Origin of the sequence: Halovenus halobia, from assembly GCF_051414135.1 — an archaeon.
Lineage (GTDB): Archaea > Halobacteriota > Halobacteria > Halobacteriales > Haloarculaceae > Halovenus > Halovenus halobia.
The window spans coordinates 168,598-223,254 of sequence record NZ_JBLKOA010000003.1 but is presented as its reverse complement, the minus strand read 5'-3'; the positions used below and the strand labels follow the sequence as shown (position 1 = coordinate 223,254).

The following is a 54,657-nucleotide window of genomic DNA, read 5'->3' as shown; positions in this document are numbered from 1 at the left end:
TGCATCACGTCGACGTGGACCCACCCGCGAGCGTGGCCGAGATGTGCCGGGTCCGACGTCGTCAGCCCACAGTAATACAGCAAGACAGCGTCGGGGTCGGCTGGCTCGAACGGCTCGCGCTCGCCGGACAGAGAGTTCGTCACTCGCAGCGTCATTGGCGGTACTACCGCGGGATATCGTTTCAACGCTGTGGTCTCCGACCGCGTCCTCTCCGAGACGGGTCGGCGGTTCCGAAACGAGAAGACAGCGTATCACTCGAAAATGGAGATATACTCTTACTATTTATAGAGAAAAATTTAACCATAGATAGGTTGAAAAGGAATGTATATGGGAGTCAATGCGTGGTTGGAGGAGCAATCATTCCGTGGACAAGCACTGATCGGCGCGGTCCTCGTTGCGATTCTCACGTTCGCGCTGAACTATTCGTCGGGGCCAGTTGTGGCGGCGGGCACGGCGATCATTTCTGGGACTGTCATGGGCGGTGCGTATTATCTCGGACTCCGGGTATTCACGAGTGATCAGCCGAACTCCTCCTGAAGCGTCTGCCGCAGGTCGTAGAGATTCGCAACGACTCCGCAGACGACGATCAGAACGAGCGCAACGAAGAAGGCGACCAATCCAGCGGTACTCTTGAAGAGTCGCTCGGGCACGGTGAAAGCGAGTGCCAGCACACCCATGCAGACGACGGCGACACCGACAACGAGCGCCGCACCGTATCCTCGGAGAGAGGGTCGAGTTGGCATATGTTCTCACAGCCATCCGAAAGTGAAAAATTTTTGGTATAATCGCAGAAAATATATCAATCATTCTGTCTTTTAGCAACCAACCACCGACATTCTCACGAGGGTAAAAATCCATAGCTCGTTCACAAAGGTTTATTATGGACGTTTCCGTTGTATGAGTCGCCATGTCTAGTGGAGAGGTAACACACGACTATATCGTGGTCGGGGCGGGATCGGCCGGTTGTGCGATGGCGCATCGCCTGACTGAGGAGGGGGCGAGCGTTCTGCTACTCGAAGCGGGGGAACCGGACGAGAAAGAGGAGATTCACGTGCCGGCGATGTTCCCGCATCTGATGAAAAGCGAGGTCGACTGGGATTACACCACGACGCCACAGGATGAGATGAACGGCCGGGAGTTGTACTGGCCACGCGGCAAGACCATGGGGGGGTCGAGTTCTATCAACGCGATGATTTACATCCGCGGTGTCCCACACGACTACGACACATGGGCCAAACGCGGCAACGAGGGCTGGAGCTACGACGATATGCTGCCGTACTTCAAGCAGGCCGAACACTTCGAGCCCGGCGACTCGGAGTACCACGGCCAGGGGGGGCCGCTGAACGTCGCCGGCGCCGCCGACCCACACCCCGTCTCCGAGGCGATGGTCGACGCCGCCGCCGAGTACGGCATCCCGCGCAACGACGACTTCAACGGCGAACAACAGGAGGGAACGGGACTGTACCACGTCACCCAGGAGGACGGGAAGCGCTGTAGCGCCGCCAAGGCGTATATCACTCCGATTCTCGACCGCGACAATCTGACCGTCGAGACGGGCGCGCAGGTGACACAGATTCGCTTCGACGGCGACCAGGCAACTGGCGTCACCTACGAACAGGACGGAACCGAACACCGCGCCGACGCCGACGCGGAGGTCATCGTCTCCGGAGGCGCGGTCAACTCTCCGCAACTGCTCATGCTGTCGGGTGTCGGGCCGGCCGACCACCTGCAAGAGCACGGTATCGACGTGGTGGCTGACCTGCCCGGTGTCGGGCAAAATCTGCAGGACCACCTCTTCGGGTTCGTCGTCTACGAGCGCACCAAAGGCGGCGAGCCTGCGCCGTCGACCAACATCGGCGAAGCCGGTGGGTTCACCTACGTCGACGAGAGCGAACCCGCGCCGGACCTGCAGTTTCACTTCGCGCCGATGTACTTCATGGAGCACGGCTTCGCCAATCCCGAGGAGGGGCAGGGCTTCTCCATCGGCGCAACCCAACTCCGCCCGGAGAGCCGAGGGTACATCGAACTCGCCTCCGACGACCCCTTCGATCATCCGGTCATCGAGCCGAACTACTTCTCCGAGCAGAAGGACCTCGATGTCATCGTCGAGGGTGTCAAACAGGCTCGCGAAATCGCCCAGCAGGACGCGCTGGACGACTGGCGCGGCGAGGAAGTCTGGCCGGGCGAGGATGTCCAGACTGACGCGGAAATCGAGGAACACGTCCGCGAGACGGGCCACACCGTCTACCACCCCGTTGGGACGTGCAAGATGGGCGACGACGATATGGCAGTCGTCGACGACGAACTCCGGGTCCACGGCGTCTCGAACCTGCGGGTGGTCGACGCCTCGGTGATGCCGACGATTTCCAGCGGCAACACCAACGCCCCGACCATCGCCGTCGCAGAGAAGGCCGCCGAACTCATCACCGAAGAACGAGCAGTCACCGCCGACGACTGAGCGCTCCTCGCCGCCGAATCTCCTTATCTTTCTTGCTCGAACAGCGCGTAGTGCAAGATTGCGGTCGCCGTTCGACCGTCTTCGAGTTCGCCGGCTCTGACCGCGCTGACGAGGTCCTCAAATCCCGCTGTCGATACCTCGATTGTCTCGTTATCGTCGAGTGACTGCTCGCCGGTTCGTTCGCAGTCCTCGGCGACGAAGTAGTGAAAGTACGCGTCAGAAAAGCCGTTTGCTGGCTCGAAGCCACCGAGATACGACATCTCGCCGGCTTCGTAGCCCGTCTCCTCGCGCAGTTCGCGACGCGCTCCCTGCTCGCGGTCCTCGTCGGGTTCGAGACTTCCTGCGGGGAGGCCGCGGTTCGTTCGCTTGACGGCGTGGCGCCACTCGTCGATGACGACCACATTGCCATCCGTAGTAAATGGGAGAATCACCGCGCTCTCGCCTTCGGTCAGGTAGTCGAAATCTGTCTCCGTGCCGTCTGGGAGTTCGACCGTTTCGTTGACGATATCGAAGCCCGGACAGCTGTACGCCGTGTGCTCGTCGAGCGTCTTCCAGCGGTCGACCATACCACGACTCGGGCTGGCAAGCAGAAAGCACCCACGGCCCCGGCCCGAACCGCGCCGATTATTTCTCTCCGGCGACTGATTCCAGTGTGACCGACTGGCCGCCGATTGACCCGACTGACGCGACTGCCGTTGCCGACCAGCGAGACGAACTCGTTGCCGCGGTGACAGACCACGCGGGGCAGATTGCCTACCAGCTCGCCCGGCTGGAGGGTGGCGACTACGGCCAGGCCACCATCGAGACTGACCGGGCCGAGTGGACGGTCAAGTACGAGGCAGGTGACCTCTCGTATCTCCGCTTCGACCCGGAACGCGGCAACGAGGTGTACGTCGTCTCGACACAGCAGCCAGCAGAGCCCGAACCGCTCGCCGACGCAATGGCCGATTACAGCGCCTTCGTTGCCGGATTCAACGACTACGTCGACTCACTCGACGGCATCCTCGACGATGTCTCGACTGACTTTCCGGATGTCGCGTCCACCGACAGCGCCGTCGCAGAGCGTGACCGCGTGCTGGATAGCATCCACGACGTCTGCGACCGCATGGCCCGGGAACTCCAGCGCTACGAGGGCGGCGACTACGGCACCTTCACGACCCGCGTTGCCGGCAGGCGCTGGGAACTCAACTGGGACCGTGACGGGGTCTCCTACCTTCGCGTCGGCGGGGAGAACGGGCTCTATCTCCTCTCGCAGTACCAGCCACCGTCCGCCGACGATATTCGCGAGCGTGCACCCGACTTCCCGAAATTTGTCCGTGCCTACAACGAGGAGATTGCCGAGCTAGAGGAGAGTCTCGAACGGATCGAACTGTGACGCTCCCAGTGCCCACGTAAGGATGAGTTTTTCACCACGGACCGCAGAGACAGGGGTAATGAGCACTCGCGGGGAAACCCTCCGGATCGCCACGCGTGGGTCGTCGTTGGCCCGACGCCAGGCGGCGATGATCGACGAACAACTCACACAGCGCCGGTTCACGGTCGAACTCGTCGAAGTCGAGACCACCGGCGACCAGATTCAGGACGAACTCATCCACCGACTGGGCACCACTGGTGCGTTCGTCCGCAGTCTCGATGAGAAGGTCATGGCTGGCGACGTCGACGCTGCCGTCCACTCGATGAAAGATATGCCGACCGAACAGCCCGACAACCTGGTCGTCGCGGGCACGCCCGAGCGCGGCCCTGCTGGCGACGTTCTCGTCACACCCGACGGTCGTGGCCTCGATGACCTACCCGACGGCGCGACCGTTGGCACGTCGAGTCTCCGGCGGAAGGCCCAACTCCTCGCCGAGCGGCCCGACCTGACCATCGAGCCACTGCGGGGCAACGTCGACACGCGCGTCCAGAAACTGCTCGCGCCCAGCCTGCAGCGCGAACACGAGGCTCGCCTTGACGCTGCAGACGCCGCAGACGAGGAGGCTGAAGAGCACGAAGCGGAGTACGACCAGACGCCCGACGAGTGGTTCGACAACCTGACGGAACTGCAACGGCAGGCGCTGGGGCGAGAGGTTAACCCTGAGTACGACGCTATCTGTCTGGCGGAAGCCGGTCTCGACCGCAGTAATCTGCTGTCGCTCGTGGAGTACGAGCGACTCGACCCGACGACAATCGTGCCCGCGCCAGCACAGGGGACGATTGCCGTTACCGCACTCGACGACGACCTCGCAGCGCGACTCAACGACGTACTCGACCACCCACATACCCGCGTCGAGACGACCGTCGAACGGTCGATTCTGGCCGAACTCGGTGGTGGCTGTGTTGCGCCGGTCGGTATCCATGCTCGCTTGCAGGGCGAATACGTCAACACGGCAGTCCGCGTGCTGTCACAGGACGGGACCGAGGAGGTCCGGGCCAGCCGCGAAATCCCCGTCGGAACGCACGCCGAGGCCGCCCGCGAGTTTGCCCGTGACCTGGCCGACCAGGGTGCCAAAGAACTGATCGAACAGGCACGCCGAGACGAACCCGACGACCCGAAACGAGAATGACTGAGCCAGCCGACACCGCTGATGGAATGGTCTACCTCGTCGGGGCCGGCCCCGGCGACCCGGAACTGCTGACCGTCAAGGCAAAACGACTGCTCGAAAACGGTGATGTTGTTCTCCATGATAAACTCTCGGGACCAAACATCTTGGACCAGATCGACGCCGACCGGCTGGAAGATGTCGGCACCCGCGGTCACGGCGACACCACGCCACAATCGTACGTCAACGAGCGAATGGTCGAACTCGCTCGGGAGGGCAAGACGGTGGTTCGACTCAAGGGCGGCGACCCGACTGTCTTCGGCCGCGGCGGCGAGGAGATGCGCTATCTCGCCGACCATGGCGTCCCCTTCGAGGTAGTGCCAGCGATCACCTCCGCCATCGCCGGCCCGGAGGTTGCCGGTATTCCCGTTACCGACCGCAATCACGCCTCGACAGTCTCGATTGTCACAGGCCACGAAGACCCCGAGAAAGCGGAGTCCGCGGTGGACTGGGAAGCGCTGGCCAACACTGGGGGCACCATCGTTGTCCTGATGGGTGTGACGCGACTGCCTGATTACACCAACTCGCTGGTCGACGCAGGACTGGCACCTGAGACTCCTGTCGCGATGGTCGAGCGGGCAACCTGGCCGGACCAGCAGGTTGTTACCGGGACCCTCGACAGTATCGTTGGGGCTGCGGACGACGCTGGTATCGAACCGCCCGCGATTACGGTCATCGGCGAGGTGGCCGGCACTCGCGACACCGCCCTCGAATTTCTCGCAACAACTTATGAGTGACCCAACTGTTGCCGTGTTCCGACCGGACGACGAGCGTCTCGACAGTGCTGTCGAACTACTCTCAGAGCTTGGTGTCGACCCACTGCCAGACCCGATGCTTGCTGTCGAACCGACCGGCGCACAGCCCCGAACCGACGCCGAGTACACAGTCCTGACGAGCAAGACTGGCGTCGAACTGCTCGCCGAGGACTGGCGAACTGACGGACAACTCTGTGCAATCGGCGAATCGACTGCCGACGCTTTGCGGGAGGCTGGCTATTCCGTCGACATCGTCCCCGAGGAGTACACCTCGAGTGGACTCGTCACGGCGCTTGCAGACGTGGCCGAAGGCCGGCGGGTCGAGGTGGCTCGCAGCGACCACGGCAGCGCAGTGCTGCTCGATGGCCTCGAAGCCGCCGGTGCGTACGTCCACGAGACAGTGCTGTACGAACTCCGCCGACCACCGGACTCCGGCGAAGCGGCCGCGGCGGCGGCCGAGGGGACGCTCGACGCCGCACTGTTTACGTCGTCACTAACAATCGAGAATTTCCTTGCGGCAGCAAGCGAGTCTGGCCACGAGACGGCGGCCCGCGACGGATTGAACGACGCGCTCGTTGCCGTCATTGGCCCACCGACCGCCGAAACGGCCGCCGACGCTGGTATCGATGTGGACCTCGTCGCGTCGGAAGCGGATTTTGAGACGTTAGCACGAGAGGCGGTTGACCGTTTACAACCCTGACCGTAATTGTGGCGCTATTTGTAAGCAGTCGGAAACTTTTTGTAGTATAACCAATATATTTCTGTAGACATGGAACAGAATATCGATAGACGAACGGCCCTCAAGCTCGGCGGCGCCGCTACAGTAGCTGCGGTAGCTGGCTGTAGCAACCCGATCAACGGCGGTGGAGACGGCGACGGCTCGGGCGCTGGGTCGTACTCGCAGTATCTCGCGGTTCAGAACAATCAGGTCTTCTTTGCCTACGCCGACTTTCAGGCGCTGGAAGAACTCGACTCGGGCAATCAGGACGACGGCAGTGGCGGCCAGATGCCGAACCTCGAAGACCCGATGCTCGCGCCGGCGACAGGCGTCTTCCTGATCGCCTTCTCTGCTGGCTTCCAGCTGGGCGCGCTCGGTCTCGGTGGGCTCCTCCAGACTGACAGCGAGTCCAACCTCAACTCGTCGGGCGAAGAGGTTCTCATCGCAAACTCGGCGTTGGTCGTTACTGGTGAGATGGACACCGACGAAATCAGCAGCACGCTCACCGAATCGGGCGACCAGTCGTTCAAAACGCAGTACGAACAGACCGGCGAAACCGGCGGCTACACGCTCTACGAGCCAGCCGAATTGTCGGCCTCGGGCAGCAGTGGCTCGGTGGTCGCTGTCAACGACGGTGAACTGATCTCTGCACAAAATCAGAGTAATGTCGAGGCAGTTATCGACGCCATCGACGGCTCCGGGCGTGCTGCCGACGAGTTTGACGAGTTCAGCTGGCTGCTCAACAACGGCGGCAACGGCGTGCTTGCCCTCGGCGGCTACGGTCCCGATGGCTACTCGAGTCCTGGTTCCGACTCCGGCTCCGGCGGCTCGGATACCGAATTCGAGTTTGTCAACAACAGCGGCGGATTCGTCGGCTCGATGACCTTCGACGGTGACAACCTCAACTCGGTCATCGCCGCCAGTTCGGACCAAATTACCGAGGACCAGCAGGGCAACATCGAATCCGAGTTCCAGAGCGACCGGACGGACGTCTCTGTCGACTTCAAAGGTAACGGCCGCCTCGTCGCGGAGGCAACCTACAGTCGTGACGTGCTGCAGGGCAGTTCGGACAGTTCCTGAACTACCCGAGAAATCGTCGTATCGTTGCGGTGACCGTTTTCGGCTGTTCGAGCTGTGGCCAGTGACCAGTCTCGCCGAATCGCTCGATCTGACAGTCTGGCACCCACTCCGTCAGTCCCGACAACAGTTCCTCTCCGAGTAGTGGGTCCTCGACGCCCCAGCAGACCAGCGTGGGGACCGAGACGGTTCCGTCACGTCGTGTTCTGCCGGGTAGCAGCGACCGCAGCTCTCCTTCGACCGTCTCACGGCCCATGGCCCGGTAGTAGTTGACTGGCCCGGTTAGACTGCCAGCACGCTCGAGTGCCTCCCTGTACCGCGCTTTTGTCTCCGCCGAGAAGACTGACGGGTCGACCGCTCCGGCCGCAATCTCATCGACGAGTCGGGTCCGCCCCGCCCACAGCAGCCGTTCCGGTACCCACGGGAGCTGTGCGGCGAAGACGTACCACGACCGCAGCAACTGCCGCGGCGACTGGCGGAGCTGTTGGCGGTAGCGGTCCGGGTGTGGCGCGTTCAGCACGGCGAGTTGACGCACAATCTCTGGTTCACGAATCGCAAGCTCCCAGCCGACCAGTCCGCCCCAGTCGTGGCCGACCACTGCGGCCCTCGCCGCGCCCTGTGCCTCGATCAGTTCTCGCACGTCAGCGACGAGTTCCGCTGGTCGATAGCTGTCGACACCGTCGGGCTGGTCCGTGCGGTTGTAACCCCGAAGATCCGGCGCGACCACGCGATAGCCAGCTTCAGCAAGCGGTTCGAGCTGGCTGTGCCAGGCGTACCAGTGCTCGGGAAAGCCGTGCAACAGAACGACCAGCGGTGCCGACCCCGTGGGGTGGTCGACCGACTCCGGGGTGGGGTCGACGGAGACGTAGTGCATGGTGACCCCGTTGACGCGGGCGGTCTCGTGTCGCCAGTTCTCGGGGTCGTCGGGATGGCGAAACTCAGCGTGACCCATCAAAATGCCTGTAGCGCGTCCAGCCGGTCGGCTGCTCTCCCGTCATCGATGACTCCCCGAGCGCGGGTCAGCCCCGCATCGAGTGTTTCGACTTCGCTGCCGGCGTAGAGTCGTACTGCTGCGTTCAACGCGATGGCGTCAGCGAACGCATCTTCACGGTCACCGGCGAGCACTTCCCGGGTGATCCGCGCCGAATCTACGGCCACGTCGTCGACGGCCAGTTCTTCGCGCTCGAAGTCCATCCCGTACGCTGCTGTCTCGATCTCGAAGTCATCGAACTCGCCGTCGTACTCGGCGACGACAGTCGAGCCCGGCCGGATGTCGTCGTAGCCTTCCAGCCCCTGAAACATGATGACGCGGGGAACATCCTGTGCGGTCATCTCCTGGAATGTGTCGACGATTCGCTTCGCAAAAGAAAGGTGGTAGAAACTACCGAGATGGACGTCTGCGTCCGCTGGATTCGCCAGCGTCTCGACCGTGTTGAGGTAGGTTCGGACGCCCATCTCCGCCCGGCGGTCGTAGAGGTCGTCCACCTCGGGATTGAACCGGGGTTGGTAGTAGAATCCAAAGCCAACCTCGTCGGTCATCGCCGCACTCTCGGCGGGCCTGAGGTCGGTCTGGACGCCGAGTTCGTCGAGAGCGTGTTTGTAGGCGTCTCCTTCCTGTGTCGGCACCCGGTCGCCGCTGTGAGTGACGACTGGTGTTCCGGCCGCAGCAGCGACGAGTCCGGCAGCGACACCGAGTAGCGCCGTGCTGTGTTTCCCGTCGTAGTTTGCGCCACAGTCGACTGGGTCACACTCCGGCGTTGCCGTCTCGACGGATTGCTCGCGTATCACGTCACTGAACGCAGCCAGTTCTGTCGGCGTGTTGCGTTTCCAGCGATTCGCCAGCCAGAACGCACCCAGCGTCGTCTCGTCGGGTTCTTGTTCGAGAATCCGCTCCATCGACTCTCGTGCCTGCTCGCGGTTCATGTCCTCGGCGGATTTGTGTCCGGAGCCGACAACCTCGGTCATTAGCCGGCCCAGCGGCCAGTCGCCTGTCGAACGCTCGCTCATACCCACCCTAGGGAAAGCCCAGTCTAAATGGTTGCGAGGCCAGTTGCATGGCTGTGCTACCCGGAAACCTTTTCTCTTCGCTGGCCACTAGACATACCAGAATGAGTGCGACCGAGCCTGCGACGATACTGGTCGTCGACGACGAGCCAGATGTGGCAGACGCGTACGCGGCCCAACTCGAGAGTGAGTACATCGTGTCGACAGCGTATGGAGGACAGGAAGCACTCGACAATATCGACGACGCTGTGGACGTCGTCCTTCTGGACCGGCGTATGCCCGGCATTTCTGGCGACGAGGTGCTGGCGAAGATTCGCGAACGCGACCTGCAGATCCGCGTCGCGATGGTCACAGCAGTCGACCCTGACTTCGACATCATCGAGATGCCCTTTGACGATTACGTCATCAAACCTGTCTCCCGTGATGACCTCTTCGAGACAATCGACCGGCTGCTGGCCTGTTCAGACTACGAGCAGAAGCTCCGGCGATACTACGCGCTGGCGGCGAAACACGCGACACTGGCTGCGAACAAACCCGAGTCGGAACTGCAAAACAGCGAGCAGTTCCAGCAACTTGAAGCCGAGATGAACGAGACCCGCGACGCCCTGGACGACACCATCTCCGAGTTCGACGATGACGACTTCGCCGCCGCGTTCCGGGACCTTGACCAAGAGACCGGCACTCCGACCGAATAACGCCGTGTCTACTCTCTGCCTGAGCTACGAGGACGGCACGATTCGTGTCGATGGACTCTCCGACCCACCCACAGAAGCGCCCGCTGTGCTCAGCTACGACTCCCGGTCGAAAACGCATCGCCTCCCTGCCGGGCAGTATGCCGACCTTCGTGATGCACTCGACCAGACCGACCACACCGTCGAAGACGATGTCTTCGATCTTCCGACGCTGTCGGTCGCCTCGTCGTACAAACTCCGAGCATACCAGTCTGAGGCACTGGACGCGTGGGAGACGGCCGGCCGTCGTGGTGTGCTCGAACTCCCAACCGGCAGCGGCAAAACCGTCATCGGTATTGCTGCAATCGAGGCACTCGACACGCCGACACTGGTTGTCGTCCCAACGGTTGACCTGCTCGACCAGTGGGTCGATGAACTCGAGTGTGAGTTCGACTGCCCGATTGGCCGCCTCGGCGGCGGCAGCCAGCGCCTGGAATCAATTACCGTCTCGACGTACGATTCGGCGTATCTCCGCGCCGAGGAACTGGGCGACCAGTTCGGACTGGTCATCTTCGACGAGGTGCATCACCTCGGCGGCGAGGGCTACCGCGACATCGCTCGGCTGCTCGCCGCGCCGGCTCGCCTCGGATTGACCGCTACCTTCGAGCGCCCCGACGGCGCACACGAACAGGTTGCCGAGCTCGTCGGTGACGTTGTCTTCCAGCTCGACCCCGAGGAACTGGCCGGCGAGTATCTCTCGGCGTACGACATCAAACAGATCGATATCTCGCTGACAGCCGACGAACGAGACCAGTACGACCGCAACCAGAAAATCTTCACCGACTACCTCGCTGAGTCGAACATCCAGCTCACGAGCGGCAGCGACTACCAGCAACTGGTCAAACGCTCCGGCACCGACCCGAAGGCTCGGGACGCACTGCTCGCCAAACAGCGTGCTCGTGAGGTGATGATGAACGCCGATGGGAAAGTCGACCGTCTCGCAGACATTCTCGACCGCCACCGCGAGGACCGAGTTATCGTCTTTACCGCACACACCGACCTCGTTTACCGCCTCTCAGAGCGGTTTCTCCTGCCCGCAATCACGCACGAAACCGGTGCAAGCGAGCGTCGGGACATTCTCGAAAAGTTCCGTGCCGGCGAGTACACCCGAGTTGTCACCGCAAACGTTCTCGACGAGGGGGTCGATGTTCCTGCCGCCAACGTTGCTGTTGTGCTCTCGGGGTCGGGCAGCGAGCGCGAGTTTACACAGCGTCTTGGTCGGATCCTCCGACCGACCGATGACGCCCGCCCTGCGACGCTGTACGAACTCGTCACCGAGGAGACCGCAGAGGAACGAGTTGCGAGCAGACGACGCTGACGGCCACTGACCCGGTGTCGGAATTAAAATCACACGAAGGAATTATTTTTGCTCCAGTCCGGAAGCAATTTACTTATCCACTACAAGCGACAGATATGCAGCATCGTCCCCAGTCGGATCTCACCGAATCAGAGGCTGCCCAGCGGGTCGAGACCGCCCTTGCCAACAACGACCTCGTTCTGTTTATGAAGGGTGACAGGGAGATGCCCCAGTGTGCCTACTCTCGGGAGGCGCTGCAGGTACTGACACAGTACCGCGACGACATCGCCACTGTCAACGTCCTCGACGCCCTCGAAGCGTACCGCGACGCCCTCGCCGAAAAGAGCGGGTGGGAGACGATTCCACAGGCGTACCTCGAGGGCGAATTTATCGGCGGCAGCGATGTTCTTCAGACACTCGACGAACGTGGTGTCCTCGCGTCCCGTCTGGAGTAGTTCGTTGCTATCGCAGTCACGACAGTCTGTTCAGCTGTTGGTGTTCTCCTCTTTTCGCGTGAGCACCTCGATGTCGTAGCCCGCCTCGGCAAGCCCGTGGAGTAGTTCGTCGATGTGCTCGTGGCCTCGTGTCTCCAGGTCGATATCAATCTCGGCGTCGTCCATCGACACGTCACGGGATGTCCGGTCGTGTTGCATCGCGTAAATGTTTGCCTCGTGCTCCGAGAGCACCCGAACCAGCGAATCGAGCGCGCCGGGCCGGTCCGGAAGCACAGTTCGAATCCGCACGTACCGGCCCGTCTCGATCAATCCTCGCATGATGACTGTGGTCAGTGTGTTCATATCGACGTTGCCCCCACAGAGCACAGGCACGATTGTCTCGTCGTCTTCGTACTCGAACTCTCCGGCGAGCAACGCCGCCAGCGGCACCGCACCCGCGCCCTCGACGAGTGTCTTCGACCGCTCCAGCAGCGTTGTCATGGCGACCGCGATGTCTGCGTCCGAGACGGTCACTACCTCGTCAACGCGCTCTTTGATCACCTCGAACGTCTTTTCGCCGACGGTCCGTGTTGCGATTCCGTCGGCAATTGTATCGACACTATCTCTGACGATTCGTTCACCTTTCTCGAGTGATGGAGCAACGCTTGAGGCACCCTCCGCCTGTACACCAATCACTCGCACGCTCGGCTTTTTGCCTTTGAGGGCTGTCGCAACTCCCGAGATGAGGCCGCCGCCGCCGATGGGAACGACAACGGTTTCGACGCTTGGCAGATTTTCGAGAATCTCGATACCGAGTGTCCCCTGTCCTGCCATTACCTCCCAGTCGTCGAACGCCGGCAGGTAGTACATGTCCTGTTCACGCTCGATTTCGCGGGCGTATTCGGCGGCGGCGTCGTAGTCGATGCCATGTAACACCACCTCGGCCCCGTAACTTCGGGTCGCTTTAATTTTCGAGATAGGGGCGTCCTCGGGCATTACGACAATCGAATCAACACCCATCCGTGTCGCTGCGAGCGCGACACCCTGGGCGTGGTTGCCCGCGCTCGCGGTGACCACTCCCTTCTCACGTTGTTCGTCGGTGAGCGTGGCGATTCGGTTGGTGGCTCCCCTGATTTTGAACGCGCCGGTTCGCTGGAGCATCTCCTGTTTGACGTGCACGTCAGCACCTGTCATCGCAGAAAAGGTGTGTGAGTACACCAGCGGCGTGTGCCGCGATGTTTCTGCAACGCGGTCGCGAGCCGCCAGTACGTCGTCCAACTCGAGCATACGACACCTCTTCACTCCCGTCGGTGAAATACTGTGTGACCCACGGGGGGATAGCGTGTGACTGTGCAGTCGCGACTGCATTCCGGAGGTACCGTCAGGGATACTTAAAACTGCGTGTGACAACGCACAGTTGAGAACCGGAAGACGTCGGTGGCATATGCCGCCTGTCTGACGTGGGTCGAACAGCTGTCATCACTTATAAATAGAGCAGTCGAATGGCTGTCAATATCTCTCCACTGCTGGCCGCTTAGAGATTGTCCACGCGGTACCGGACGGTCGGTTCACCCTCGAAGCGCGGGCCGGGACCAGTCTGCTCGAATCCCATTTCGCTGGCGACTGTCTGAATTTCTGATTCCGTCTCCAGGACGAGCAGTTCGACGGCCATCCCTTCGGTCCGGGCAAACCGTAGCGGTTCTTCGAGCAACTGTTCGTAAATTGATTCTTTGCCCTCGAGCTGGGTGACGTGGATGGTCTGGTCGCGAGCGTCGTAGCTCACGAAGCCGACGATATCCTCATCTCGCTCGGCGATTCGGACCGTGCGGTCGTGGACGAGATTACGCATCACATCACGGGGTGTATCCGTCAACGAGGCGAGTCTGCTGGCGTCCGCTTCGAGAGCGTCCCGCAGTTCCATACGTGTCACGTTAGCACCCTACCCAATTAAACCATACGTCGATTGTCTTATGAGCCAGCGGTGATCAGCTGTCCGAGCCATTCTATGGAACTACCATAGACTTCGGTGAACTCAGAAATAGCGACGGACCAGGATGGAATTGTCCTCTCACGGCCCCCGGCGTAGCAAGAACGCTTTTCAATTTGTATGTTCAATGTATGTACAATCAGTTCCTATGGGTACCACGAGGGTCAACTTTCGACTTCCCGAAGCCCTAATCGAGAAGGCAGACGTGGCGGCGGAAGTCACACACAAAAACCGGACCGAAATCATCGTCGAAGCACTCCAGAGTTATCTGGACGACATCGAAGATGACGAGAAGTTCCGGGAAGCAGTCGTCGAACTCTACCTCGACGACCAGATCGGTTTCGACGTGCTCTCGGAGTTCGTCGGCAGACAGGACGCTGAATCAGTCCGCGCCTCGAAAAGAATTCTGGACCAAGGCGAGGACCTTGCCGACGACATGGCAGACCTGTAACGCATGATCATCGCAGACACGAGTGCTCTCGTCTCTCTCGCCTCGGTTGACCTGCTCGGCACGTTCTTCACGGAGTTTCGCGTACACACCACCGAAACCGTCGTTGACGAACTGGAAGCCACCGGAGCGTACGACGACCGTCACGGAATCGCCGCCAATAGCGTACTCGACCGCCGGGACCGGCTAGCAGTCCATCAGGTCGAGGAAGCGTTCACTTCCTCTCGCGTCGATGAGGGAGAGGGGAGCTGTGCAGCGCTTACCAAGGACCTTGACGTAGCATTCCTGATCACTGATGACCTCCGCGCACTACCCGAACTCCAGGCGGTCGCAGACGTGCAGGTCGCAATCTCACCAATCGTTCTGAAGGCACTCGTTGAGCGAGATGTACTCGAACGGAACGAAGCGCTGGCAAAACTCGACGAACTGGCGGAGCAACGGGACTGGCTTGGCGCACCGATCTATCGGCGTGCGAAACCGCTCTTCGAGTGAGTACTATTTTTCCTCGATAGCGAGAGATTCGTGCAGCATTTCCCGGTTTCGTCTGCGATTCTACGGCAACCACAGTGAATTACGAAACGAACTCACAATATCATCGATTTTTCTACACTTCTAGCGATGAACACAGTTATCCACCCCGACGACAAAGGGGCGGGAAATGAGTCAGCGATACACACAGGTGGTTGTATGCGGATAGTCGCGAAGTTTGGTGGAACAAGCGTCGCCAACGGTGACCGCATCAACAGAGCAGCAGACTCCATCGCCGCGGCAGTCGAGGCCGGCCACGAGGTGGCGGTCGTCGTCAGCGCAATGGGTGGCACAACTGACGTTTTGCTCGAAGAGATGAAATTCGACGCCACCGAGGCTGACCGCGCCGAAATCGTCAGCATGGGCGAACGGACCTCTGTTCGGATGCTGAAAGGCGCACTCGAATCCCGCGGCATCGACGCCGAGTTTCTCGAACCCGGCCGACCGAACTGGCCAATCATCACCGACGAGTACGGCGAAGTCGATGTCGACGTGACCAAAAGCCGAGCGATGGACTGTGCGAAAGCGATGAGCGAGGGCGTCGTCCCCGTCATCACTGGCTTCCTTGCAGAGGACCACAACGGTACGATTACGACACTGGGCCGCGGTGGCAGCGACACCACGGCGGTCATGCTCGGCAACTACATGGAAGCCGACGAGGTTGTCATCGTCACCGACGTTGAAGGTGTCATGACTGGCGACCCCAACGTCGTCGAGGGCGCGCGTAACGTCGGCGAGATTACCGTCGACGAACTCCGAAATCTCTCTTTCCGCGGTGCCGAAGTGGTTGCACCGTCAGCCCTCACCTACAAAACGGACGACATGGAGGTTCGGGTTGTCCACCACCAACACGGCGACCTCCTTTCGGGCGGGACCGACATCGAAGGTGAGTTCGAGAACCTTATCGACCTGCAGGAGCGGCAACTGGCCTGTCTCACCATCGCCGGCCGGTCGATTCGCAACCAGCCAGGCGTGCTCGCCCGACTCTCCAACGCCCTCTCGGACGCTGGCGTCAACGTCGAGACGAACTCTAGCGGGCTTGACTCCGTGACTTTCTACGTCGACGGTGAAGACGCCGAGGAAGCCGAAGCAGTGCTGCACGACCAGGTCGTCGAAGACGAGATTCTCTCCAGTGTGACTATCGAGAACAACATCGCGGTTATCAGAATCGCCGGCGGCGAACTCGAAGGCCAGAGCGGTGCTGTCAACCGCGTGTTGACGCCGCTTGCCGAACACAACATCTACCTGCACGATGTCGTCACCAGCGCCACCTCCGTCTCCGTCTTCGTCGACTGGGAGGACCGCGAGCAAGCACTCGACCTGCTTCGAGACGTGTTCTAACTCGCGGTCTGCGCTCGGTTCACCGACCTTTATCGAGACGGTCAGCAATCTGGCCCGGGAGTCCTGCGTCCCGGACAGCCTCCTGCACGCGTTCGATGTCGTACTCGACGCGGTGCTCGGTAACCGCCATCTCCTCAAGGTCTACGACTGCATACGCCGCTCGCGGGTCGCCGTCGCGTGGCTGACCGACACTGCCGGGATTCATCACGATACCCTCGTCGTAAACCTCGTGTGCCTGCACGTGGGTGTGACCCATTACCAGTACGTCTTCCTCGCCGAGCAGTTCCGGGCCGAACTGGGCGGGGTAGGTGTAGCGGTCGGGGTCGTTCGGGTGGCCGTGGACGAGACGGACTCGCCCCTCACACTCGCGGCGAGAGTCGAGCAACGCCTTCAGAAAGGCGAGTTGGTCATCGGAGAGTTGTTTGCGGGCGTATTCGACGCCGGCACCGGCCATACTGTTGAAGCCAGCACCGCCGCCGGCCGCTGTGACTCGGTCGTGATTGCCCCGGACTGTCGGCACCGAGCGCTCTCGAATCCACTCGACACAGGCCGCCGGCCACGGGTTGTAGCCGACGATGTCGCCTGCACACAGCAGTCGCTCAACTGGCGGCATATCTGCCAGCACGGCATCCAGTGCGACCTTGTTGCCGTGAATATCCGAGAGCACGCCAACCTTCATACGCGATGTATCGGCTGGTGGCGGCTAATGGCTGTCGCCTCCTCGCTAGATTTTTCTCCCCCGCACCGAATTGGTCAGGTGATGGAACTGACGACGATTCCCGGTGTCGGCGAGAAAACCGCAGAGTCGTTGCGCGCGCTCGAAGACCCAGAGCACGCGCTTCGCGAGGGTGATATCACGACACTCGCCCGCGCACCGGGAATCAGCGAGGGCCGGGCCGCCCGTATCGCTCGTGGTGCGATTCGTGACCGCCACGACGACCCCGGCGGCTTCGCCGCGACACCGCGAGCCCGCGAACTCCACCGTGACGCGCTGAACCTGCTGCAGGACCGCACTGTCACCGAATACGCCGCGAAGCGACTGGAGACGCTGTACCCGAGCGGTGTCGACTCCCGTATCGAAGAGGTTCGCGACCTCGCGCGAGCGGCGATGGCTCGAGACCCAACCGAGGAAGTCTTGGCTGCACTGGAGGGGGTCGAACCGCTGGATTCGCCCGGGGACGTGCGAGTCCGAGACCGCTGTCTCGCGACACAGGACGCCGAGACGTATTCCGCGGCCCGAGACGCCGTCCCGGAGATGAGCGTCGAACTCGTCGAGGATACCCGCCAACTCTCGGAACTCGCTCGGGGTTACTCGACGGTGATTGCGCTGGACGAAGCCTTCGCTGGCACTGACCTGGAGGGAGATGTCCGTGTCGAACCTGACGCGCTTTCGGATCCGGAGTCGGTCGTCCCCGAGCGAACGCTCTCCTTTTTTGCGCACAATCGAGCGCCGCTGCGGGCCGCCACAGAGGTTCACCGGGAGGCCGACCTCGACGCACCCTGTGACCTCGATACGCTCGACACGGCGCTGGCCCGCCTCGACGAGGGTGGGGCTGTCCAGGGCGACGAGAATCTCGACAGACTCAACGCCGCACTCGACAGCCTCGATAGCGCAGTCGAGGAGGCCGAGCGGCTGGCAAACGACCGCCTCCGGGAGGCTATCGAGGAACGCGACGTGACTATCGAGGGTGGTGACCTGCTCTCGCTGGTCGAGCGCGGTGCCGGCGTCGACTCGCTGCTACAGCGCGAACTCGCAGACGAGTACGCCGACGCGATTAGACAGGCCCGCGAGCAGTTCGTCGATGGTCTCGACCTGACTGATACGGTGAGCCTCGCCAACCGCGTCTTCGAGGAGGAACCGACCTTCCCGGTCGAACACGACGAGCAGGCACTCTCGCGACTTCGTGAGGAACTCACGGCAATGCGTGACCGGCGAGCGAGTCGCCAGAAATGCGAGGTTGCCGACGAACTCGCCGGCCTGCAGGCGGCCTGCCGAGAACTCGTCGACCGAGCGCTCGAACTCGACCTCGAACTCGCGATTGCTCGCTTTGCCGAAGACTTCGAGTGCACGATGCCCGAGTTCGGCGGCGATGGCTTCGGTATCGAAGGTGGTCGCTCGCCGCTGCTCGATGTGCCTTTCGAGGCGGTCGAACCGATTGACTACCGCGTCTCCGGCGTGGCGCTGCTCTCGGGAGTCAACAGCGGTGGCAAAACCTCGACGCTGGATCTCGTGGGGCTGGTCGTCACGCTCGCACACATGGGCCTGCCAGTCCCGGCCGCGTACGCTCGCGTCGAACGAATCGATGAACTTCACTACCACGCCAAAACACAGGGAACGCTCGACGCCGGCGCGTTCGAGTCCACGCTGCGAGAGTTCGGTGACCTCGTGACGAGCGTCAGCGAACAGCGCTCGGTGCTGGTGCTGGTCGACGAACTCGAAAGCATCACCGAACCCGGCGCGAGCGCGAACATCATGGCCGGCATTCTCGAAGCGCTGGACGCACGCGGGGCGACGGCGGTGTTCGTCTCTCATCTTGCGCGTGAAATCATCGACGCTGCCGACACCGAACTGACCGTCGACGGGATTCAGGCCGACGGTATCGAGGACGGCGAGTTGCAGGTCGACCGCACCCCCGTGAAGGGCCAACTCGCCCGGTCGACGCCGGAACTCATCGTCGAGAAACTCGCCGGCGAGGCCGAGGAAGGCTTCTACGACGGCCTGTTGCGGAAGTTCTGAGTCCTGGTCTCACAGCGGTAACAGCGCGGAAGCCCACGAGTTTACTCGTAGGTAGCTGACTCGGCCTCGATACTAATCGTCGTCTCACCGACTGCGGTGACTCGCCCGTCGACCGAGGCGTGCTGTGGAATACTCACGCCAGTCCCAGTCGGCTCGGCGATTCGGTCACCGGTTTCGACAGTCTCGCCGACGGTGACTGTCGGCTCGCTCGGCGTGACTACGCCAATCTCCGGGTTCGTGACTAGCGGGACGTGTACAGTTTCCGGCTCGATTCGCTCGCTCGGCTCTGTCTCGAACGCCCGCTCCGTCCAGTCAGCCGTCTCCAACACGTCGATGCGGTCGCTCCCGAGAGTATGCCGGTCGGCGGTCGCACTGTCGAGAACCATCAGACAGTTCGTGTGTTTGCGAACTCCGACGGTATCGGGGGCACCGTCGACCGGGAAACACCAGCCCGGGCCGCCGCTGACGAGGAGGGTATCGGAGTCCAACTCGCCCTCGGAGAACCCTGCCGCGTCGAGTACAGTCTGTGCTGGTGTGCCGACTGGCACGTCGAGAAACCGGTGCCGTGGGACGTTCCCGCCGACGTGGACGTACGTCCGTGTCACCGGTGCCCGCTCCGTCCAGGCCCGGAAGACGTTGTACAGCGTTTCGGTGTTCTGGACGAGCCAGCCGTGGTCCATCGGGAGTCCGTCGCCGATGACAGTGTCGGCGACGACGTTCAGGAGCACGCTCTCCATGCCGTACTGGTAGGTGTCATCAGTGTAGGCGAAGACGACGCCCGACTCTGTTGTCTGGTCCACCGGCAGTTGTCCGGGTGTGTAGACGGTCCCGCCGGTCAGACGCTCCAGCGCTCGCAGGTGGTCTCTGTCTTTGTCCTTGGCGCTGACGACGACGACATCGAGTAACTCCTTGAGCAGGAACTCGAACAGCGAGGCGAAGGCTGTCGCGTGCTCTCGGCCGAGCCACTTGTCGATGAAGTAGTTTGGTTCGCTCTCCTGGTGGTTCACTAACAGCGCGTCCACCTCGTCGATTCGGTCCCACTTCGAGTAGGTCGGAAAGCCGGCACCACCTGCGCCGGCCACGCCGGCGTCACGGATTGTGGCGACGAGACCGGTTTCTGTTGGCCGTTTCTCTCGAACGAGTGATTCGGTCATGACACGGCCAACTACCGTCCGGACAGACCTCGGGGTTCCTCCGCAAGGGTGAGGTGGGTTTATATCGCCGGCAAGAGAACCGGGAGCCAGCGTGCGGTATCTCGAACTCAGTATCGACCGGCCGGCCGAGGACCGCCATCCGATGCACCAGTTCGTCGTCGACCACGACGAGTACACCGTTGCCAGACAGCTCTATCACCACCAGTACGCGCCGAGGGACCACGCGTTGCTCTTTCACGTCGACGGGCCAGTCGGTCCCTACAGAGAGACGATACAGGCGGTGCCGTCGGTCATCGACTTCGAGATTGCTCCCTGTCCCGACGACTCGTTTTACATCTACGTCCGCGACGAGGTGACCGAATCCGGGCGGGGACTCATCGACGCGTTCTCTCGACCGGGATTGTTGCGTGCCCGCCCGCTGGAATACCGCACAGACGGGACAGTTTGGGTGGCGGTTATCGGCCCGGCCGAGGCTATACAGTCGGCGGCCGACGCGGTTGGGGAGACGACCCAGACCGAGGTCCGCACGGTCGGCGAGTTCCCGTCGAGTAGCATCGATAGCCGCGTCGGGCTCACCGAACGCCAGCTTGAAGCCGTCACTGCCGCCGTCGACTGTGGCTACTACGAGGTGCCACGGGCGGCCGGACTCGACGCGGTGGCCGACAGACTCGAGTGTTCGACCGGAACCGTGGGCGAGTTACTCCGCCGGGCCGAGCAGACGGTCATGGCAGACCTCGTCACGGGTGGCCCGTTCTGAACGGACGAGGAGCGTTCGTTGCTGGCGGTGCCGTCTGTGGAGACAGTCGACGCCGAACTGAGTCGGACCCTCGGTACTGTTAAGTGCCGTCGCAAGCTCGGTGAAAGTATAATGACGGACGATTCCGACGAGGAGATGTTGTCCTGGGACGAGTCCGTCTTTCGCAACGAACACGTCTTCGAGATTGATTACGTCCCCGAGAGTTTCCTCCACCGGGAGAGCCAGATGGAGAGTCTGAAATACGCACTCAAACCTGCCGTGCGCGGCTCTCGGCCGCTGAACGTGATGGCACAGGGGCCGCCCGGCACCGGCAAGACAACCTCCGTCCAGATCATCTTCGACGAACTGCGTGCCCAGACTGACGTGAAGGCAATCCAGGTCAACTGTCAGGTCAACTCGACGCGATACGCCGTCTTCTCACAACTCTTCGAGGGTGTCTTCGAGTACGAACCGCCGTCGTCGGGCATCTCGTTCAAGAAGCTGTTCTCGCAGGTGACGGACAAACTCGTCGAGGACGACGAGGTGCTGGTCGTCGCGCTGGATGACGTGAACTACCTCTTCTACGAGTCCGAAGCCTCGGACACGCTGTACTCGATGCTGCGTGCTCACGAAGAACAGGGCGGCGCGAAAATCGGCGTCATTCTCGTCTCCTCGGACCTCGACCTGGACATTCTCGAAGAACTCGACGGCCGCGTCCAGAGCGTCTTCCGCCCGGAAGACGTCTACTTCCCGAACTACGGCGAGAGCGAAATAGCCGAAATTCTCGGCGAGCGAGCGAATCGCGGCTTCCACGACGACGTGATCACTACGTCGGTGCTCGACCGTATCGCCGAACTGACTGCCGAACAGGGTGGTGACCTCCGGGTGGGCATCGACTTGCTTCGACGCGCTGGCCTCAAAGCCGAGATGCGCGCCAGCCGTCACGTCGAACTCCAAGACGTCGAGGAGGCCTACGAAACCTCGAAGTACGTCCACCTCTCGCGGCGACTGCAGGAACTCTCCGACTCAGAGACCGCACTCGTCCGGGTGATTGCCAACCACGCCGGCAAACAGGCTGGCGAGATTTACGATATCTTCAACGACGAGACTGATCTGGGCTACACTCGCTACTCGGAGATCATCAACAAACTCGACCAGCTTGGGATTATCGACGCGAGCTACACCGACGTCGATGGCCGGGGCCGTTCCCGAGAACTGAATCTCAACTACGACGCCGAGGCTGTCACCGACCGTCTCTAACCCTCCAGCGGGCCGCCGAACAGCTGTATCGACACTTCCTCTCCGAATAGCTCCTCTGTCTCTCTGTCCTGGACGCTGTACCCACGGGCCTCGTAGAAGCGACTCCCAACGTCGTTGTCGGCGAGCACCGCAATCTGGATATCAGTACAGCCCTGCTCGCGTGCCCAGCGCTCGAATCGCTCGAGCAGCGCCGTCCCGAACCCCGCGCCCCAACGGTCAGGCACGACGTAGAGTGCACCGAGTACCGCGGTTGACCCATCAGTGCTCCCGGAGCAGTAGCCGACGACTGACTCGTTCACCTCGGCAACAAAATAGCCAACCGTGTCGTTCTCGATTTGCCCTCGAAGACCGGTCTCCTCGTACCACTCTGCCAGTGCGTTTTCGATGGTCTCCTCGGCAAGAATCTCGTCGTACGTTTCCCGCCAGCCAGCGGTTGCAACTGACTGAATCTCGGCCACGTCTGTGGTCTCGGCCTCGCGGATCTGCCCGCTGCTCATAGCTGCTGCATCAGGCGCGAATCGTATGTACGCTCTGGTGAGTATACACAAAAATACACTGTATACACGGCTGTCGAACTACCGAACTCAGATTCGCTCGGGAACTTTCTCAACTGTCACGTATTCGGTGTCGCCATCGCGGCTTTCGAGTTCGACCTCGCCGCCTTCACGGAATTCGTTGCCGACGATAATTTTGTACGGAATGCCCAGCAGGTCGCTCTCGGCGAAGCGCTCACCAATGGACTGGTCGGGGTCGTCGAACAACAGCGTCTGGTCGGGCCCACAGTCTTCGTAGAGATAGTCAGCCACCGCTGCAAGTTCGTCGTCGTACTGCAGTGGAATGATGGCAGCAGCGTACGGTGCGACGATTCCAGAGCCATCGGCCGACCAGCGACAGCCATCGTCGTCGGCGTGCTGTTCGAGGAGTGAGTACAGCAACCGGTCGACCCCGACGCCGTAACTCGCCATCAACACGTCCTGTCGACTCCCGTCTGCCAGGTCGACGGTCAGCCCCATCGACTCGGAGTAGCGTGTCCCGAGTTTGAAGATGTGACCGATTTCGACACCCTCGGTCGCGACGAGATTCCCACCACACTCGGGGCACTCCGCGCCAGCCTCCAGGCCTGACTGTGGTGATTCGTCGGTTACGCCAAACCGACAGTCGTCGGCCGAACAGCGCCGCAGGTCCGCGCTGCCGGTCTCGGCGACAGCCAGAAATTCCTCGGAAGCGGACCCGCCCATCAGGTTGTTCTCGGCGTCGGCGATGACAAATTCGATATCCAGATCCTCGAAAATCCGGATGTACGCCTCGCGAACTCGCTCGTACTGCTCATCGAGCGATTCCACCGTTGCGTGGACGCTGTAGGCGTCCTTCATCGTAAATTCCTTCGTGCGCAAGAGTCCGCTCCGTGCGTGGTCGTCGCGGTGCTTGCGGCTAATCTGGTAGTAGAGGCCGGGCAGGTCCTCGTACGAGCGGATGGTTCCCGTCAGCAGGCGCACGATACCCTCCTCGTGAGAGGGCGCGAGACACATGCGCTTGCCGTCGCGGTTCTCGAAGGTGAACATCTCGCCGCCGAACTCGCCCCAGCGACCGCTCTCCTCCCACATTCCGCTGTAGTTGAGCTGTGGCAGTGAGATTTCACGGGCACCGATGGCACGCATCTCTCTGTCGACATGGTCGATAATTCGGCCACGGATACGCTGGCCGGTCGGTGCGAAGCCGTACAGGCCGCTCCCGAACTGTCGAATTAGCCCCGCCCGCTGGGCGAGTCTGACCGTCTCGTTGTCCTGGCTTCCCGGCTCTCTGCTCGTAAATAGTGTTAGCTCACTTCGGCGCATGGTGGTCTCGTTGTCGTGGGTTTTGCCGCACTGGTCGTACTTCGAAGCTGTCTACCGCCGAATAAATATCCGCGGTCTCGGCTCTGTTCAGATGGTCTCGGCGACACGCTCGACCCACTCGACGGCGTAGGCCGGACCGTGGTCAACGTAGACCTCGGCGTCAAGTGCGTCGAACGGGGCGGGAATCTCCCCAGCGTGTTTGATACCGTTACAGGCTAACTCGGCCGCTTCCGGGACGGACAGTTCGCCGCTCGCTATGGCGGCCGGCAGTTCTTCGAGTCGACCAGAGAGGCGGTCACCCGCGTCGACCCACGCCTCGAACAGCGGCCCGTCCCACTCGGCGAAGACTGCTCGCGTCTGGAGACCGAGGTAGGCGTCGTAGCAGGCCACCGCCAACTGGTAGCTGCCGACAGGCCCGAGCTTGTCATCCAGCGCCGCCGCGAACTCGACATAGTCCTCGCCAAAGAAGCCGAGCATCTGTTCTGGCACGTCCAATCCAACCTCGACGAGTGCTTCGGCGAGCAGAAAGTCGACGAAAGAGTCCGGCGAACCGTCGAGCCGTGGCTTGTAGAACACGACCGGTGGCTCTGTCTGTCGCGTCCACGCGACGCCGCCGTCACCAGCCATTCCGATGGTCAGCTCGGAACTCGCGTACGTCTGGAGTATCTCCGGTGCGTCTGCTGGCAGCCACTCCGCGGGATATGTCACCGGGCTGAGGCTGTCGACAACCAGCCCGAGTTCTTCGGCCTGTTCGGGCGGGATGGTTTTGAAATCGTTCGCACAGTCGAGAACGAGCGCGTCGGGGGCGTGTCTCTCACGAACTGTTTCGACCGCGTCGCTTACCGTCCGACTGGTGAACATCAGAGTCCGACGATGATGGTAGCGACAATTGCCACACCAATCACCAGCGAGGCAGCGACCGTTCCGAGGACAATTTTCGTTGCATTGCTCATACGTCTCGATTTCTGGAGCATGGATAAAAAGGCACAGATTTCCCGCCGAGACCGGGCCATTCAAACGACTCCCGGCCGAACCGACCGGATATGCCAGATTTGGAACTCGCCGCGGCAGTCCGGGAGGCCCTCGCTGTCGACGACGATGAGTTTCGCTCGCAGGCGAGAGCAGAAGCCGACCAGCTCAAATCGGAGGTCAAGGAAGGAACCTTCGACAACACGCAGGCGCTGGTTGGGCTGGAACTCGAACTGTACGCCGTCGACGCCCGTACCGATGCGCTCCGACGGATGCCCCGCGGGTTGCTCGGTCTCATCGGCTTCGAGAAGGAACTTGGACTGCACAACGCCGAGATGCAGACGACGCCGCTGCCGCTGACGACCTACGGACTGGACGCTCAGGAGAAGGAAATTCAGGCCCACATTGCGCCCGCAATCGAGAAGACTGCCGCAGAGGACATTCAACTCGTTTCTGACGGGATGTGGACGGTCCCGCCGACCGGTGAGACAGCGACAGAGTATCTCACCGACGCTATCGAACAGGACGGCGTGCGGATTGCGACGAACATGAGCGACGCGGTCCGATACCACGCGATGGCGAACTCGGAGTATCCCGCGGGCTGTCGCCTTGACGCCCCTCACGTGACGCTCGATACCGAGACGGTGATGCCAGAGAGCCTCATCACCTCGATTCAGCCACACTACCAGGTGCCACACGCGCCGGATCTCGCGGAGTACTTCAACTACGCGTTACGGGTCGCCGCCCCGTTGCTGGCTGTTGGGGTCAACTCGCCGTTTTTCCCGCCGGACCTCTACGACGACGCCCCTGACGCCGAGATTGTCTCCGACGCTCACATGGAAAACCGGATCCACGTCTTCGAGTCTGTGCTCAACCCCCCCAGCGAAGCCGAGGAGAACCCGAAGGTCTGCTTCCCGCCGGAGTTCGAGACCGTCGATGAGGCCATCGACGACATCGTCGAGGACACCTGTATCGTCCCGGTGAACGTGCCGGAGCTGGACCGCTTCGACGACAGCTTCCGGCATTTCCGGCACAAACACGGCAGCTACTGGCGGTGGGTCCGGCCCGTTTTCGACGGCAGTTCCCGCTCGTCCGCGAACGCTCGCATCGAGTTCCGTCCGCTTCCAGCACAACCAACCGTCCGGGACTGTATCGCCTTCGAGGCCGTCTTTGCCGGCCTGATGGAGAGTCTCCCACGCCGCGAGCACCCCATCGCACAGCTCTCGTGGGCAGACGCCAAGCAAAACTTCTACGCGGCTGTCGAGGACGGACTGCAGGCTGACCTCAGCTGGATCACCGCCGACGGCGAGGAGACGACTGCAATCGACGAAATCTGTGGCGAGTGTTTCGAGTTTGCACGCGACGGCCTCGAACTCCGGGGGCTGTCGACCGACGAAGCACGTCGGTACATCCGCCCACTCCGGGAGCGGCTGGACCGCCGGACGACGCCTGCTCGCTGGAAACATGAACACGTCCGCGCGAGCGTCGAGGGCGGCGTCCCCCTCCCCGAAGCCATCTGGGGGATGCAGGCCGAATACATCGACAGACAGGCCGATACACTGGTTGAGGGCTGCTTCACCGATTGGCTGTAGCCCACCACCTTTTTTCCGTTCGGGTGCGCGGAGCGCACCACTCACGGCAAAAACGTGGGCGAAAAAGGTCCGGACGCGCCGCTGGCGCGTCCGGTGTCCTCAGGAGTGAGCACCGCGAACGACTGAGGGCTCGGAAGACGCCGCGCGTCTTCCGGTGAACCGCGCCTTCGGCGCGGACTCGTGACGACGACAGCAGCCCGCGTTCTCGATTCGTCCGGGCCTGGTAACCCCTGATAGACCAGTGCGCTCTCAACTTAGCCGCGCCAGCACGAGACAGCACGCCAGCGCCGTGTTTCACAGACTGAAATTCTGCCGGCGTTTCTATTCGTCTCCCGACCGTTCTCCGACGTATGCAGTCACTCGAGCGTCCGAATCCGGTGCCCTCGAAGGCTTCGACAGCCACGCCGTCGTCCGGCCGCGACGCTGGCCGCACTCACCTCACTGTGCGAACGCTTCCCGTGAATCTGCGGTCACAGAACCATTACCACGCTCCGACCGCATCACTCGACAATGACTGACGACGTGACCACACAGCGCACCCGTAGACGGACGCTCCAGACCCTCGGAACGGGTGCGGTGCTCGCGCTGGCTGGCTGTCTCGACAGCGAGGACACCGACGACCCCGGCGAAAACGAGACTAACGCCAACAAGACACAGCAACCGGACTCCACCGACCAGCCAGACGACGGGGCCGACGAGACGGACACACTCGGGCCTGCAGACCTCGAATCCCGCGCCAGAGAGTTCGTCGAACTGCTCGACGCCGGCGAGTACGAGACGGCCTACGACCTCGTCGCCGAGCGCTTCGCCGAACAGATTCCACCCGCTCAGATGGAGCAAGTCTGGAGCCGCCAGATTGGGATTTACGGCGACCTCGAAACAGTTCGCTCCGCCGAGTACCGCGGCGAGCGCGACGACGGCTTGGCGACGGTGCTCATCCGAGCGGAGTTGACCGACCGCGCCGTCACCTTCGAGTACGCCTTCAGCGAGGGCGAGATTGCGGAGTTTCTCGCGACTCCCGCTTCGGAGTGGACCCGACCTCACTACGTCGACCCCGCTGCCTTCTCCGAGCGCGAACTCACCCTCGACGCGCCGGGTGACTGCGAACTCGGCGCGACGCTATCGGTGCCGAACTCGAGCGAAAACCGTTCCGGCGTCGTACTGGTCCACGGCAGCGGCGACCAGGACCGCGACGAGACTGCCGGCCCGAACAAGACGTTTCGCGAACTCGCACAAGGGCTGGCCTCCCGCGGCGTGGCGGTGCTCCGGTACGACCAGCGGCCGCTCGCCTGCGATGTCGACCGAACCGAGGCGACGCTCGACGCCCTCGTGACGGACGACGCCGTGACGGCCGTCGAACGACTCCGCGCAGTTGACCGCGTCGGTGAGGTCGTCGTCGCCGGTCACAGCCTCGGCGGTCGCGTCGCGCCCCGAATAGCCCAGCGGGCCGACGCCGCGGGGATGGTGATGCTCGCACCGCTGGCGGAGCCAATCCACGAGGCCATCGTCAGACAGACACGCCACGTCCTGACACTCGACGGAGAGCTGAGCGCTACCGACGAGCAGGCGCTCGCCGAAACCGAGGCGCTGGCAGAACAGCTCCGGACGCTCGATATTGGTGAGGACGAGACGCTCAACCTCGGCGGCGGCGCTCGCGGTCGACCGTTCTGGCGCACGCTTCAGGAATACGACCACACCGCGACGGCAGCCAGCCTCGACGTTCCAACGCTTCTGGTGCAGGGCGGCCGAGATTATCTGGTCACGACCGAGGACGACCTGCCGCTGTGGCGCGAAGCCATCGGTGGCGATCCGCAGACAGAGATTGTCGTTTTCGAGGACCTGAACCACCGCTTCCAGCCCGGTTCGGGACCGTCTCGGCCACGGGAGTGGACGACTCCCGAAAATCCAGTTGCCAAGCGAGTGGTCGACCAAATCGCGGCGTTTCTGTCGAACGAACTCTGACCGTCGCTACACGCCCAGCCAGTCGTTGTTGCTGACCTCGTACCCTTCTGCCCGACAGACTTTCGCGGCCTTGCGGCGAACACCACGCGACCCGGGGAGGTCCTCTTTCGTCTCGATTTGTTCGAGCACCCAGTCGGTCATCACTGTTACCAGTTCGTCGTCGTCGTCGCCGTCGATGGCGACGAGTGCTCGGAACGTCTTCTGGTAGGCGTCCCACTGCGACCGGCCGAATTCGATTGTCGAGGCGGCGTCACTCGCTTCGGTCACCGCTTTCATTGCGCCAGCGACGGTCGGCCGCTGGACCTGTGCTGTCACCGCGCCTGGCGTCTCGTACCGGTCGTTGTCAGTCTCCGGGAGCAGGTCGGCCGCGACGTACTCCTCGTACACCGGCACCTCGCCGATTTCGGCGACAAGTTCGGCACCTGTCGCCGGAAACGACACCTCGGCGAGTTCGTCTTTGAGCTCGTGGAGGTCCCGCTCCGGAATTGGCGGTTCGGTCTCGTCCATCCGCTCGAGTTCCGCTATCATCTCGCGTTTCTGCTGGCGCCGTACTTCGTCGTGAGCTTGCTTGTCCCGTCCGCTTCTGTTATCTCCCATTCCCTTTCTTACCCGGTCTGGCCGGATAACGTTATCCCTGATTTACAAGTTTCCACCTTTTTCCCGCTCGGGTGCGCTTCGCGCACCGCTCGCGGCAAAAACGTGGGCGAAAAAGTCCGGACGCGCCAGCGGCGCGTCCGGTGTCCTCGGGAGTGAGCACCGCGAACGACTGAGGGCTCGGAAGACGCCACGCGTCTTCCGGCGAACCGCGCCTCCGGCGCGGACGCTTGCACTACTCCGCTAACCACGCCAACAGTCCTTTCTGAGCGTGGAGGCGGTTCTCCGCCTGGTCCCAGACGACTGCGTTGTCGCTTTCGAGCACCTCGTCGGTAATCTCCTCGCCACGGTGAGCGGGCAGACAGTGCATCACCGGCCGGTCGCCGACGCGGTCGGCAGTCAACTGAAAGCCCTCGAAGTCGGCCAGTTTCTGCTCGCGCTTGTCCTCCTGGCCCATACTGACCCACACGTCGGTGTAGACGATATCGGCCTCAGCAATGGCTGCGTCGGGGTCCGTGGTTTCCGCTGGCGCGTTCCCAAGGTCAGCAGCGCGCTCATGAACGTGGTCGTCGATACCGTAGCCGTCTGGTGTAGCGACAGTCAGGTCGATATCTGTCATTGCCGACCCGACGACGAACGACTGACAGACGTTGTTGCCGTCGCCAACCCACGCGACATCGACATCGAAGCCGTCGAAGCGCTCGCGAATCGTCAACAGGTCAGCCAGCGTCTGGCACGGATGGGCGTCGTCGGTTAGCCCGTTGATGACCGGCACGGTGGCGTACTCGGCGAGTTCGACCACGTCGCTGTGGTCGAACACCCGCGCCATGATGAAATCGGCATAGCGAGCGACCGCTCTCGCCGTGTCTTTGATTGGCTCGCCGTGACCCAGATGAATGTCGTCAGGGCCGAGGAAAATGGCGTGGCCGCCGAGTTGTGTCATTCCCGTCTCGAAGGAGACCCGCGTTCGGGTCGAGGGTTTCTCGAAAATCATCGCCAGCGTCTGGTCTGCAAGCGGCCTCCGGCCGTTGCCCGCTTGCTGTGCCGACTTGAGGTCGGCTGCCAGGTCAAGTACGTCCGCTACTTCTGGGGCGGTCAGGTCGTCAACGTCGACGATATCGGTTGTCATGAGTCTTGGAGACGTTCGGTGACTGTTTCGAGTACAGACACTGCTTTGTCGTACTCGGCCATCGAGAGATGTTCGTTCGGCGAGTGGTCAAGGTCTGAATTGCCCGGGCCGTAGGAGACGGTCTCGACATCCCACGCGTGAGCGAAGACGTTCTGGTCGCTGGTGCCGGTTTTGCGCAGCATTCGCGGGTCGCCATCTTCCTGACGAATCGCTGCCCGGAACGCCCGCGCAATGGGCGTCCGTGGACTCGCCATCACCGGTTCAACCTTGTCGTGCCAGTTGACCGTCCCGCCGTCGAGATGGCCGTCAGCAATCTCTCGAACCTCGTCGACAGCGTAGGACGGGGGAATCCGCAACTGCACGTTCATCGTCGCCTCGACAGAGAGCCCGTCGTCGGAGACGCCACCCTGGAATTCGATTGGTTTGCAGGTCACGCGCTCGAATACCTGCACCCACTCGTCGTGCTCGAACTCCTCGTCGACGCGGTTCCACCACTCCATTGCGTCCTGAATCGCGTTGTTCTCTGGCCGCGAGGAGTGGCCCGATTCGGAAGTGCCCACGTAGGTACCACCGAGCAGCCCCCGGTAGCCAAGGGTGATGCCGTCCCAGCCAGAGGGCTCGCCGTTGATCACGTAGTCCGGCACGGACTCGCGGTCTTCGACGACGTATCGACTGCCCCGTGAGTCGACTTCCTCGCCGACGACGCCGATGAAACTTGCGCCGGTTCGCACAGCGGCGACGGCCATCGAGGCCAGCGGTCCTTTCGCGTCGACACTCCCGCGACCCCAGAGAATCTCGTCGCCAGCTTCCTCCTCGATGCGAACTGGAATGTCGCCCGGCACTGTGTCGATGTGTGAGGTTAACAGCGCAGTATCGTCGGCCGGCGCGCGGACGTTTCCGACATCGTCGATCCAGACCTCTCGGTCGTGGCGCTCGAAAAACCGGGCGAGTTGCTGGGCACAGGGGCGTTCGTTGCCCGTTACCGAGGGAATCCGAACGAGCTTTGTCAACAGTTCACGCGCTTCGTTTTGCTGGATGACGCTCATCCTGGCACCTCCGAGTGCATCAGCCAATCACCTCGCTCAGTGCGTCGACTGCCTCGTCAGCCTCGTCCTCACTCAACGTCAGCGGCGGGAGCAGTCGCACCACAGTCCGGCCGGCCGGCAGTGCGAGCAACTGCTGGTCGATTGCGAGGTCGCGCAGGATGCGGTTTGCACCGCGTTTGACCTCGATACCGATCATCAGCCCCTCGCCGCGGACATCGCGTACGTCGTCGCCGAGTTCGGCCTCGAGTTCGGCGCGCATGTACTCGCCAATCTCGTCGGCGTGGGCGGGAATCTCCTCGTCGACGATGGTCGAGACGGTGGCGTGAGCGGCCGCCGAGATGACGGGGCCACCGCTGAACGTCGAGGCGTGTGAGCCGTAGTTGTCGGCAATCCAGTCCCGGCACAGCGTTGCCCCGACGGGCAGGCCGTTGCCGAGTCCTTTGGCGCTCGTGATCATATCCGGCACCACGTCGGCCCATTCCGAGGCCCATAGTGTGCCTGTTCGGCCCATGCCAGTCTGGACTTCATCGAAGATGAGCGCCGCGCCACTCGTCGCGGTTTCGACCCGCGTCCGCTGGAGGAACTCCTTCCGAGCAGGGTTGATGCCACCCTCGCCCTGGACGGGTTCGACGATGACTGCGGCGGTGTCGTCGTCGATGGCGTCGGCCATTGCCTCGGCGTCGTCGTAGGGGACAAAGTCCACGTCGCCGACCAGTGGCTCGTACGGTTTCTTGTACTTATCTTTCCACGTCGTCGCGAGCGCACCCATCGTCCGGCCGTGGAAGCCACGCTTCGTCGAGACGATTTTCGAGTTGCCCGTCGCCGAGCGGGCGAACTTCAGTGCTGCCTCGTTGGCTTCCGTTCCGGAGTTGCAGAGCCAGACCTTGTCGACAGTCTTCGGGGCCGTCTCGGCGAGCAGTTCGTACAGCTTCGTCCGGATTTCGACCGGGTAGGAGGCCTGGACGTAGGTGAGTCGGTCGAGCTGGTCTCGGACTGCTTCATCAACTGCCTCGTGGCCGTGGCCAAGTGGGACACAGGCGTAACTTGCGCCCATGTCCAGATACTCGGTGCCGTTGCTGTCGGTGACGTACGAGCCGTCACCTTCGACGAGTTCGATCGGTTTCTCCGAAAAGATGAATCCACTCATGTTACTCCTCCGTTAGTGCGTCCGCGGTTACGTGTGTTCCGGCTCCGTTGAGCGCGCTCGTAATCGGCTGGTCGGCATTCGCGTCGGCAACAATTGCTGTGCTCGCACCGCCGGCCAGCGCTTCCTCGATTGCCATCACTTTCCGACCCATGAAGCCCTCGGCGGCGGCTTCTAGTTGCTCGAATTCCGTCGGCGTCTCGACGGCCTCGATCAACGTCGACTCGTCGTCTGGGTCTTCGAGGATGCCCGGCACGTCCGTTAGCAGGACGAGTCGTGCACCCAGCGCACCAGCCAGCGTCGCGGCGGTTCGGTCGGCATCAGTGTTCACTGCCGTGATGACCGAGTTTCCGTCGTCGTCTTCGTCACTCCCGGCCATCGGCGGACTCACAACTGGTGTATGTCCAGCGTCGAGCAACGTCTCCAGTAGGTCTGTGTTCACTTCTTTGATGCTTCCAGAGTGGTCGCCGCGACGAATCTTTCGCTTGCCGTCCTCGACGACCCGGACTGCTGACTTGCGTGGCCCGTGCAACAGTTTCCCATCGACACCTGAGAGGCCAACAGCGTCCACGCCCTCGCTCTGGAGCGAGGCGACCATCTCGGTGTTCAACAGTCCCGGAAGAACCATCTCGAAGACCTCCATCGTCTCCTCGTCGGTGAACCGACCAACGACGCCCGATGGCGTCTCGACGTACTCCGGTTCGACGCCAAGTCGTTCCAGCGTGTCGTCGACGGCCGTCGACCCGCCGTGGGTGACGACCACGTCTTCGTCTTCGGCGATGGTTGCGATATCTGCGAGCGCGCCGGCAGGGTCGACTGCGCGAGCGCCGCCAATCTTGACGACTACCGTCACACGAACCACCTCGTATGGTGAGCGTGCCCTCGGAAGCCGCAGCCGTCGGACCGTCTTCCGGAAGTCATGGCGCACCAACCGGGTGGAATCCGGTAAGTTCGAGTCCGGCCGTCTCTTCGAGTCCAAGCGCGATATTTGCGGCGTGGACTGCCTGCCCGGCCGAGCCTTTCATCATGTTGTCGATGGCCGAGAAGACGACCAGTCGTTTGTTCGCGGCATCGACGTCGAAGCCAACCTCTGCGCGGTTCGATCCGGCGACAGATTTTGGCTCTGGGTAGCGGTAGACACCGCTCCCGCCGGCGACGATGTCGACGAACGGTTCGTCGGCGTACTGGCCGCGGTAGGCTTTCCAGAGGTCGCTGTTCGAGACTGGCTCGCCGGGGAACAGGTGACAGGTTGCTGACGCACCGCGGATCATGTCGACTGCGTGCACGGTAAAGGAGACATCGAGACCGAGGAACTGCTCGATTTCGGCCTCGTGGCGGTGGCCTGTCGGCGCGTACGGCCGCACGACACCCGAGCGCTCGGGATGTGAGGAGGCCTCGCCGCCGCCGGCACCGCCTTCGCTCGACCCAACCTTCACGTCAATCACAACCTGCTCGTCGCCGGTGAGAATACCCTCTTCGACCAGTGGAAGCAGCCCGACAATCGTTGCCGTCGCGTTACAGCCACCGGCGGCGATGAGGTCAGCACCGGGCAGTGCCTCGCGGTTCAGTTCGGGCAGCGCGTAGACCGACTGTTCGAGCAGTTCGGGACGCTCGTGGCCGTCGTACCACTCGTCGTACTGCGACTCTGCGGAGAGGCGAAAATCTGCGGAGAGGTCGACGACCGTGTCAGCCACGTCTTGAAAGCGGTCGATTGACCCCATCGAGACGCCGTGTGGCGTCGCTGCAAAGAGTACGTCGACTGATTCCAGTTCCTCCGGGTCAGAGAACCGAAGATCCAGATTCCGGAGGTTCGGGTGGGCGTTGCCGACGGTCTTGTTCGTCTTCGAGCGACTGGTTGCCTGTGCGACCTCGAATTCGGGGTGGCCGGCGAGCAATCGGAGCAGTTCACCGCCAGTGAAGCCGCTGCCGCCGACGACACTCGCGGTGTAGGTCATTGTTCACCCTCCGCAACCTCGGTCTCCAGCCAGTCGACCACCGCCGCGGGCACGTCCGTGTCGATGGCTTCGTTCAGTGCCTTGAACTCGACGTTGTGGTTGACCTCGTGAACCGTGTAACCATCACCGGTTTCCATTAGATCCACACCCAAGAGCCCGCCGCCGACTGCTTCGCTTGCGTCTGCGACGAGTTCGCGGGCCTCATCGTCCAACTCGAACTCTTCAGTTTCCGCGCCCTTGGCAGCGTTGGTCAGCCAGTGGTCAGATTTGCGGACCATTGCGCCGACTGGTTCGCCGTCCAGCGCAACGACGCGGATGTCTTGACCGGGCTTGTCGACGAACTCCTGGATGTAGAAGACTTTGTGTTCGTAGTGACCCAGCGTCTCCTTGTGCTCGAAGATGGCCTCCGCTGCGGACTCGGAGTCGATTTTCGCCATCAGGCGACCCCACGAGCCGACGACCGGCTTGAGCACGCAGGGGTAGCCGAACTTCTCGACGATATCCATCGCCGACTCTTTCGTGAAGGCAACGTCAGTCGCAGGCGTGGGAACACCTGCCCCTTCGAGCGCGAGGCTGTTTTTGACTTTGTTCGCACAGATTGCCGCCGTCTCGGCGCTGTTGACAATCGGGATGTCGTAAGCCTCGGCGAACCGTGTGGTGTAGAGACTCCGACTCGTCGCGAGACACCGGTCGACGAGTACGTCGACATCCGCGAACGATTCGGGCGGTTCCGAGAGACTGAACGTCTGCTTGCGAACGTCGATCTTTGCGATATCGTGCCCACGGTCCCGAAGCTCAGAGAGTAACAGCTTCTCGTCGCGGCGGATCCGTGAGTAACAGATTCCGACTTTCATGTGTATCTCCGTGCCGTACGGCGGCCGGTGTGACCGCCAACGCGTGTCACGTCACTCACCCCAGTCTTCTTCCAGTTCCGGTGCCTCTTCGAGCTGGACCGGATCAACTGCGATTACTTCGAGTTCTGCACCCGTGACCGGGCTGTCGATAATTTCGCCGATTTCGACGTCTGCCGGGACATCGATCTCCTCTCCTGTGATCGGGTCTTCTGCCGTGACTGTCTCGTCTGTCATCGTACTCGCGTATAACGAACGAGATTACTTAAACCCGTCGAATATATCATATTGTATTTACGTACAGAGTAAGCACTAAGGCCTTCAAAAGGGTGATTAACCGAAATACTGCGAATCGATATCAGATATTAGGTATATTGGCCCGGCGGGGCCGTGGTGGCTCAGACATACTGTGACACCTCCGAATCGAGTCTGGTTGCCGCCGCCGCGAGCGACGCTCGGCGCTCGTCCAGTGTTGTCTGGTCTTCGCTCACACTGTCGCGGGCACGGTCGAGATGTTCGCCCACCGCTGACGGCGCAGGACCACCCCGGGAGTCACGCATCCGGACGCTCTCCACAGGGTCCAGCGCCGCCTCGATAGCTGCCCTGTCGGCGACCGCGTCCAGCGGTTCGCCGAGTTCGGCTTCGACGGCCGCCGCAATCTCGTCGATGCCAGGGTCTTCGTGTTCGCCGGCCCGTGCGACGATTTCGTGGGCGGTGCGGAACGGAATCCCTGACTGTGCCAGTCGGTCGGCAACGCCCGTCGCCGTCGCAAACCCTTCGCTTGCCGCCGCTTCCAGTTTCTCGGCCGGCCAGTCGGCGGTGACGACAGCCCCGACGGCGACTTCTGTCGAGGCGGTCACCGAATCGATTGCCTCGTAGGCGTGGCTCCCAGCGCGCTGCAGGTCGCGGTTGTACGCACGCGGCAGTCCTTTCAGTGTCGTCAACAGGCCGTTCAGTCCGGCCGTCGTATCGCCGGTCCGACCCCGCACTAACTCCAGCGTGTCGGGATTTTTCTTCTGGGGCATGATGCTCGATGTCGAGGAATACTCGTCGGCCACCTTGACGTGACCGCGGTTCGCGAAGGTGACCATATCTTCCGCCAGCCCCGACAGCGTCGTTGCCAGCGCTGTCGTCGCCGCGGTTGTTTCAACGAGGAAGTCACGGGCTGACGCGCCGTCCATCGCGTTCTCGACAAGCCCATCGAAGCCGAGCAACTCTGCGGTGCGCTCGCGGTCGACGTCGAACGGTGTCCCTGCGAAGGCCGCTCCACCCAGCGGTGACTGATTAATTCGCTCGTAGGCATCGAACAGTCGGGCGGTATCTCGCGCGAGTGCGCTCTCGTAGGAACACAGCCAGTGGCCGACTGTGGTGGGCTGGGCTGGCTGGAGATGCGTGTAGCCGGGCATCACCGTCTCAGCGTGCTCTGCAGCCACGTCGAGCAACTGTTTGCGGGCCCCGACGACGGTTTCGAGGAGGTCGAGGACGCCCCCGCGCAGTCGGTAGCGGATACAGGTCGCAACTTCGTCGTTCCGGGAGCGGGCGGTGTGCATCCGACCGCCGTCCGGACCGACGCGGTTGATGACTGCCGTCTCGATAGCCTCGTGGACATCCTCTCCGTCGGGCAGGGCATCGTGGCCGTCCGTTTCGACATCGTCGAGGGCAGCCAGAATCTCACCGGCGGTGTCCTCGCCAATAATCTCCTGCTCTGTGAGCATCACGACGTGTGCCCGGTCGACGGCCAGGTCAGCCGCGAAGATGCGCTCGTCTGCCGACAGCGAGGAGAGAAACGCTCTGGCTGGGCCGCCGCTGAAGCGTTCGCGGCGGACGACACTCTCGCCGTCCGCGCTGTCCTCGCTGTTGGCCTCGGGGTCTGTCATTGGTCAGTTGTCGTTCTGTCGGGCGCGCTCCATCGCGCGGTTTGCGAGACGGGACTGGAAGCCGTGGTATTTGGCGACTCCGGTGGCGTCTTCCTGCGTGATACCGCCGGTCACGTCCTCCTCGTTGAACGAGGCGGCACTTTCGCTGTAGACTGCGTACTCGCTCTCGCGGGCGACCGGTCGGCAGTGCCCACCTTCGAGTTTCACAGTCACCGTTCCGGTGACGCGCTCCTGTGTGGTGTCGATGAATCCTTCGAGTGCACCAACGAGCGGTGCGTCGACAAGCCCCTGGTAGCCTTTCTGGGACCACTGCTGGTCGATCTGTTGTTTGAACTGGCGCTCTTCCTGCGTGAGGACGAGCTGTTCGAGAGCTTCGTGGGCAGTGAGCAGCACCGTTGCCGCGGGGTGCTCGTAGTTCTCCCGCACCTTGAGTCCGAGCATGCGGTCTTCCATCATGTCGGTGCGACCAACGCCGTGGGCACCGGCCTGCTCGTTGAGCGTCTCGATGAGTTCGACTGGTTCGACGGCCTCGCCGTCTAGCGCGACCGGCTTGCCGTCCTCGAATTCGAGTTCGACCAGTTCCGCGTCCTTCCCGCTGGGATTCTGCGTCCAGTCGTAGATGTCGTCGTCGGGAATCGTCGCCGGGTCTTCGAGCTCCGAGCCTTCGACGGAGCGACTCCAGAGGTTCGTGTCGATGCTGTAGCGACCTTCAGAGCCACCCTCGACGGGCAGGCCGCGCTCCTCGGCGTACTCGTTTTCCCACTCGCGGGTCAGGCCGAGTTCGCGCACCGGCGCAATCACGTCGAGGTCAGAGTCACGCCAGACAGCCTCGAACCGAAGCTGGTCGTTGCCTTTGCCGGTACAACCGTGGGCCAGCGCGGTACAGTCGTTTTCGAGGGCGACTTCGAGAATCGCTTCGGCGATAACCGGGCGGGCCAGCGCAGTTCCGAGCGGGTAGCCCTGGTAGGTTGCGTTGGCCTTGACCGAGCGCATACAGAGGTCGGCGAACTCTTCTTTGGCGTCGACGACGTAGTGTTCGAGATTGAGCGCTTCGGCAGTCTCTTCGGCCTCCTCAAACTCTTTTTGCGGTTGGCCGACATCGACGGTGACGCCGACGACTTCGTCGTAGCCGTATTCTTCTTCGAGTAGCGGTACACAGACTGTGGTGTCGAGCCCTCCCGAGAAGGCGAGCGCGACGCGTTCGGTTCCTTGGTTTGACATTGTGTGTCTGTCGGGTGAGAGATAGCCGCCCCAGAACCCGACGGTGGGCGGTCAGTTGGAAACAGTTCAGGTCGACAGTGGTGAGTGATGATGCGGGCCTAACGGCCCGGCCGCCGTCGCCGAAGAATGAGTGGCTGTACGGACCCACGACTGGCCTCGGACGCTTGCGTTGGCATGTGGGTCCGCGTCATGTAGCTGTGTCTCTTGGAGGAACGTACTAATATCTTCCGAGACTGCCCGTCTTCGAGAGCTGTTGACATACCACGGCACCAGCGACAAGACTGCCTGTTGTCACAGGTCGCGGTAACGACCACGGGTAGCGAAATCGTCACGCCGGATGAAACCCATTAATAGACGATGTCTGACACAGAGCACGTTCACGAACAAGTGGATGAATCGGTCGAGAACCGCAACATGTGGGCCCGCCGTCGGCGAGAGGGGATTCCAACGGGCGAGAATCTGCTCGTCGTCGCGTGTATGGACGAGCGTATCCCGGTCGAAGACGCGCTGGACCTCGAACTCGGCGACGCACAGATTTTCCGCAACGCCGGCGGGAAGGTGACAGACGACGTGATTCGGTCGGCTGCGCTGACGACGAACTTCTTCGACACCGAAGAAATAATCGTCATCAACCACACCGACTGTGGGATGATGAGTGCGCCCGACGAGGCGGTTCGTGAAGGAATGGAAGCACAGGCTGGCGACCTGGACGACGTAGACCTCGACCCGTCGCTGCCCGAACTGAACATCGGCGACGCCGACGTGATGGAGTGGGTCAAGATGACCGACGACATCGACGAGGCCTGCGCTGCACAGGTCGAGTCCCTCCGCGAGTCAGAACTGATTCCGGACTCGGTGACAGTCACGGGCTACATCTACGAAGTCGAATCCGGCGAACTCCGCCGGCCGGGCGAACGCGTCGCCGAAGAAATCAGCGAACGACAGCACTAGCGCAGGTTGCGGACGACATCGAGCAGTTTTCCGGGCAACTGCACGCCTTTGACCGTTACGCCGATAATCACCATCAGCGCGTACAGGCCAAGCGTCGACAGCCAGATGACGAGCATTGCAAGCACCGCAAAGCCACTGCTGAGGAAATAGAAGGCTCCAAGCGTCATCAGAGTACCATATAGCAAAACGAGATACGGTCCCCAGCCAGTCGCTTTCCCGCGCCGTGACCGTTTGCGAATGTACTGTTTCAGGTCGGCTTCGAGTTCGTCGCGGTGGACCGTCTTGTTGTCCAGTCGGTCCTCCATTTCGTCGATTTCCCGCCGAAGTTCGTCGAGGTCCGACTGGGTTACGCGTGCGCTCACATCTGGGTCGTGACGGCCGGTCGGTCCGTCTTCGCCGTCGCCGTTGTCACCGTTGCCCGAACCGTCGTCGCCATTGTCGCCGTTATTCGCCGGCTCTGGCGGTGCTGTCGCCGGTTCGTCGGTCCCTGTCTCGTCAGTCTCAGTGTCCGCGTGAGCGTCGTCGTCGGACGGCCCGTCAGCCTCAGTCATACTCCGTTGGGTATGCTCTCGTAGCCCCTCCTGTTGTAGTTGCCGGTCTGTCTTGCGCTCTGAGCGGACAACGTTGACTGCCGCCCCGAGCAGAATGATCAACCCGCCAAAATAGAACCAGACCAACAGCAACAGCACGCCGCCGAGGACGCCGTACAGCTCTAGGGAACTTGCGTTGGCCGCGTACAACCCAAATCCAGCCCCCAGAACGGTCCAGCCAAGCCCGGCAACTACCGCTCCTGGTATCGCCTCTCGGGCCGGAATATCACGATTCGGGAAGATGTAGTACATCGGGAAGAAAACGCTCGTCAGGACGATGACCAGCCCAATTGTGCCGGTCAATCCAGCAAATGGAACGTTGACGACGGACAAAATCGCGCTCAGTGCAACCGTCCCGGCGACGGCGAGCACAATCCCGAACAGGACCAGCAAGGCGTCTCGCACCTGAGAGAGAATCGGTTTCGGCATATTTGCGCCGTAGATCCGTGAGAACGCGATATCCAGTCCTCGGAAGACCCGCAACGCACTCCAGAGAAGCACCGCGAGTCCAACGGCGGTCACCCCGCCCGCGCCGGAGCCACTGACGAGTGTTTCCTCGATGAGCGCGGCCGTCGACGGCGTGAGAAAACTGTTGAACGTTGCGAGAACCTCTGTTGCGACAGCCTCACCGGCCAGCGCCGCCGCGAGGGTAATTGCGACAATCAGCAGCGGGATAATCGAGAGAAAGGCGTAGTACGCAATCGCCGCAGCGAGAAACGGAAGTTGTCGCGTCTGTACGACAGCAACTAGCGAGCGGATATCCGCAGTTGCACGTTTATGATTCACAGTCTCTCCTGTGGGCGAGAGCAGTATATAGCCTGTCACTAGCTCCGACAGCGAGTAAACAGCCTCGGGCGCGGTGTTGACGCAACTCGGAGATTTGCGAAAGCCGAAAATCTGCGGTTTTCGGAAGGGCGGGGAACTCGCCCTCGCAACTACTTTAGAGGCCGGCCCACAACGCTCTCGTATGGACCAGTGGCGCCTCCGCTCCAGTCGCGGCACCTACGTCTTGCTCGTCGCGAGTTTCCTCCTCATCGGCCCCACAGTCGCCGGCGTCGGCGCAACGCTCCCGCTCGTGGTCGTCTTTGCAGCCCTCGCCGTTGCCTTCTGGGCTGGCCGTGACTCTCTCCGCAAACTGCCCGTGGTTGCTGGCTACGACACCGGCTGGTACGCCCGTGATAGCTGGCTGGCTGCCGCTCTCAGCGGTGTGGTCACCCTCGCTGTCCTCGGCGCGCCGCCGCCGGAACTGCAGGCTGCCGGTGGCTTTGCCGGACTCGTGGGGATGGTCAACTACTTTCTCCGACCGCTGTACCTGCTGATTGTCGAGACAATTCTCAGCGTGGTTCGTCTCTGACCCGTTCTCCGAGCGAATTCACGCAAAAACTCAGGGCAGCGCCGCGACGACTGTTGATTCTTGCCACGGGCGGAAAGTATATGTCATGCTGTCCCATGCCAGTACAATGTATGAGCGAGCGACCCGACGCGACGGTGGGGGTATCGGCGAGCGAGAGCACGGCCGCGGGCGACGCGCTCGAAGCAACCGGGGCCTACGAAACGGCTGAGGGAATTGTCCTCTACGACACAGAACAACCGCTGGCGTGGCTGCAATCTGACGGTGCGGTCGAACTCTCGGAGATGCAGTAAATCCGAACGGATTTTGCTGTTGAGTTACTACCGAGAGCCGTGAGCGACCCGTTCGACGGCGACCCGGACGACGTTTTCGAGCCTGCGGAGTCCGAGACGGAGTACGGTGCGGACCAGTTCGATAATTCCGACCCGGCCGCGTCTTACGAGGAGGGGACGCTCGACACGTCGCCGTCGGTTCCCGAAGCCCCGACACCAGACAGTCCAACTGACGTTGATTACAGCGACGTCGACCCGGAGTTGCGCACGCTCTTCTGGAAACTCGTCGTCGTCGTTAAACTCACGCTGTTGACGCTTACGCTCGGCGTGCTTTTCGTCACGCTCGGCGATAGTCCGTCGCTTGGCTGGCAACTGCTCGCTGCCGGTGCTGTCCTCATCTCCTACGGCGCCTACCAGTACCGCCAGAGCAAGGCCCGCATCGACGACGAGGACTTTGACCCCGTTCAGCCCGACAGCGACGCTGACGGCGACCAGCCGAGCGAGGCCACTGACCCCGGACGGTCGAACCCCGACCAACCTGCTGGTGGTGAGCCGTGAACCGTCAGCCAGTTGCGGACGACACCGGCCAGCGCTATCTCCTGTTGAAACGCTCCGGTGAATCCAGCCTCGTCCGCAACGCCGATACCGGCGAGCGCACGCACCTCCCCAACGACCGCCTCGAACCTGTCGAGGGTGCCTCGACTGTCGGGACGATTCTCACCGGCGTGCCCGAGGACCTCCAGACACTCGTCACGGCCGTCCATGACGACCGCTCGCTTGCGCTGCTTGTCGAACTCGACACCGAGGGGCCGATGGCTGTCCGTGAACTCCTCTCGGCGTACGACTTCTGCGAGAGCGACCTGCACGGCCTGCTCGCCGAACTGCAGGCTGCCGGACTCATCGCCGAAACGACCGTCACCGGCGAGCGGGGGTACGAGACCACCGACGAGGCGACGAGCGCACTCGAACATCTTCGCGAGTAATCAGGTTTTCAGCCCACTGCCCGTCAGCGCGACGACGACATCTTCGTCGGGAGCGATTGCGCCCCGAGCGCGGAGTTCGTCCATCGCGGCTGGCGCGACTGCACACGTCGGCTCGGTGTAGAAGCCGTTTCGGTGCAATCGGTCGTACTCCGCCTGCGTCGTGTCGGCGTCGACTGCCAGTGCATCCCCGCCACTCTGCTCGATTGCCTCATGAATCGCCGTCGACTGTGCCGGCGCAGTAATCTGGATGCCGTCGGCGAGGTTGTTCTCGCCCGCTGCTGCGGCCTCACCGTGGCGCTGTGCCACCACCGGCGCTGCACCGGCGGCCTGGACTCCGTACAGCCGTGGCATCTCGTCGATGTGGCCCGTCGCAGCCAGTCGCTTGAATCCTCGATACGCGCCGAGAAAGAGCGTCCCGTGGCCCAGTGGTGTGACGACGGCGTCGGGCGCGGACCAGTCACGCTGGACGGCGAGTTCGTACGCAACAGTCGACGTTCCCTCGAAGAAGGCCGGATTCCACGCGTGGCTGGCGTACCACGCGTCGCCATCTTCGACGGCGTCGAGACAGGCTTCGGTCACGGCTGCTCGGTCGCCGTCGACTGTCCGAACAGTCGCACCTGTCCGCTCGATTGCCCGGAGTTTCCCGGGCTTGGCGTCGGCCGGGACGAAGATTTCAGCTTCCAAGCCAGCGCGGGCTGCGTAGGTGGCAATTGCCGCGCCCGCATTTCCGGAGGAATCTTCGACGACTCGGTCAACGCCGATTTCGAGCGCGTGTGAAATCGTCGCTGCTGCGCCGCGGTCTTTGAAACTCCCGGTCGGAAACAGCCAGTCTAGCTTGTAGTCGACGTCTCGTTCGGGCGCGTCGACCAGCGGCGTCCATCCCTCGCCGAGCGTAACGTGCTGGTCGACCGCGAGCCAGTCCTCGAATGCCCAAATTCCGCGGTCTCGGTCGATTTCTGAGAGTTCTCCCGTCGGCGTGTCGGCAAATTCCAGCGGCGCGCCACAGTCACAGCGCCAGCGGGCAACACCCGGCTCGTGGCGCTGCCCGCAGTCTGAGCAGACGTACTCGGTCATCTTACCACGCAGATTCGAGCACGCCGACCAACGCTTCTTCGCTCGCGTCGAGGTCAGGCGGACAGTTGCCCATCAGCGAATCGTGCATCGTCGTCTCCGCGATGGCCTCCAAATCCTCGCGCTGGATGTCCTCGACACCGCGGAGTTGTGTGGGCAACTCCAGTGCGTTCCGGACGCCCTCGACTTCCGAAACGATTGCGTCCCCGAGTTCGTCGTGGCTGTGCTCGTCAGTGTCGATGTCGAACGCGTCGGCGAGCAACTCACGGCGGCCGTCGGCGTGTTCGAAGAGGTATTCGAGCGCTTTCGGCGCGACGATTGCGTGGGCCGCGCCCTGCTGGATGTCGCTGTGGGCGGTCAGCCCGTGGCCGAAGGCGTGAATCAGCGACAGCGTCGTTCCGCTGGGCTGGGAGATACCGTACTGCACGAGAATGATGCCTTCGAGAATATCCGAACTGTCCCACGACTCTCGCTCGTCAGAGAGGGTCGGCAGGGCGTCCCACAGCAGCGAGAGGCCGCGCACGGCGGCGGCGTCGGTTACCGGCGTCCCGTTGGCGGCGTACAGCGACTCGATTCCCTTGTCGAAGCCGTTCATCGCCGAGGCTTGCAAAATCTCTCGCGGTGTCGTTTCCAGCAGCGCGTGGTCGTAACAGAGCAGTTCGGGCATCAGTTGCGGGTCCATAATCCCGCCGCCGACTGGCTCTTCGACCAGTCCGTTCGCAGGACTGGCGGTGATGCCGCCGAGAATCGAGAGGTCTGCGCCCGCAAGCGTAGTCGGGATGGCGACGATTGGGAGCAACTCGCCATCTGGGACCGGCACCAGCCCGCCGGCCTCGAACTGCTCGGCGATGGTTTGCTCGTCGGTGTCGCCCGACGCGACGGCGCTGATTCCTTTCGCAACGTCGAGGCTGCTCCCGCCGCCAACAGCGACGATTGCGTCGGCGTCGAGTTCGTCGGCGCGGCGTGCCCCCGCGAACACTGTCTCCAGTCGTTTGTCAGGTGTCGTCTCGTCGAAGACGCCGGCCAACCGGTCGCCCAGTCCATCAGCAATCGGGTCCATGACCGCCGCTGTCGAACCGACAGTCTGGCCGCAGACGACCATCGCGCGCTCACAGTCGAGTCGAGCGAGGTCACCGCTCAGCGACCCGACGCAGTTGCGGCCTTGCCTGATCGTTCCGGGGTCGTACTCGAAGCGATAGCTCCGTTCGTCCATACTGTCGTCTGGAGTGGACGGAAGATAATACTGGCTCCCTTCTTCGTCCTCCGACATGGCTTGACGTCTGGCTACAACCGCCGTGTCCGACACGGGGTTTCATTGGTCGCTCGCCCAAATATCGGGGCAGATGACTACCGTACTCGTGCAAGCGCTGCCGTACACGATGCTTGCCGTCGTGACAGCGATGATCGGCGGCGTCGTGGCGGTCTACAGAGCGCCGGGGCCACAGATGGAGAGCAACATCCAGCATTTCGCGGCTGGTGTCGTCACCGCGGCGGTCGCAGCCGAGTTATTACCAGACCTCCACGAGGAGACGCCGGCAGTTGTCGTGATTGGGTTTGCTATCGGCGTCGCGACAATGCTCGGCGTCCACGAACTCAGCAAACGCATCGAAAAACGCGGCGTTGGCGGCCAGTACGCGGGCGCGGCGGGACTGCTCATCACCGTCGGGATCGACATGGTGATCGACGGCATCCTGATTGGTGTGGCCTTCCTCGCCGAACCGGACACCGGCGTGATCATCGCGATTGCCCTGGCCATCGAAGTGCTGTTTCTAGGCGTGGCTGGCGTCGTTGCGCTGCCCACGGAGATGGGGGCGCTTCGCAAACTCGTCGTGCCAGCAGCGTTCGGACTGCTGTTAACGACTGGTGTCACTGTTGGCGTTCTCGGGTTCGGCGGGGCCAGCAGTGCGCTCATCGCTGTCGTGTTGGCGTTTGGCGCGGCGGCACTGCTGTACCTCGTGACTGAGGAGCTATTGGTCAAGGCACAACAGGTGCCCGAGACCCCAGTCTCGACGACGCTGTTTTTCGTCGGCTTTCTCTCGATATTCCTGCTCGATCTTCTCTGACTGGCGACCTGTCCAGTCACGAACTGCCCGGAACGCAACGCTCGTGCGACAGGTATTATTACGCCGACAGGTAACCACTGACCAATGCCTGAGTGTGATTACTGTGCGGATTCATTCCCTGACGAGGACGCCTACCTCCGCCATCTGGCCGACGAGCACGAGGGTGAGATGTCTCGCATCGACCAGCGCCGCGTCGATGACACGCTCTCGGGTGGGTCGGCCGACGGCATGAGCTCCAACGCCAAGGTCGGACTCGCTGGATTGAGTGTCATTATGCTGCTCGCAGTCGCGCTCACTGGCTATCTCGTCGTCACTGGCGGCGATGTCAGCGACCCGCCCAGCCAAGACGGTATCGAACAGCCAAGCCAGATCGGTTCCGCCCACGAACACGGACAGATAACGATCACCATCGAGGGTGAATCACTGGACCTCCTCGCCGACGAGTTCAGACTCGCCGACGACGCCTTCCACACCGAGGGGACGAAACGAGTGAGTGGAGACAGCTACCTCTGGCACAAACACGCACAGGATGTGACGCTGCGGTACGCGCTCGATACGTTTGGCGTCGCGGTTAACGACGCCGGCACCGAACTCACCTACGACGGAACGACCTACAACGACGACGACCCCGGGACGACAGTCGAGATTACCGTCGACGGCGAATCGGTTGCGCCCGGTGGGTTCGAACTCAACAGCGTGACCGACGAAGCCGCCGCAATCCGCGGTGAGGGCCAGAATATCGCTGTCACCGTGACCACCGAGAACTGACCCTGAACACAGCGGTTTTGCGCTCGCGGACCGTAGCGAGTCGCGTGAACGAGTTCGGATTCGAGGTGGCGCTGTGTGCACAGCTCGAGCGTGACCGCTCGGGCGTGCTGAGCCGCCAGCTCGGAGCCGCGCCCCACGGCAGCCGGGTGATGGATATTGTCTGTGTCGAACCCGGCCCCGAATTTGCGGACCGGCAGGCGATTACCGAACAGACGATTCCACCCGCAGCCATCGAGAGTGACGTTGGACCGGGCACCGCTCAGTACTGGCCCGCGGTGTTCGATGGCCACCCGGACCGGGCCGACGACGTTCGCGAAGCGGCGCTCGAATGTGGTTTTTTCGAGTCCGAGCGCCGACAGGGCCGTGAGTACGTCCGCCAGACAACTCGCTATCCGGACTGGTACGACCGCCTGACTGGCATCGAGAACAAGCCTGACCTCGGGACTCCCGGCGCACTGGAAACCCAGCTTCTCACGGACACGAAACTCGCTCTGCTGGACGAAGTCATTCTGGCGACGGAATCGTACGTCACCGGCGCACATCGAAATCGCATCCCCGACGCGGTCGGAATCTGGCGGTTCGACCCCGAAACCGGCGAGCGCGAGGTGCTTCGCGAACCCGAGCAACTCCCCGTCGAAGAGTCGGGAGTCGAATTACTGGACCGCCGCAGTGCCCAGACTGATATTGCAGTTGTCGAACCTGCGGAGATTCGCCGCCAGCGCCGCCGTGTCGCCGAACGCGCCTACGGCAAGGGCTGGCGGAGTTACGACCTGCCAGCCTGCGCCAACGTCGACCCCGACGACGCGGGCCTGCCGTACTGTTCGTACCACGACCGAATCGTCGACCCGGCCCGAGACTGCGGCGAGGACTGCGACGGCTTCGAAGCTGCCGACTCGCCGGACATCGCTCTTGGTTCGATCCGCGCCGAGCGTACCTCGTGGGAGCCCGACCCTGCGGGGCGACAGCGCCGCCAGAGCGGACTCGACCAGTTCTAGTGACACCATCTTTTTCAGCGTCGCCTTTCCTCGCGGCCCAGAGCCGCTGCGGGAAGGCTCCTCGAAAAACATGGGTGAAAATGGCTGAACGCTCGCTTCGAGGTTTCCCTTCGGTCAACCTCGCACTGCTCGCGTTCAGTGAACCGCCCTCACTACGCTCGCGCGGACAGCCATGCCACCCGTTGATCAGTGCGACAGCGCAAATTTCTCAGGAACAATGGCACGACATCGTCGACAATTGACTGCGTACCCCGGTCTCTGACACGCCACCCCAGAATTATGTGCTCGCCGGCCAACCAAATCGTATGACTCCACAGCCGGCGGTCACCACCGACCGCCACGAACAGCCCGCAGACCTCTTGCAGGACCTCGTTCGCTTCGAGACGGTCAACCCGCCCGGCGACGAACGCGAGTGTATCGAGTGGATCGACGACCTGCTCTCAGCCTACGGCGTCGAGACCGAAAGCTATGCCCGCGACGCTGACCGGCCGAATCTGCTGGCCCGAATCCCCGGCGGCGACGCCGCGCCGCTGATGGTCTACGGTCACGTCGACGTGGTCCCAACGACGAATCAGGAGTGGACCCACGACCCCTTCGAGGCCGTCCACGAGGACGGGCACATCTGGGGCCGTGGGACCCTTGACATGAAAGGCGGGGTGGCGATGTACCTCGCCGCCTTCTGCCGACTCGCCGCGGCGGACGTGACCCCGGCGGGTGATATTCTCCTGCTGGTCGTCTCTGACGAGGAGGCCGGCGGCGACGACGGACTGGGCTGGCTCGTCGACGAGCATCCCGAGTTGTTCGAGGACGTTGAGTACGCCATCGGCGAGTTCGGCGGCTTCGAGTTCGACGTTGCTGGTGTCGACACCTACCCGATTCAGACCAACGAGAAACAGGTCTGCTGGCTCGAAGCTACCTTCAAAGGAAATAGTGGCCACGCCTCCTTCCCGACGCCGGACACGGCGATGGGGAAGATGGCTCGCTACGTTGAGGCTGTCGATGGAAATCGCTTACCGGTGAATATCACACCGAGCGCCGAGCAGATGGTCGAATCTGTCGCCGACGAACTCGACGGCGAGCGCGCCGAGCAGTTCCGGGGCTTGCTCGACCCCGAGCGAACGGACGATATCCTCGACGAGATGGGCGAGGAAGGACGGATGTTCGACGCAATCCTGCACAACACCGCGAACGTCACGAAGGTCCACGGCGGCGACAAGCAAAATGTCGTGCCCGAGGCGGTGACAGTCGCACTGGACTGTCGGCTCGTCCCCGGCGAGCAACCTGAAGACGTTATGGCCGAGTTGACTGAGTTGACCGGGATGGAGCCGGAGTACGAGATTATCCGCTTCGACCCCGGCCCACCGGCAGCGGATCTTGGGTATTTCGACGAACTGGCGGAGATACTGGAGGCCGAGACTGACGGTGTCGCCATCCCGCTGTTGATGGCTGGTGCGACCGACGGCCGCCACCTCGCGGAGGTTGACGTACAGAGCTACGGCTTCACGCCGATGCAACTCGGGGACTTGCCCTTCCTCGATTTGGTCCACAGCGGCGACGAGCGCATCCCCGCCGAGACGGTCGCGTGGGGGGCCGACCGGGTGTACGAGGCGATTACCAGCTACGGCCCGTAGGGAAGTTTGGGAGCTATCGCCGGCAAGTATCCAAAGACAATTTATTGCGCAGACCTACCCTCAGATATGGCCGTCGTAAACGAGATTCGGAAAGGTGTCAAGGCCCGCCCGCTGGCCGTCACGACAGTGCTGTCGGTGATTGGCTACGTCTTCGTCATCGGCACGTTCGCTGGCGTGCTAGACTTCTACCCGGAGCTGTCGGCTGAGCAGGTCCGGCTCTCCGCGCACATCATTGCATTCATCAACACGCTGGCGCTGGCCGCCCTGCTTGCGGGTGTCTACTTCGTCAAGAACAACGAGTACCGCAAGCACCGCGCCGCGATGTTGACCGCATTTACCCTCATTCTGGCCTTCCTCGTTGTCTACCTGACCAAGGTCGGTGGTGGCTTCGAGCGCGAAATTGTCGGCGCGCCCTCGCTGGTCTACGGGGCCTATCTGGTGATGCTTGCAGTCCACATCCTGCTGTCGATTGTCTCCGTTCCGGTCGTCATCTACGCCGTTGTCCTCGGACTCACCCACAGCTTTGCCGAACTGAAAGGCACCCGGAAGGCGCTGGTAGGGCGCATCGCTGGCGGGGCGTGGATTCTTAGTCTCGCACTCGGAATCATCACCTACCTGCTGCTCAATCACATCTACGGCGCACAGCCACGCGAACCCCGCGGCGAACTGTTGGTGCTCGCGGCTGGGACCGCACCACTCCGCGTGGTTGTCCACCGAATCGCCAACTGGCTGGCCGGCTCGGAATCCGCCTAACGGCCACGAACGGCCGATTTGGCGGCTGAGGCCGCTGACAGCCGTACCCGACAGTATTTAATATGTCCGTTTCCTACAGCTACAGTGTAATGTCGGAAGTCTGCTCGACGTGCGGGCTGCCTGAGGAGCTTTGCGTCTGTGAAGACGTGGCTAAAGACTCCCAGGAAATCAGCATCCGCATCGACGAGCGCCGTTACGGAAAAGAGGTAACGATTATCGAAGGCTTCGACCCGAGCGATGTCGATATGGACAGTCTGTCGTCGGACTTGAAATCCAAGTTCGCCTGCGGGGGGACCGTCGACGACGACCAGATCGAACTCCAGGGTAACCACCTCGGCCGGGTCGAGGATTTCCTCCAAGATAAGGGATTCAACGTTGCCTAGCTAGTCTTTTCCGTGGCTGTCGGCTATCGACGCCACTGTGTTGTGCGGACCAACTGTTGTCGACAGCCCCGGCTCAGAAGAATTTGAAGAGGTCGTCGCGCTGGGCGTCGTGCAGGTGTTCGCGAATCGCGTCGTACAGTGGCTGCATACTTCCGCGTTTGGCGCTGATCGGTGCGATGGTGTCGCTGTGCTGTTGCCACGGCGGTAACAGCCCAAATCGGTCGGCAATCTCGTCGAGTCGCTCATCTCGCTTGTCGACTTTGTCCATCTTGTTGACCGCGAGCACGGGCGACACCCCAACGTCGCGGAAGAAGTGATACAGTTCGACAGTGTGGGGAATCGACTCTGGGCCAGTGTGGCGGTCGATGATGTCGACGGCTGCCTTGCCGTCGAGGACAATCACGCCGACGAGAATGTTGTCGGCGTACTCCTCGACGTAGCGGACGATGTCTGTCCTGATTTCCTCTTGGACGTCGTCGGGGACACCCTGCATGAACCCGAAGCCGGGGAGGTCGGTGAGGACGAAATCCTCCGGAGCCCAGTCGTAGTGATTCGGCGAGCGGGTCACCCCGGGCCGCTGGCCAGTGTCGAAGGTGTGGCCGGTAATCTCTCGCATCAGCGTCGATTTCCCAACGTTGGACCGGCCCGCGAGGACAATTTCGCTGTCGCGGTCCGGACGTGTCTCGAACATACCACCCAGTAGGCAGGCCGTGGGCAAAGGTCGTCCGAAACGAATCGGCCCGCAAGCGGGCCAGAATCAGGCGTAGGTTTCTTCGAGGTACTCGACGATGTCGTCGCTTTCGGGCATCCCTTCGACGCCGTTGTCCTTGTCGACCAGCACTGGAACGCCAGTTTGACCGCTGACATTTTCGACTTCAGTTCGCTCGCTGTGTGAACTCGGCACCATGTGTGACTCGTAGTCGAGGCCGAGTTCGTCGAGTTTGGTGGTTACTTTCGCGCAGTACGGACAGCCTTCGAGTTCGTAGAGTTCGAGGTTTGCCATCACCAGAGATAGGAGCGCCAGCCACAAGAATCGGACGGTACTGCCACCGTCGCGCACGACCGCCGAATGCCGATGCTTACAAGCAGGCGGCGGGCAAACGCTCAGTATGGACAGCGCCGACCTACTCGAAGCCGTCGAACAGGAGCAACAGACCCAACTCTCCCGGCTTGGCTCCTCGAAGTCTCTCTATGCGGACACCGGGGGCGAGATGGAGGCCGGGCCGATTCTCTCCGCCGCCGCAGACGGCGCCATCGCGGCCGCCGAAACCTTCGAGGAGTGGGACGGAGATGTGTTCGCCGACGCCGCCGAACGCGTCCGTGACCAGTACGACGACATCCTCGACGAACTCGACGAGTACGACCGGAGCGACCCGCCAGCGGCCGTCTCCGCGCTTGCCGAGACCGAGGGCACAGTCACGCAGCTCGGCGCTACCGTTGGCTGGACACTCGTCACTGAACGCAAGAGCACCCAGTCTGGCGGGTACTTTACCGGTCAGGCCAAGCCCATGATTGCGAGCACGTTCCGGGCCTTCGGCGACGATTACGACGAGATTCGAGACGCAGCGCTCGCAGCAATCGATGACCACTGTGACTCCGACGCGGAGTACGGCGAGGCCAAGGACGCGGCGGTGGCTGTCATCGAAGCCGCCTACGACGAGTATTTCGAGACGCTGAAATCACTCGGTATGAACCCGAAACCGGTCTGCTGAGTTGACGAAACCGTAATTACCTCCCGGTTGGGTCACCCCCGCTTTTATTTACTACTCCGACGGGCTCGCAAACCCGACACGCTCCGCGTCGGCCAGCGCGCGCTCGCGCGCCTCGTCGATATCGAACTCTCGAACGATTTCGCCGTCTCGAATCAGTGGTTCGAGCAACGCCTCGCCGTCTTCGGGGCCGTCCTGACTTGCCAGCCCGATGTGGTGGCTGCCGTCGGGCGTCCGGTAGACTGCCTTTTTGCCGTCGAGTTTCCCCCGCTTGGCGACGAGTTCGCCCTCGCGTTCGACGATGTCCAGCGCGAAATCCATCGGGTCGGCGTCGGTCATATAGCTCCCGACGCCGAACCCGTCAGCCACGCCACCCAGTTCACGAATCGAGTCAGGATTCATGCCGCCGCTTGCGAAAATGTCGATATCTTCGTGCCCGCGAGCGTCGAGTTTCCAGCGGAGTTCCTTCAGGATGTGCTCGAAATCCCCGCGGCGCGAAGACGTTGTGTCGATACGAACGCTGTCGAGGTTGTCGACGGCTTCGATAGCCCGCAGTGACTCCTCGACTTCGTCGGAGTAGGTGTCACAGAGCGCGACCCGGGGCACATCTGTCCCGACAGCCTCGTCGAAGGCGCGCCAGGCCTGCTCCTGGTTGTTGCGGCCGAAGGCAATAATCAGCGCATGTGGCATCGTCCCGCCAGCCTCCCGGCCGAGTTGCTCTGCACCGGCGACGTTCGAGACACCGTCGAGTCCGGCAATCAGTGCGCTGCGTTCGACCATCGCAGCAAGCGATGGGTGAACGTGTCGAGTGCCGAAACTCAACACCAGCGACTCCGGGGCGGCCAGTCTCGTTTCCAGTCCGGCAGTCGCCATCGCTGTCGGGTGTGAGAGAAAGCCCAGAAACGCAGTTTCCAGTCGGCAGAACTCCAGATACGGCCCCTCGATTCGCATCACCGGCCCGCCGTCGAACAACTGCCCTTCCCGGAGGGCGTCGACATCGACCGCCCTCCCTTCGAGCAGGTGTGCAGCGTCTTTGACGCCAGCAAAGAGATTCCAGTCCCCGCGTGGGAACTGCGAGGCGGTCACCTCCGCGACGACGTGGGGATTCTGTCCGGCGTGCTCCAGCGCTTCGACAGTCCGGTCGAAGTAGGCGTCGGTACAATCGCCCGCCGCAATCCGCGCTGGCGGGACGATATCGAACGCAGTCATGGACAGTGGTTCGATGGGTATCGAGGAAAAGATTGCCCCTCAGCCGTGGATTTCCGTAAGCGCCTCACGGTCGGGACCGCCGACGATTTCGACGCGGTTCCCGTCGACTGACACGCGGTATGCACCCTCGAACGAGCCGGATTCGATGATATACGAGGAGGTGCCACGGGCCAAGCCACCGTTTCGTTCGAGTACCTGCTCAAAGGCGCCGGCGAATTCCTCGGCTTCCTCGGTGTTCTCCCACGCGAGTTCCCAGACGTAGCCGTACTCTGTGTTACTGCGGTAGGGGACGATCCGGTCGCCGGTCCAGCCCTCGACTGCGGGGTGGTCGTAGCGTCTCGGGTCCTCGTTTTCGGCGACGCCGTTGGCCGCGAGCATGGCGTATATCGACGCCGCGCCGAGGGTATCTCCTGTTGGCTCGTGGTCGAAACGCTCCCACTCGGGGGTTGAGCGGTCTGGAATCGTGATCTCTGTTGGCTCGGCGACACCGTCGTCGTCGATAATCGCTGCGGTCGTCCGCGGCGGGTTCTCGTGGCGCTCGTTGACTGCTTCCCAGCCACCCGCTTGCTCGAGTTGCTGGACGTAGGTCGGACCCACCCGGTAGGGCTGGCCGACGACCAGCGAAATTGCTTCGGGAAGTTCCGAGGCGTCTGGCTGTTCGGCGCCAACGGCTTGCTCCGGGCGCACGCAGTCCCACTGCTGACACCATTCCTTCAGGTAGAGATGGGAAACGAGGCCGGCCTCACCCTCGATGAGGGTGTCGTAGGCGGCCTGCTGGTCGCGGGTGGACTGGCCGAACTCCAGGCCGTATTGTTGGTCCTGCAGGGCGTGCGTCAACTCGTGAACCAGCGTGTCCATTCCCACTGTTGGCGTCTCAGATTCGCTGACGATGACGATATCGTTCGTTCCGGCCCGGTAGTAGCCTGTGACTGACGTGCCGAAGGCGTCTTCGACCAGCGCTGTTGCGTCGCGGTCCTGCCCGACCAGAAATAGCCCTCGCCAGATTTGATTCTCCCACGCGCCGCCACCGGGACTCACCTGTCCGTTCCGTTGCTCTCGGTACTGTTCACGGTCGATTATCTCCACGTCGACTGGTTCCTTGTAGTTGAGTTCGCGGACGGCCTCGATTCTGGCCATCGTCCGGTTGACCAGTCGTCCGAGTTCCGCCTCTGTCAGCCCATCCTCGACGGTGACGTTGATGTCGTCGTCGTACTCGACACCGCCAACCTCGCCGTAGCCGTCGGGAACCTCGCGGCCGGTGTCGCCGAGGATACCACCACAGCCTGCAAGAACGACAACTGCGGCGACGACGAGGAGTCCGGCTGACTGGCGGCGCATTGACTCGAACTGAGGTCGCAACGAAAATAAGTGCCGCGCTCGCCAGCTTTCGTTTTTATGTGCGGCGGGCGACTATCCCCGTGTATGCGCTTCGACCCCGACCGGACGGCAGTAGTTATCGTCGATATGCAAAACGGCTTCTGTCACCCCGATGGGAGCCTCTACGCCCCG

General features: G+C 62.3%; 60 protein-coding genes (2 of these 60 cut by a window edge). 31 read left to right on the top strand and 29 right to left on the bottom strand.

Annotated features, from left to right (window positions below; all coding sequences use genetic code 11):
- On the bottom strand, positions 1 to 155 hold the start of the coding sequence (cysS, locus tag ACMGFM_RS10290) for a cysteine--tRNA ligase (RefSeq protein WP_436902510.1). Its footprint begins 1,333 nt before the window's first position; only the first 155 of its 1,488 coding nucleotides appear in the window; its start codon is at positions 153 to 155; its stop codon lies off the left edge, out of view.
- A 172-nt stretch (positions 156 to 327) separates the two neighbouring features.
- On the opposite strand from cysS, the gene ACMGFM_RS10285 reads away from it, so the two are divergent.
- On the top strand, positions 328 to 537 hold the full coding sequence (locus ACMGFM_RS10285; RefSeq protein ID WP_436902508.1) for a hypothetical protein: 210 nt from the start codon (positions 328 to 330) through the stop codon (positions 535 to 537).
- On the opposite strand, the gene ACMGFM_RS10280 is transcribed toward ACMGFM_RS10285, so the two are convergent.
- Positions 519 to 743, bottom strand: coding sequence for a hypothetical protein (locus ACMGFM_RS10280; protein ID WP_436902506.1), 225 nt, complete (start codon positions 741 to 743; stop codon positions 519 to 521). The two genes, ACMGFM_RS10285 and ACMGFM_RS10280, sit on opposite strands and share 19 nt — an antisense overlap.
- A 164-nt stretch (positions 744 to 907) precedes the next feature.
- Here ACMGFM_RS10280 and ACMGFM_RS10275 point away from each other — a divergent pair, with 164 nt between their 5' ends.
- Positions 908 to 2,458 (top strand): GMC family oxidoreductase, encoded by a 1,551-nt coding sequence (locus ACMGFM_RS10275; protein WP_436902504.1) that lies wholly within the window; start codon positions 908 to 910, stop codon positions 2,456 to 2,458.
- A 23-nt stretch (positions 2,459 to 2,481) separates the two neighbouring features.
- Here ACMGFM_RS10275 and ACMGFM_RS10270 read toward each other — a convergent pair whose 3' ends face one another.
- On the bottom strand, positions 2,482 to 3,024 hold the full coding sequence (locus tag ACMGFM_RS10270) for an NUDIX hydrolase (RefSeq protein WP_436902502.1): 543 nt from the start codon (positions 3,022 to 3,024) through the stop codon (positions 2,482 to 2,484).
- Between the two features lie 86 nt (positions 3,025 to 3,110).
- On the opposite strand from ACMGFM_RS10270, the gene ACMGFM_RS10265 reads away from it, so the two are divergent.
- The 5 genes from ACMGFM_RS10265 (at position 3,111) to ACMGFM_RS10245 (ending at position 7,590) form a co-directional block, all read left to right on the top strand.
- Positions 3,111 to 3,833 (top strand): profilin-fold protein, encoded by a 723-nt coding sequence (locus ACMGFM_RS10265; RefSeq protein ID WP_436902500.1) that lies wholly within the window; start codon positions 3,111 to 3,113, stop codon positions 3,831 to 3,833.
- A 58-nt stretch (positions 3,834 to 3,891) separates the two neighbouring features.
- A complete protein-coding gene (gene hemC / locus ACMGFM_RS10260; RefSeq protein WP_436902498.1) occupies positions 3,892 to 5,001 on the top strand; it encodes a hydroxymethylbilane synthase in 1,110 nt (369 codons plus the stop codon).
- Positions 4,998 to 5,774, top strand: a complete 777-nt coding sequence (gene cobA / locus ACMGFM_RS10255; RefSeq protein ID WP_436902497.1) for a uroporphyrinogen-III C-methyltransferase — start codon at positions 4,998 to 5,000, stop codon at positions 5,772 to 5,774. Before hemC ends, cobA begins: the two co-directional genes overlap by 4 nt.
- Positions 5,767 to 6,492: a uroporphyrinogen-III synthase gene (locus ACMGFM_RS10250; RefSeq protein ID WP_436902495.1), complete on the top strand. Its 726-nt coding sequence runs from the start codon at positions 5,767 to 5,769 to the stop codon at positions 6,490 to 6,492. Before cobA ends, ACMGFM_RS10250 begins: the two co-directional genes overlap by 8 nt.
- 69 nt (positions 6,493 to 6,561) lie before the next feature.
- A complete protein-coding gene (locus tag ACMGFM_RS10245) occupies positions 6,562 to 7,590 on the top strand; it encodes a hypothetical protein (protein WP_436902493.1) in 1,029 nt (342 codons plus the stop codon).
- Position 7,591: 1 nt separating this feature from the next.
- On the opposite strand, the gene ACMGFM_RS10240 is transcribed toward ACMGFM_RS10245, so the two are convergent.
- The gene (locus ACMGFM_RS10240; protein ID WP_436902491.1) at positions 7,592 to 8,539 is read right to left on the bottom strand and encodes an alpha/beta fold hydrolase; all 948 of its coding nucleotides are present in this window, start codon (positions 8,537 to 8,539) and stop codon (positions 7,592 to 7,594) included.
- Positions 8,539 to 9,594, bottom strand: coding sequence for an anthranilate phosphoribosyltransferase (locus ACMGFM_RS10235; protein ID WP_436902489.1), 1,056 nt, complete (start codon positions 9,592 to 9,594; stop codon positions 8,539 to 8,541). Before ACMGFM_RS10235 ends, ACMGFM_RS10240 begins: the two co-directional genes overlap by 1 nt.
- Before the next feature lie 101 nt (positions 9,595 to 9,695).
- Here ACMGFM_RS10235 and ACMGFM_RS10230 point away from each other — a divergent pair, with 101 nt between their 5' ends.
- The 3 genes from ACMGFM_RS10230 (at position 9,696) to ACMGFM_RS10220 (ending at position 12,074) form a co-directional block, all read left to right on the top strand.
- Positions 9,696 to 10,286, top strand: a complete 591-nt coding sequence (locus tag ACMGFM_RS10230) for a HalX domain-containing protein (RefSeq protein WP_436902488.1) — start codon at positions 9,696 to 9,698, stop codon at positions 10,284 to 10,286.
- Positions 10,287 to 10,290: 4 nt separating this feature from the next.
- Positions 10,291 to 11,640, top strand: a complete 1,350-nt coding sequence (locus tag ACMGFM_RS10225) for a DEAD/DEAH box helicase (RefSeq protein WP_436902486.1) — start codon at positions 10,291 to 10,293, stop codon at positions 11,638 to 11,640.
- A gap of 95 nt (positions 11,641 to 11,735) precedes the next feature.
- Positions 11,736 to 12,074: a glutaredoxin family protein gene (locus ACMGFM_RS10220; RefSeq protein ID WP_436902484.1), complete on the top strand. Its 339-nt coding sequence runs from the start codon at positions 11,736 to 11,738 to the stop codon at positions 12,072 to 12,074.
- Between the two features lie 30 nt (positions 12,075 to 12,104).
- Here ACMGFM_RS10220 and ilvA read toward each other — a convergent pair whose 3' ends face one another.
- Both ilvA and ACMGFM_RS10210 read right to left on the bottom strand, forming a co-directional pair.
- The gene (gene ilvA / locus ACMGFM_RS10215; protein ID WP_436902482.1) at positions 12,105 to 13,340 is read right to left on the bottom strand and encodes a threonine ammonia-lyase; all 1,236 of its coding nucleotides are present in this window, start codon (positions 13,338 to 13,340) and stop codon (positions 12,105 to 12,107) included.
- A gap of 247 nt (positions 13,341 to 13,587) precedes the next feature.
- Positions 13,588 to 13,974 (bottom strand): hypothetical protein, encoded by a 387-nt coding sequence (locus ACMGFM_RS10210; protein WP_436902480.1) that lies wholly within the window; start codon positions 13,972 to 13,974, stop codon positions 13,588 to 13,590.
- Between the two features lie 214 nt (positions 13,975 to 14,188).
- On the opposite strand from ACMGFM_RS10210, the gene ACMGFM_RS10205 reads away from it, so the two are divergent.
- The 3 genes from ACMGFM_RS10205 to ACMGFM_RS10195 all read left to right on the top strand — a co-directional run bounded on the left by ACMGFM_RS10205 (position 14,189) and on the right by ACMGFM_RS10195 (position 16,357).
- Positions 14,189 to 14,491 (top strand): ribbon-helix-helix protein, CopG family, encoded by a 303-nt coding sequence (locus tag ACMGFM_RS10205; protein ID WP_436902479.1) that lies wholly within the window; start codon positions 14,189 to 14,191, stop codon positions 14,489 to 14,491.
- A 3-nt stretch (positions 14,492 to 14,494) separates the two neighbouring features.
- Positions 14,495 to 14,980, top strand: a complete 486-nt coding sequence (locus tag ACMGFM_RS10200) for a PIN domain-containing protein (protein WP_436902477.1) — start codon at positions 14,495 to 14,497, stop codon at positions 14,978 to 14,980.
- A gap of 195 nt (positions 14,981 to 15,175) precedes the next feature.
- Positions 15,176 to 16,357, top strand: a complete 1,182-nt coding sequence (locus tag ACMGFM_RS10195) for an aspartate kinase (RefSeq protein WP_436902475.1) — start codon at positions 15,176 to 15,178, stop codon at positions 16,355 to 16,357.
- Positions 16,358 to 16,376: 19 nt separating this feature from the next.
- On the opposite strand, the gene ACMGFM_RS10190 is transcribed toward ACMGFM_RS10195, so the two are convergent.
- Positions 16,377 to 17,036 (bottom strand): metallophosphoesterase family protein, encoded by a 660-nt coding sequence (locus ACMGFM_RS10190; protein ID WP_436902473.1) that lies wholly within the window; start codon positions 17,034 to 17,036, stop codon positions 16,377 to 16,379.
- An 81-nt stretch (positions 17,037 to 17,117) separates the two neighbouring features.
- Here ACMGFM_RS10190 and ACMGFM_RS10185 point away from each other — a divergent pair, with 81 nt between their 5' ends.
- Positions 17,118 to 19,094 carry a helix-hairpin-helix domain-containing protein gene (locus tag ACMGFM_RS10185; protein ID WP_436902471.1) on the top strand — a complete coding sequence of 659 codons (1,977 nt, stop codon included), beginning with the start codon at positions 17,118 to 17,120 and terminating at the stop codon, positions 19,092 to 19,094.
- A 41-nt stretch (positions 19,095 to 19,135) separates the two neighbouring features.
- On the opposite strand, the gene ACMGFM_RS10180 is transcribed toward ACMGFM_RS10185, so the two are convergent.
- On the bottom strand, positions 19,136 to 20,248 hold the full coding sequence (locus ACMGFM_RS10180) for an NADH dehydrogenase subunit (RefSeq protein ID WP_436902469.1): 1,113 nt from the start codon (positions 20,246 to 20,248) through the stop codon (positions 19,136 to 19,138).
- A 91-nt stretch (positions 20,249 to 20,339) separates the two neighbouring features.
- Here ACMGFM_RS10180 and ACMGFM_RS10175 point away from each other — a divergent pair, with 91 nt between their 5' ends.
- A complete protein-coding gene (locus tag ACMGFM_RS10175) occupies positions 20,340 to 21,005 on the top strand; it encodes a helix-turn-helix domain-containing protein (RefSeq protein WP_436902467.1) in 666 nt (221 codons plus the stop codon).
- 111 nt (positions 21,006 to 21,116) lie between these two features.
- Complete coding sequence (locus ACMGFM_RS10170; protein ID WP_436902466.1) at positions 21,117 to 22,244, top strand: ORC1-type DNA replication protein; 1,128 nt, start codon at positions 21,117 to 21,119, stop codon at positions 22,242 to 22,244.
- Here the strand turns inward: ACMGFM_RS10170 and ACMGFM_RS10165 are convergent.
- From ACMGFM_RS10165 to ACMGFM_RS10155, 3 genes are all read right to left on the bottom strand, one after another.
- Entirely contained in the window at positions 22,241 to 22,741 is a 501-nt protein-coding gene (locus tag ACMGFM_RS10165) for a GNAT family N-acetyltransferase (RefSeq protein WP_436902464.1), read from the bottom strand. The two genes, ACMGFM_RS10170 and ACMGFM_RS10165, sit on opposite strands and share 4 nt — an antisense overlap.
- Before the next feature lie 87 nt (positions 22,742 to 22,828).
- Positions 22,829 to 24,079, bottom strand: coding sequence for an aminoacyl--tRNA ligase-related protein (locus ACMGFM_RS10160; protein WP_436902462.1), 1,251 nt, complete (start codon positions 24,077 to 24,079; stop codon positions 22,829 to 22,831).
- A gap of 87 nt (positions 24,080 to 24,166) precedes the next feature.
- Positions 24,167 to 24,940, bottom strand: coding sequence for a DUF7089 family protein (locus tag ACMGFM_RS10155; protein ID WP_436902460.1), 774 nt, complete (start codon positions 24,938 to 24,940; stop codon positions 24,167 to 24,169).
- Between the two features lie 182 nt (positions 24,941 to 25,122).
- On the opposite strand from ACMGFM_RS10155, the gene ACMGFM_RS10150 reads away from it, so the two are divergent.
- Positions 25,123 to 26,640, top strand: coding sequence for a glutamate-cysteine ligase family protein (locus tag ACMGFM_RS10150; protein ID WP_436902459.1), 1,518 nt, complete (start codon positions 25,123 to 25,125; stop codon positions 26,638 to 26,640).
- Positions 26,641 to 27,150: 510 nt separating this feature from the next.
- Complete coding sequence (locus tag ACMGFM_RS10145; protein ID WP_436902457.1) at positions 27,151 to 28,602, top strand: alpha/beta hydrolase; 1,452 nt, start codon at positions 27,151 to 27,153, stop codon at positions 28,600 to 28,602.
- Positions 28,603 to 28,608: 6 nt separating this feature from the next.
- On the opposite strand, the gene ACMGFM_RS10140 is transcribed toward ACMGFM_RS10145, so the two are convergent.
- From ACMGFM_RS10140 to ACMGFM_RS10095, 10 genes are all read right to left on the bottom strand, one after another.
- A complete protein-coding gene (locus tag ACMGFM_RS10140; RefSeq protein WP_436902455.1) occupies positions 28,609 to 29,199 on the bottom strand; it encodes a hypothetical protein in 591 nt (196 codons plus the stop codon).
- 232 nt (positions 29,200 to 29,431) lie between these two features.
- Positions 29,432 to 30,325 (bottom strand): ornithine carbamoyltransferase, encoded by an 894-nt coding sequence (gene argF / locus ACMGFM_RS10135; RefSeq protein WP_436902453.1) that lies wholly within the window; start codon positions 30,323 to 30,325, stop codon positions 29,432 to 29,434.
- Positions 30,322 to 31,371, bottom strand: coding sequence for a [LysW]-lysine hydrolase (locus ACMGFM_RS10130; RefSeq protein WP_436902452.1), 1,050 nt, complete (start codon positions 31,369 to 31,371; stop codon positions 30,322 to 30,324). Before ACMGFM_RS10130 ends, argF begins: the two co-directional genes overlap by 4 nt.
- Positions 31,372 to 31,390: 19 nt before the next feature.
- On the bottom strand, positions 31,391 to 32,518 hold the full coding sequence (locus ACMGFM_RS10125; RefSeq protein ID WP_436902449.1) for an aspartate aminotransferase family protein: 1,128 nt from the start codon (positions 32,516 to 32,518) through the stop codon (positions 31,391 to 31,393).
- 1 nt (position 32,519) lies between these two features.
- Positions 32,520 to 33,368: an acetylglutamate/acetylaminoadipate kinase gene (locus ACMGFM_RS10120; protein WP_436902447.1), complete on the bottom strand. Its 849-nt coding sequence runs from the start codon at positions 33,366 to 33,368 to the stop codon at positions 32,520 to 32,522.
- Between the two features lie 64 nt (positions 33,369 to 33,432).
- Positions 33,433 to 34,470, bottom strand: coding sequence for an N-acetyl-gamma-glutamyl-phosphate reductase (gene argC, locus ACMGFM_RS10115; protein WP_436902445.1), 1,038 nt, complete (start codon positions 34,468 to 34,470; stop codon positions 33,433 to 33,435).
- Entirely contained in the window at positions 34,467 to 35,324 is an 858-nt protein-coding gene (lysX, locus tag ACMGFM_RS10110) for a lysine biosynthesis protein LysX (RefSeq protein ID WP_436902444.1), read from the bottom strand. Before lysX ends, argC begins: the two co-directional genes overlap by 4 nt.
- Before the next feature lie 51 nt (positions 35,325 to 35,375).
- Positions 35,376 to 35,558: a lysine biosynthesis protein LysW gene (lysW, locus tag ACMGFM_RS10105; protein ID WP_436902442.1), complete on the bottom strand. Its 183-nt coding sequence runs from the start codon at positions 35,556 to 35,558 to the stop codon at positions 35,376 to 35,378.
- Between the two features lie 161 nt (positions 35,559 to 35,719).
- Positions 35,720 to 37,198 (bottom strand): argininosuccinate lyase, encoded by a 1,479-nt coding sequence (argH, locus tag ACMGFM_RS10100; protein WP_436902440.1) that lies wholly within the window; start codon positions 37,196 to 37,198, stop codon positions 35,720 to 35,722.
- Between the two features lie 3 nt (positions 37,199 to 37,201).
- Positions 37,202 to 38,419 carry an argininosuccinate synthase gene (locus ACMGFM_RS10095; RefSeq protein ID WP_436902438.1) on the bottom strand — a complete coding sequence of 406 codons (1,218 nt, stop codon included), beginning with the start codon at positions 38,417 to 38,419 and terminating at the stop codon, positions 37,202 to 37,204.
- Positions 38,420 to 38,776: 357 nt separating this feature from the next.
- Between ACMGFM_RS10095 and ACMGFM_RS10090 the strand changes: the two genes are divergently transcribed.
- Positions 38,777 to 39,370, top strand: a complete 594-nt coding sequence (locus ACMGFM_RS10090; protein WP_436902437.1) for a beta-class carbonic anhydrase — start codon at positions 38,777 to 38,779, stop codon at positions 39,368 to 39,370.
- On the opposite strand, the gene ACMGFM_RS10085 is transcribed toward ACMGFM_RS10090, so the two are convergent.
- Positions 39,367 to 40,746, bottom strand: a complete 1,380-nt coding sequence (locus tag ACMGFM_RS10085; RefSeq protein ID WP_436902435.1) for a YihY/virulence factor BrkB family protein — start codon at positions 40,744 to 40,746, stop codon at positions 39,367 to 39,369. The genes ACMGFM_RS10090 and ACMGFM_RS10085 overlap by 4 nt on opposite strands.
- A 181-nt stretch (positions 40,747 to 40,927) precedes the next feature.
- On the opposite strand from ACMGFM_RS10085, the gene ACMGFM_RS10080 reads away from it, so the two are divergent.
- The 4 genes from ACMGFM_RS10080 to ACMGFM_RS10065 all read left to right on the top strand — a co-directional run bounded on the left by ACMGFM_RS10080 (position 40,928) and on the right by ACMGFM_RS10065 (position 42,566).
- Complete coding sequence (locus tag ACMGFM_RS10080; protein WP_436902433.1) at positions 40,928 to 41,314, top strand: hypothetical protein; 387 nt, start codon at positions 40,928 to 40,930, stop codon at positions 41,312 to 41,314.
- A gap of 110 nt (positions 41,315 to 41,424) precedes the next feature.
- On the top strand, positions 41,425 to 41,604 hold the full coding sequence (locus ACMGFM_RS10075; protein ID WP_436902432.1) for a DUF7331 family protein: 180 nt from the start codon (positions 41,425 to 41,427) through the stop codon (positions 41,602 to 41,604).
- Between the two features lie 39 nt (positions 41,605 to 41,643).
- Entirely contained in the window at positions 41,644 to 42,141 is a 498-nt protein-coding gene (locus tag ACMGFM_RS10070) for a DUF7322 domain-containing protein (protein WP_436902430.1), read from the top strand.
- Positions 42,138 to 42,566 carry a DUF7346 family protein gene (locus ACMGFM_RS10065; protein WP_436902429.1) on the top strand — a complete coding sequence of 143 codons (429 nt, stop codon included), beginning with the start codon at positions 42,138 to 42,140 and terminating at the stop codon, positions 42,564 to 42,566. Before ACMGFM_RS10070 ends, ACMGFM_RS10065 begins: the two co-directional genes overlap by 4 nt.
- Here ACMGFM_RS10065 and ACMGFM_RS10060 read toward each other — a convergent pair whose 3' ends face one another.
- Both ACMGFM_RS10060 and ACMGFM_RS10055 read right to left on the bottom strand, forming a co-directional pair.
- Entirely contained in the window at positions 42,567 to 43,640 is a 1,074-nt protein-coding gene (locus ACMGFM_RS10060) for a pyridoxal-phosphate dependent enzyme (RefSeq protein ID WP_436902428.1), read from the bottom strand.
- 1 nt (position 43,641) lies between these two features.
- On the bottom strand, positions 43,642 to 44,850 hold the full coding sequence (locus tag ACMGFM_RS10055) for an iron-containing alcohol dehydrogenase family protein (RefSeq protein ID WP_436902426.1): 1,209 nt from the start codon (positions 44,848 to 44,850) through the stop codon (positions 43,642 to 43,644).
- Between the two features lie 130 nt (positions 44,851 to 44,980).
- Here ACMGFM_RS10055 and ACMGFM_RS10050 point away from each other — a divergent pair, with 130 nt between their 5' ends.
- The 6 genes from ACMGFM_RS10050 (at position 44,981) to yciH (ending at position 50,230) form a co-directional block, all read left to right on the top strand.
- Positions 44,981 to 45,700 (top strand): ZIP family metal transporter, encoded by a 720-nt coding sequence (locus ACMGFM_RS10050; RefSeq protein WP_436902425.1) that lies wholly within the window; start codon positions 44,981 to 44,983, stop codon positions 45,698 to 45,700.
- A gap of 84 nt (positions 45,701 to 45,784) precedes the next feature.
- The gene (locus ACMGFM_RS10045; protein WP_436902423.1) at positions 45,785 to 46,468 is read left to right on the top strand and encodes a hypothetical protein; all 684 of its coding nucleotides are present in this window, start codon (positions 45,785 to 45,787) and stop codon (positions 46,466 to 46,468) included.
- 44 nt (positions 46,469 to 46,512) lie between these two features.
- On the top strand, positions 46,513 to 47,463 hold the full coding sequence (locus ACMGFM_RS10040; protein ID WP_436902422.1) for a DUF5787 family protein: 951 nt from the start codon (positions 46,513 to 46,515) through the stop codon (positions 47,461 to 47,463).
- 305 nt (positions 47,464 to 47,768) lie between these two features.
- A complete protein-coding gene (locus ACMGFM_RS10035; RefSeq protein ID WP_436902421.1) occupies positions 47,769 to 49,094 on the top strand; it encodes a M20/M25/M40 family metallo-hydrolase in 1,326 nt (441 codons plus the stop codon).
- Between the two features lie 66 nt (positions 49,095 to 49,160).
- Entirely contained in the window at positions 49,161 to 49,847 is a 687-nt protein-coding gene (locus tag ACMGFM_RS10030) for a DUF420 domain-containing protein (RefSeq protein WP_436902420.1), read from the top strand.
- Between the two features lie 89 nt (positions 49,848 to 49,936).
- Positions 49,937 to 50,230, top strand: a complete 294-nt coding sequence (gene yciH, locus ACMGFM_RS10025; protein ID WP_299275124.1) for a stress response translation initiation inhibitor YciH — start codon at positions 49,937 to 49,939, stop codon at positions 50,228 to 50,230.
- 73 nt (positions 50,231 to 50,303) lie between these two features.
- Here yciH and engB read toward each other — a convergent pair whose 3' ends face one another.
- Both engB and ACMGFM_RS10015 read right to left on the bottom strand, forming a co-directional pair.
- Complete coding sequence (gene engB, locus ACMGFM_RS10020; RefSeq protein ID WP_436902419.1) at positions 50,304 to 50,921, bottom strand: GTP-binding protein EngB; 618 nt, start codon at positions 50,919 to 50,921, stop codon at positions 50,304 to 50,306.
- A gap of 66 nt (positions 50,922 to 50,987) precedes the next feature.
- Complete coding sequence (locus ACMGFM_RS10015) at positions 50,988 to 51,233, bottom strand: glutathione S-transferase N-terminal domain-containing protein (protein ID WP_436902418.1); 246 nt, start codon at positions 51,231 to 51,233, stop codon at positions 50,988 to 50,990.
- Positions 51,234 to 51,339: 106 nt separating this feature from the next.
- Between ACMGFM_RS10015 and ACMGFM_RS10010 the strand changes: the two genes are divergently transcribed.
- Entirely contained in the window at positions 51,340 to 51,942 is a 603-nt protein-coding gene (locus ACMGFM_RS10010; RefSeq protein ID WP_436902417.1) for a rubrerythrin family protein, read from the top strand.
- A gap of 51 nt (positions 51,943 to 51,993) precedes the next feature.
- On the opposite strand, the gene ACMGFM_RS10005 is transcribed toward ACMGFM_RS10010, so the two are convergent.
- A complete protein-coding gene (locus ACMGFM_RS10005) occupies positions 51,994 to 53,148 on the bottom strand; it encodes a nicotinate phosphoribosyltransferase (RefSeq protein ID WP_436902415.1) in 1,155 nt (384 codons plus the stop codon).
- Positions 53,149 to 53,187: 39 nt separating this feature from the next.
- Positions 53,188 to 54,486, bottom strand: coding sequence for an Hvo_1808 family surface protein (locus ACMGFM_RS10000; RefSeq protein ID WP_436902414.1), 1,299 nt, complete (start codon positions 54,484 to 54,486; stop codon positions 53,188 to 53,190).
- Between the two features lie 84 nt (positions 54,487 to 54,570).
- Here ACMGFM_RS10000 and ACMGFM_RS09995 point away from each other — a divergent pair, with 84 nt between their 5' ends.
- Positions 54,571 to 54,657 carry the start of a cysteine hydrolase family protein gene (locus ACMGFM_RS09995; protein WP_436902412.1) on the top strand. The gene runs 486 nt beyond the window's last position, so 87 of the gene's 573 nt are visible here — the first part of the coding sequence; the start codon lies at positions 54,571 to 54,573; its stop codon lies beyond the right edge, outside the window.

Excerpts from the sequence above, each read along its gene's own strand:
- ACMGFM_RS10125 (WP_436902449.1), bottom strand. The coding sequence starts at position 32,518 with ATGAGTGGATTCATCTTTTCGGAGAAACCGATCGAACTCGTCGAAGGT.
- cobA (WP_436902497.1), top strand. The coding sequence starts at position 4,998 with ATGACTGAGCCAGCCGACACCGCTGATGGAATGGTCTACCTCGTCGGG.
- ACMGFM_RS10275 (WP_436902504.1), top strand. The coding sequence starts at position 908 with ATGTCTAGTGGAGAGGTAACACACGACTATATCGTGGTCGGGGCGGGA.
- ACMGFM_RS10090 (WP_436902437.1), top strand. The coding sequence starts at position 38,777 with ATGTCTGACACAGAGCACGTTCACGAACAAGTGGATGAATCGGTCGAG.
- ACMGFM_RS10050 (WP_436902425.1), top strand. The coding sequence starts at position 44,981 with ATGACTACCGTACTCGTGCAAGCGCTGCCGTACACGATGCTTGCCGTC.
- ACMGFM_RS10165 (WP_436902464.1), bottom strand. The coding sequence starts at position 22,741 with ATGAGCAGCGGGCAGATCCGCGAGGCCGAGACCACAGACGTGGCCGAG.
- ACMGFM_RS10075 (WP_436902432.1), top strand. The coding sequence starts at position 41,425 with ATGAGCGAGCGACCCGACGCGACGGTGGGGGTATCGGCGAGCGAGAGC.
- ACMGFM_RS10230 (WP_436902488.1), top strand. The coding sequence starts at position 9,696 with ATGAGTGCGACCGAGCCTGCGACGATACTGGTCGTCGACGACGAGCCA.
- ACMGFM_RS10150 (WP_436902459.1), top strand. The coding sequence starts at position 25,123 with ATGCCAGATTTGGAACTCGCCGCGGCAGTCCGGGAGGCCCTCGCTGTC.
- ACMGFM_RS10155 (WP_436902460.1), bottom strand. The coding sequence starts at position 24,940 with ATGTTCACCAGTCGGACGGTAAGCGACGCGGTCGAAACAGTTCGTGAG.
- yciH (WP_299275124.1), top strand. The coding sequence starts at position 49,937 with ATGTCGGAAGTCTGCTCGACGTGCGGGCTGCCTGAGGAGCTTTGCGTC.
- ACMGFM_RS10160 (WP_436902462.1), bottom strand. The coding sequence starts at position 24,079 with ATGCGCCGAAGTGAGCTAACACTATTTACGAGCAGAGAGCCGGGAAGC.
- ACMGFM_RS10195 (WP_436902475.1), top strand. The coding sequence starts at position 15,176 with ATGCGGATAGTCGCGAAGTTTGGTGGAACAAGCGTCGCCAACGGTGAC.
- ACMGFM_RS10060 (WP_436902428.1), bottom strand. The coding sequence starts at position 43,640 with ATGACCGAGTACGTCTGCTCAGACTGCGGGCAGCGCCACGAGCCGGGT.
- ACMGFM_RS10170 (WP_436902466.1), top strand. The coding sequence starts at position 21,117 with ATGACGGACGATTCCGACGAGGAGATGTTGTCCTGGGACGAGTCCGTC.
- ACMGFM_RS10055 (WP_436902426.1), bottom strand. The coding sequence starts at position 44,850 with ATGGACGAACGGAGCTATCGCTTCGAGTACGACCCCGGAACGATCAGG.
- ACMGFM_RS10220 (WP_436902484.1), top strand. The coding sequence starts at position 11,736 with ATGCAGCATCGTCCCCAGTCGGATCTCACCGAATCAGAGGCTGCCCAG.
- ACMGFM_RS10045 (WP_436902423.1), top strand. The coding sequence starts at position 45,785 with ATGCCTGAGTGTGATTACTGTGCGGATTCATTCCCTGACGAGGACGCC.
- ACMGFM_RS10190 (WP_436902473.1), bottom strand. The coding sequence starts at position 17,036 with ATGAAGGTTGGCGTGCTCTCGGATATTCACGGCAACAAGGTCGCACTG.
- ACMGFM_RS10250 (WP_436902495.1), top strand. The coding sequence starts at position 5,767 with ATGAGTGACCCAACTGTTGCCGTGTTCCGACCGGACGACGAGCGTCTC.
- ACMGFM_RS10210 (WP_436902480.1), bottom strand. The coding sequence starts at position 13,974 with ATGGAACTGCGGGACGCTCTCGAAGCGGACGCCAGCAGACTCGCCTCG.
- ilvA (WP_436902482.1), bottom strand. The coding sequence starts at position 13,340 with ATGCTCGAGTTGGACGACGTACTGGCGGCTCGCGACCGCGTTGCAGAA.
- lysX (WP_436902444.1), bottom strand. The coding sequence starts at position 35,324 with ATGAAAGTCGGAATCTGTTACTCACGGATCCGCCGCGACGAGAAGCTG.
- argC (WP_436902445.1), bottom strand. The coding sequence starts at position 34,470 with ATGACCTACACCGCGAGTGTCGTCGGCGGCAGCGGCTTCACTGGCGGT.
- ACMGFM_RS10245 (WP_436902493.1), top strand. The coding sequence starts at position 6,562 with ATGGAACAGAATATCGATAGACGAACGGCCCTCAAGCTCGGCGGCGCC.
- ACMGFM_RS10140 (WP_436902455.1), bottom strand. The coding sequence starts at position 29,199 with ATGGGAGATAACAGAAGCGGACGGGACAAGCAAGCTCACGACGAAGTA.
- ACMGFM_RS10010 (WP_436902417.1), top strand. The coding sequence starts at position 51,340 with ATGGACAGCGCCGACCTACTCGAAGCCGTCGAACAGGAGCAACAGACC.
- hemC (WP_436902498.1), top strand. The coding sequence starts at position 3,892 with ATGAGCACTCGCGGGGAAACCCTCCGGATCGCCACGCGTGGGTCGTCG.
- ACMGFM_RS10185 (WP_436902471.1), top strand. The coding sequence starts at position 17,118 with ATGGAACTGACGACGATTCCCGGTGTCGGCGAGAAAACCGCAGAGTCG.
- engB (WP_436902419.1), bottom strand. The coding sequence starts at position 50,921 with ATGTTCGAGACACGTCCGGACCGCGACAGCGAAATTGTCCTCGCGGGC.
- ACMGFM_RS10080 (WP_436902433.1), top strand. The coding sequence starts at position 40,928 with ATGGACCAGTGGCGCCTCCGCTCCAGTCGCGGCACCTACGTCTTGCTC.
- argF (WP_436902453.1), bottom strand. The coding sequence starts at position 30,325 with ATGACAACCGATATCGTCGACGTTGACGACCTGACCGCCCCAGAAGTA.
- ACMGFM_RS10270 (WP_436902502.1), bottom strand. The coding sequence starts at position 3,024 with ATGGTCGACCGCTGGAAGACGCTCGACGAGCACACGGCGTACAGCTGT.
- ACMGFM_RS10130 (WP_436902452.1), bottom strand. The coding sequence starts at position 31,371 with ATGAGCGTCATCCAGCAAAACGAAGCGCGTGAACTGTTGACAAAGCTC.
- ACMGFM_RS10000 (WP_436902414.1), bottom strand. The coding sequence starts at position 54,486 with ATGCGCCGCCAGTCAGCCGGACTCCTCGTCGTCGCCGCAGTTGTCGTT.
- ACMGFM_RS10035 (WP_436902421.1), top strand. The coding sequence starts at position 47,769 with ATGACTCCACAGCCGGCGGTCACCACCGACCGCCACGAACAGCCCGCA.
- ACMGFM_RS10200 (WP_436902477.1), top strand. The coding sequence starts at position 14,495 with ATGATCATCGCAGACACGAGTGCTCTCGTCTCTCTCGCCTCGGTTGAC.
- ACMGFM_RS10285 (WP_436902508.1), top strand. The coding sequence starts at position 328 with ATGGGAGTCAATGCGTGGTTGGAGGAGCAATCATTCCGTGGACAAGCA.
- ACMGFM_RS10015 (WP_436902418.1), bottom strand. The coding sequence starts at position 51,233 with ATGGCAAACCTCGAACTCTACGAACTCGAAGGCTGTCCGTACTGCGCG.
- ACMGFM_RS10180 (WP_436902469.1), bottom strand. The coding sequence starts at position 20,248 with ATGACCGAATCACTCGTTCGAGAGAAACGGCCAACAGAAACCGGTCTC.
- argH (WP_436902440.1), bottom strand. The coding sequence starts at position 37,198 with ATGACAGACCCCGAGGCCAACAGCGAGGACAGCGCGGACGGCGAGAGT.
- lysW (WP_436902442.1), bottom strand. The coding sequence starts at position 35,558 with ATGACAGACGAGACAGTCACGGCAGAAGACCCGATCACAGGAGAGGAG.
- ACMGFM_RS10005 (WP_436902415.1), bottom strand. The coding sequence starts at position 53,148 with ATGACTGCGTTCGATATCGTCCCGCCAGCGCGGATTGCGGCGGGCGAT.
- ACMGFM_RS10235 (WP_436902489.1), bottom strand. The coding sequence starts at position 9,594 with ATGAGCGAGCGTTCGACAGGCGACTGGCCGCTGGGCCGGCTAATGACC.
- ACMGFM_RS10095 (WP_436902438.1), bottom strand. The coding sequence starts at position 38,419 with ATGTCAAACCAAGGAACCGAACGCGTCGCGCTCGCCTTCTCGGGAGGG.
- ACMGFM_RS10145 (WP_436902457.1), top strand. The coding sequence starts at position 27,151 with ATGACTGACGACGTGACCACACAGCGCACCCGTAGACGGACGCTCCAG.
- ACMGFM_RS10280 (WP_436902506.1), bottom strand. The coding sequence starts at position 743 with ATGCCAACTCGACCCTCTCTCCGAGGATACGGTGCGGCGCTCGTTGTC.
- ACMGFM_RS10030 (WP_436902420.1), top strand. The coding sequence starts at position 49,161 with ATGGCCGTCGTAAACGAGATTCGGAAAGGTGTCAAGGCCCGCCCGCTG.
- ACMGFM_RS10205 (WP_436902479.1), top strand. The coding sequence starts at position 14,189 with ATGGGTACCACGAGGGTCAACTTTCGACTTCCCGAAGCCCTAATCGAG.
- ACMGFM_RS10240 (WP_436902491.1), bottom strand. The coding sequence starts at position 8,539 with ATGGGTCACGCTGAGTTTCGCCATCCCGACGACCCCGAGAACTGGCGA.